Source organism: Flavobacterium sp. SLB02 (genome assembly GCF_009664855.1).
Classification (GTDB): domain Bacteria; phylum Bacteroidota; class Bacteroidia; order Flavobacteriales; family Flavobacteriaceae; genus Flavobacterium.
This window is the reverse complement of record NZ_CP045928.1, coordinates 288,357-346,027: the sequence shown is the minus strand read 5'-3', so window position 1 is coordinate 346,027 and position 57,671 is coordinate 288,357. Positions and strand designations below refer to the sequence as shown.

The window sequence follows — 57,671 nt, the reverse complement described above, 5'->3', positions numbered from 1 at the left end:
TTGCAGGTAACATCGTTACCGGAATTACAGCTGTAAACTATAGTGACTCAGTATCTAAAGAAAACCATTACGGTGCCGGAGATATGCCAGTACACAGAGGTAGAGGGAAATACGAGGCAAAAGCTTCTATCACTTTATACAATTACGAAGTAGAAGCGATTTTGGCCGCTTTACCAAAAGGACAAAGATTGCAAGATATTAATCCTTTCAGCATCATTGTAAGTTATCTGGATGACAGTAACGAAGTAATCACACACACAGTGAGAAACTGCGAATTCAACTCAAACAGTAGAGGAATCAGCCAGGGAGATACTAAAATTGCGGTATCTTTTGACTTGATCTGTTCTCACGTTGAATGGAATTAATCATCCCGATAAATTCCTAACATTATAATCCCCTTCCCTGTCTTTTAAAACCGACTGAAAAGAGAAAACCAATATCAAATGCGTTATGCAAAAAAGGAGTTCAAGAAACTTGATTTTTGCCAGCAAACTTATTATACAAGCTCTATATTAGTCCGCTTTAAGCGGGGAATCTTCTTCAAGAGGCTGCCTCGAGATTATTCAACCCCAAAAAAATAACTCAGGCAGTCTCTTTTTTTTAATCCGCATCTCTTACTAATTCAATTTTTAATAACAACAGAACGTCAACAGCTATTACAACTGAGGATAAAACTTTTACATGTGTCTTCCACTGCTTTGCGATTGCAATAGAATAAACATAAGTGACACCACTTAATCAGATATCAATTTACTCTATCATAAAAACAATAAAAGAATTTTAAAATGGAAAAAGAAAACTCAAAAAACATCGATGTTCTTGACGGAAACATTACTCAGGCTCAACTCAACCAATGGAAATACAAACACAAAAAAGTAGTAAAACTGACCATTGCAGATGACGACGAAACCACCCTGTTTGCCTATTTCAAAAAACCGGATATGAGTATTCGTTCTGCTGTATTACAAGCTTCAAAAATGGACGAGTTTAAAGCGCTCGAAGTATTATTCAAAAACTGTTATTTGGGTGGCAATGCCAAAATCGAACAAGAAGACGATTTACGTCTCAATATTACCACAGCATTCTCAGATCATATTCAGCCGAAACCTGTTAAAGTAGAAATACTATAGCAAACACCTTTTTTGCCCTTCATAAAAACTATCCTAATGATTATTAAAAACCATACTATAGAACTAAAAGATACCAGCGCTTCTGAAATAGCCAGGTTCAGGCAAATGATGCTTAGCATATGGCGTCAGCAGATTGAGGATGATAAAAACTCTGACAAGATGCTAAAGTATGTTGAAAGCTCCAATAACTACAGTAATATTAAATTTGTATCAGTATACGAAGTTATAGAATGCATTAAAAGAAAAATTGGTGTTGTTTATCCTAATACCTCTTTTAGCAAACTTATCGATGGTCCAATTAACAGTACACCTGAAAAATTAGGAATTATAAATTATAATGATAGCCAGGGAGCACAAAAACAAGGTGGAATATCTTTAGAATGGAATACTTTTAACGGAATAAATCTAATAGCCAAAACTTTCAAACCTTCTATTGAGATTGGAAAATATCACACCGATTTTTCTTTAACCATTTTCGACAATAATTTAAAAGAAATTACTTTCAAATTTATAGTTCAGGATTTTGATCTTTATATAGCACTTTTTGATTTGTTGGGAGTTGTAATTACCAGCGATGCCCAAATAATTATTAATTTATATCTTAAAAAGATAAAAGAAGCCAATAATAATCCAAGCAAATTAGATGTTATTTATGAATCGCTTCCCCGAACTTTATTTGGCAAAATGAATGATCAGCAATTGTATGAACATCTTGAAATCCTTTTAAGTGATGTATCATACTTAGAAGTTATTGCTCCTACAGATTTAGACACAAACGAAGATAAGGCCATTTTACAAATTCTTTATGCAATAAGCGACAGACAAGTGCTATATCTCAAACTTCGCTATAGTGATTTATTATATAGAATATACAATAAACTTCATGGCGAAGAAGTACAAGATTTACTTCGTTTTTTAACTCGTTTGGTAGCCGAATTTGATACTTCAAAACCATCGGATATTGTATACTTTGATAACAGTTATTATCTATTTAGAGATACGCATATAAAAACAGATTGGTCTGGAGGCGAAATTTTGATAAATAATTACAGAAATGAAACCCAAACAATTATAACATATGATAAAACATATGTTCCTATGGAACTTGATAGTAATATGGGTAGTTCGCCAATTGAAAAAGTAAACATTTTAAAACAATACTTAAACAGATCATTTAATCCGTTAGCAAAATTAAATTTTGGGACAAAACTGGGAGATTTGGGCGAACAAATAGGCGATGAAAATACGTTTGTTATTGCCTTAAAACTTCACAATATGGCTACAAAACAATCGAACTGGGATTTGTTTAATAAGGCTACAGATTTATTGAGCTTACTATCTGCTGTTGGTGCATTGCGTATTGTATTGGCAAAAGGAGCCCCAATGGCAGCAAAAGCACTTGCTGGGGTTGTTTTGGCAAAAGACGCTGCTCACTACGCTATGTTAAGCAACGGTACTCTAGAAAAATGGCACGAAAACGGTTATGGCTGGTTAGCCAACCTCTGGATCGCTTTTAGTGTAACAGCAGATCTTGCTTCTTTTGGATTACCTAATTTATCTAAAATCGCAAGAGAAGGAAATACGGCTGCCGAAATTGCAAAAACTGCTGAAGATTCTAAAGAAATAAGGAACGTTACTAGTGAATCAAATAGACTTGTAAAGGCCGAAACTGGCAAAGATGTTTCGAAAATGAATGAAAAACAGTTTGAGAAATTTTATAACAAAATAGAGAAAAAAGAAAAAGGAAACCCAGAACAATACGGAGAATTTATAGATACTCCTGAAAATATTCCAGGGAAAAATGCTCCTACGGAAAATATTAATATAAAAAGAGAATCCCGGAGAAAAGAAATTTCTGAGGAAACTGAAAAGGGATATTGGAGAGATAAAGATCATAATCGTAAAAAAGTGTTTTCTGATGATCAATTAGAATCTTTTGTTGAAATTGAATTAATTCATGAAACCAAAGTTAGGCCTTCTGAAGCCGGAGAAGCAGGCGATGTAGTCGGATTAACTGGGAAATGGACTGGCAAAACTTTTGACGCTGCAGGATTACCGAATAATTTAGGAGCTATTAAAGGATGGGAACACAAATTTGTTAGAAATTTAAAAAACTTTAAAGAATCTATCGACGTTCATTTTAACAAATTAAAAGGAAACCCTCCATTAGATAAATTTGTATTAGATTTACGACATGTAGATAAATATCCTCCCGAAACAAAAAAAGAAATAATGAAATATTTAGAAGAAAATTATGAATTATATCTGAATAATAAAGATAAATTTGAAATCATTTTTTAATCAATATAAATACTATGCCAAGCACAACATATATACGCTACGAAAAAAACAAAGGATTTTGGATTGGAGAATTTGAGTTTGAGATCATCACTGCATTTATTGTAAATGCATTTGAAGAAATTGGATTAAAAGATAAACCAGAATGGTATTTAGAGATTTTTGAGGATTTTGAGGAAATCACGAAGGGGCATCAACAAAGAGTTATGCATATCTTGTTCGATGACTCCTTAGCTTTTATAACCAAGAGAGAATCTGAAATAATCAAAGTTTTTGAATTAGCAAAAAAACTAATACAGCAAGAAGGAGAAAAATTACTTCCTGAAAAACTTAATAAAATGCAAGATATAAAAGACTGGCCCCAAACACAGGTAGAATGGACAGGTCCTCTATACACAGATGACATGATTCATGTTGTTGATATCATGATAAAAATGTTACGAAAAGAGTGGAATGATGGGAATTATGCTGCAGAATTCAGATAACAAATCTTTCTTTTATAAACAAAAATTAATATAATTCCAAGGATTTTAAATAAAAAATCCTTTCTAAACTCTATAATTAAACACCCGTTTTTCAACTTAGAAAAACGGGTGTTTTTTTAGTAATTATATTCAATTTGAATCAAAAAAGTAAAACCATAAAAAACGCAAAAACATCCTACTGAAACTACTGACTTACAGTTCCCTATTATTTTTCAAACACGCTATTTCGGCGTATTTTTACAGTGTTATTAAAACGTGTTTCACTTCTTAATGTGATCACAAAAAGGAACTTTTCAAACTTTATTTACAAGTTTTTCTTAACCGTAAATAAATCCTTAAACATAAATAATTTTATCGCAGCATAAAAATCCCGATTGTCGTCAAACTATCAGGAAAGGCTTTTTATTCACAAAATTTTAAATCTTTAATACACACAAATATGGATCAAACAACAAAAAAACACATTGATTTGCTGCATCCTTCGGTTAGGGAAGAAGTTACTAAAATCATAGAGGAATGCGATCTGGCATTAACCGGACGAGCTAAAGTTCGCATTACGCAAAGTCTCAGAACTTTTCAGGAACAAGAAGATCTTTATGCTTTTGGCAGAACAAAACCAGGAAAAAAAGTAACGAATGCAAAAGGCGGACAATCTATTCACAATTATGGCTTTGCGGTAGATATCTGTTTAATTATTGATGGAAAAACGGCTTCCTGGGACACAGCTAGAGACTTGGATGGCGACCAAATTTCGGACTGGCAGGAATGTGTCGAAATCTTCAAGAAATACAATTGGAACTGGGGCGGAGACTGGAAAACCTTTAAAGATCTTCCGCACTTTGATAAAGAAGGATACAGCGACTGGAAAGTGCTCAGTAAACTAAAACGTGACAGAAAAAACTATGTAATCTTATACAAATAATCATGATGAAACATTTAAAATTAAAACAGCTGCTATTTTTTATTGCGATCTCTTTTGCAATTTCCTCCTGCAACTCTACAAGAATTGCCCTATTCGATCAATATTCATACGAAAAAACCATCGAGCTAAAAGTAGAAACCGATCAATTGATGAATAAGGCCACAACTCCCTATTCTGCCAACAAAGAAGAAATTGAAAAATTATTTCTCAATCTGGAAAAATTGGTTGAGTATGAAAAAAATAAACCCAACAATGAGATCACTTTCGAAATGTTGAAAATGCTGAATGATAAAGACAAAAATCTTTTAGCAGGTTTCTTTAAACATTGGCAAACAAAAGAAGTTGAATCAAAATTATTTTTGGAAGAATCAAAAAAACAAATTTCAGAGGCTTTTGATTTACTTATTCAATATGAAATTAAAAAGGACAAAAAATCAAAAGAAGCACTTTTGGATTTAATTAACGGTAACAAATAAAATTATGGACAAAGATAAAGTGATAGAAAACTTAAAGAAGGAATTAAAAGCGATTATAGCCAACAGCTATAAGGATATTAAACCTCAGTTAGAAAAAGATCTTACTGTTTTTTTTCAAACCTCAAAAGAAAAACTGGAACGCTGGATTGTTCTTTTCTCGTCTGGTGATTTAACCGAAGAAGAATTTGAATGGCTTTTAAAAAGTCAGTTAGATTTAACCGTACTGCAAGCATTGCAAACTGCAGGAATATCAAAAATAAAACTGAATACCATTAAAAATAATATTATAAAAATGATTATTCAAATTATCACCAACCTGATTATTCCTGCAGTTTAAAAATACTTTTTTAACAGCAAAAGCATCAAAAAAAAAGCTCTAAAACAACTATCAGAACTTACTGAAACTACTGATTACTAAGTCCTAAATTCTTGATTAAGGAGTAAGCAAAGCTTATTTTTACAGTATCAAATAAACATCTTCTCTTGGGTATGGCGCGCAGATTCAAAGGAGATATTCATTAATAAAAACAATAAAAATAACGACATATGAAAGATTTTATCATAGATGAAGACTTGTTGATTACAAACGGAGATTTCGCCATAAAAGAGGCAGATCAGCAAAATATAGAACATCTATTGTTAAGCCAGAAAGGAAGTTATAAAGAGTTTCCTATTCTTGGAGTAGGAATAAAAAAATACATTAACAGCCCGGATGCAACCTCCAGGCTACGACTAGAAAACGAAATAGACAAACAATTATCGTATGACAATTTTTATGTAAAAACATTAGATGTCAACGATCTACAAAACATTAAAATCGATGGAAACTATTAAACCACAGGAAAACCAAAACATTTTTGACATCTCTTTGCAAGAATACGGAAGCATAGAAAAAGTATTCGATATTCTGGAAGACAATGATCAATTTAACCTTACAGATGACATTTCTGTTTACGAAGATTTAAAAATTGGTCGTGAAGCCTTTAAAAAGGATATTGTTGAATATTACAATTCCAGAAACTTGAAACCCGCCACTTCTATTACAGACGAAGAACAGTATTTGCTGGACAACTTCTCCGGAATTGATTATATGATTATTGAAGATGATTTTATCATTTATTAATAAAACCTCAATTGCATTTACCTAAAAAGATGCTTCTTACTATCTAAATTGTAGGTAAAAATACATTTCATCTCCTTTTAGAAATCTCTAAAAAGAAAACTACTTCTTAGTAGTATTTACAAAAAACATAAACAATTATCTATAAGCATATTACACATGACTTACAGGCTAAACTATATCTAAAAAACACAATATGGCACGTACAATTGCTGAAATACAGGATGAAATCCTGATTGAAAAGGGGAAACAAACCTCTCTAAACGGCTTAACAGATTCAAAAGCTGCGATTTGGAAACTTTGGATCAACATAGTTGCAACTGCAATTTGGGTACACGAAAAAATAGTCGAAAAAAACGCCCTGATATCAAGACCTCACACGCTAAACTGGTATCGCGAACAGGCTTTGAACTTTCATTACGGGATACCTATAGATCCGGATTCGAGCAACATAATACCCCTAATCTGGAAAGAAGGTTCTTATCAATTTGATACCACAAAACTTTCTGATACCGAAATCGAAAATGCTAAAATAATCAAACATTGTGCAGTAAGCGAAATTGATTTAGGGACAGTACTAGATCCCAACAAAAAACCGGAAGAAATATTCTCTGACTATTTTCATAATAAAGTTGGGGTTGTTTTTATAAAAGTAGCCACTGTAAAAGATGATAAAATTTCAAGAATCGACGTTCCTAACGAGCTTTTTGCTTTTAAAGAATATATCGCCAAGATCAAAGATGCAGGAAATCAGGTACACATCACATCTGATCAGGGCGATATTCTACAATTAAAATTGAATGTTTACATCGATCCATTGACTATTTACATTGACCCAAAAGACATTGAATATTATCAGTTAAAAAGTTTAAGCAGAGATTTAACAACCCAGGAAAAAATAAAATTAGCGGAATACGAATTAGCATTATTAACAGATCCTTTAAATGAAAAAAATGGTTCATTAATAATAGATGATCAGGAATTTCCTGTAATAAACTCGATTAGAGAACATTTGAAAAACATTGAATTCAATGGTGCCTTTGTCAAAACATATCTGGTAGATGCCGTTCAAAAAGCAGAAGGGGTTAAAATTCCTATCCTGACCAAGGTTCAGACTTCTGTAGCAAAAAATCCAAATGACACACAGAACCCTGCGCTTACTGATGCTACCAACATAGAATATTTTATTCCAAAAGCCGGTTATTTTGACATGGATACCCTTGAGTTTGAGGTAAACTATATTCCTTATACATTTTACCGAGATAAACAATAGACTAAAATATATACAATGAATAAATACACTGTTTTAAAATGGGAAAAGCTATTGTTATGGCTCGTCCCTCCTATTCTTAGAAAAAAAACGCACATAGACTGGCTCGATGTTTTACTAACCCCGCTTCATACCATTTACGAAGAGATTCTTTATAAAATGCAGCATACGGGCCAGGTCATTTATCTGGAAAAAGTATTGAACGAAACCTTTAATCCTGACAAAAGTTACAATCCCAATGCAAGCACCAAACAAAAACGATCAGACAGGTTAATTTATATCGACGAATCGGTCAAACCTGCCTTACAATATGTATATCTGCACAAAGAGTATTACGAACCAAAGATTACTTCACCAGATGGCAATCTCGTCGATGGACCTTTAATGATCCCGCAATTAGAAGTATATACTCACGATGAGTATAAAAAAAATAAAAACTATAAACCTGTTTATCTCGCCCATCGTACAGATTATACACAAATAAATTATGCTAATTTCAGAGTATTTGTTCCTAAAAATTTAATCGACAATAAAACGATACTGAGTCAACCAAAGAAAGAAGGAATCGTGTCAAACACAGAAGTTATCAATGTGACAGATAAGAAATATAACGATCTCCTTAACTTTTATAAACTGGCAGGAAAGAGTTATGAAACCTATTCTTATTCAGCAAAAGATTAAGCTAAAAATTGACATAAGAAGAAATATTCTAAACATAAGAAATCAAAATAATATAAAAACAACAGACATTTAAATAAATAAAAATGAAACAAGTAAATTTTACTCATCCAGGAGGTTTTCCTCTTGAGCAAGAAACTTTGGAAAGACTACAAACGGCTTACAGATCTGAGTTATTTGGAGCTTTAAAAGGACATTTAAGTATTAAGACCAATAAGAACTATACTATAACTCCAGCAACGAACAACAAAAAAGGCTGGGCTATTATTCATCAGGAAGAAAAAGATCCTAAAGACGAAACAGCTGTAAAAATATTGCAAGGAATTTTATACCCTATTGAAAAAGGTACTCCAACGCAATTTCTAAAAACTACCAAAACAGGTACAAATCTAACATACGGAACAGGAGTATTACAAACCGCTTATTTTGATTATGATGCAAAATATATCACTCCGGATGAATACACTAATCGTCCTGCATTTCCTTCGATGACTGATGCCCTAACAGTATATTATTATGATTTGAATGATTTTGAAATCGTTAAAGATATTGAGGCAATTGAAACGATTATTCAGGCAATTAAAACAAATATCGTTGCAATAGAGGCAAATATTGACGGCGTTGAAGCAAACATCGATAAAATTGAAGCAGATATTAGTAGTAACTATCTTCCGCTTAAGGGATCAAAGGCAATGGAAGGAGATCTGAATTTGGGTTCTTATCAATTATCAAAGTTAGATATAAAAGAAACCCCTACAGCCAATGTAAGAGTTACAGATTTTAGACTGGGATCAAACTTAGGCAGAGCAATAGTAAACGACAGTACAAATCTTTCTTTAAATTATGGGTCAGATTGGGAAAATACAAATATTGGCGGAAAAGTATATTTAAACAATATCAGTTCATCCAATTCTACTGGTTCTTTGTTAGTTGTAGACAGTTCAAATCAGGTTACTAAAAGCAATACACTATTAGAATCACTTATTAAACGCATCACAGATTTAGAAGAAAAACCTGCAACAGCAGTGCCAAAAGGAATGATTGCCATTTGGGGGAAACCAGCTCCATTTCCTGAAGGTTGGGAAGAATATGTGCCATTGAGAGGTAGAATGCCTGTTGGATTTGATAGTACTCAGTTAGAATTTAATAATTGGACTGTAAGGGATGGAGGTTCTAAAAACAAAAAATTAACAATTGACGAACTCCCTAAAATAAGCCCTATAAATGGAACTGCATTAAAAAAAGGAGGCACTTGGGGAGGTAATAGTGGTTTGACAGTTGGAGATCATGCAAACGGGGATTATGTTGGAGGAGAATTAATAAAACCTTTTGGTGGCGATATGCCTTTTTCAATATTAAACCCTTATAGAGTTGTTCATTTTATAGAATACACAGGAAATATTACTCCGCCTGTCGATACAATAGCACCTACAAGTCCAACAATTTTAACAGTTTCAAAGATTGGTACTAAAAGTTTAACTTTAACCTGGACTGCATCTACAGATAATGTTGGTGTTACTAATTATCTGGTTTATAAAGACAATAGCAATACTCCTTTAGCCGAATTAGGAAAAGAAGTTCTAACTTATAATGTTACTGGGTTATCTGCCAATACTTCTTACAGCTTCCAGGTCAGAGCAAAAGATGCTGCAGGAAATTTATCTGTGCCAGCTACTGTAACTACAGCTACACTTGCAGCAGACTCAACTCCACCAACACTACCTTCATTTTTTTCTTGCGTTCATAATGGTCAAGGTTATATACTACTTGAATGGGCTCAATCACAAGACGACGATAGTCCCATAGATTATGAACTTTCGCGAAGTGCCTTTGGTTCCTTATTTACAGTTTTGAAAAAAAATCCTAATACGTATTATAGTGAGCAAGTTTCATCAAACGGAACATATACTTACAGAGTTAGAGCAATCGATCCTAGCGGAAATGCATCTGCTTATAAGGAAGCTTCAATAACCATAAGTTCTTTATAAAAAGTAAATTGTAATTACTAATAATCTTTTGGGGCATAAAAACCCCAAAAGATTTCTTACCGACCCCAAATAATCTCTAAAAACAAAAACCAATGATTCATAAATTTTCAGAATATTCGAATGAATTAAAACTACTGCTTTACGCCATTTTTATTTATTTAGAAATGGACACAGGAATTGTCAAAGTACTGTTTTACTTAATGGTAATGGATACCTTTCTTGGCATCATAAAAACCATTGTACTAAACAACAAATTCAGTTTTAAAAAATTAGCTCTAGGATTCGTTTCCAAGTTAGCCGTTTTGCTAATACCAACCGCTTTGGCATTGATGAGCAAAGGGCTTAATTACGACTTCAATTGGTTTGTAACCATAGTTATGGATTTACTTATTGTAAGCGACGGTATTTCGATCATCAGTAATATTATTGCGATCAAAACAAAAAAAGAAGTCGAAAATTTCGATGCCATGACTCTGATTCTTAAATCGATCCGAAATCGTTTAATACAATTATTTAAAAGGCTACTAATTACAATCGACCCAAAATTTCATATCGAAAAATAAATATTTTATTCCATTATAAACTATTCCACAAAAAAAAGGGAATAGCCTTATGCCAATCCCTTTAGTTTTACTTTTTATTAAAGCTTACTTCTCTCTATAAATCAAATACTGTTGTCTCATTTTTTTAAAGTCCTGCAAACCTTCTTTCCAACTGTTTCTTATTTCCTGTTCTGAGATTCCTGCTTCGATTTGCTGTTGTAGTTTTTCATTTCCTGCGCGAATAGAGAATTTTCTTTTATCAAAAAATTTAGATTTATCTGCCGTAGTCTGATAAGCTTTAATCAGCCATTTAATTTCTAACTTATTAATTCTCGGAATTGCCGATAAATCCTCTCCATTACACTCTACTCCATTGTACAAAGGATCTTTGTCTCCAAAATTAGGTTTTGGAGTAAAGGCAAAATCGCTTTTTGGTAAATAAGGCGAGCCGTAAATCTGGAATTGTTTTTCGGTTCCGCGTCCCATACTTACATTCGTTCCTTCAAAAAGACACAAACTCACATATAAATTAATCGATTGGTCGTTAGGCAAATTTGGCGAAGGACGAACGGGTAAACTGTACGTCATGCTTCGGTTATAATTCAAACACGGAATCACAGTTAATTTACATTGAATGTCGTCTTTTAGCCATTTTTGTCCATTGATCATTTTGGCTTCTTCCCCCAAAGTCATTCCGTGAAGCAAAGGCGTTGGATGCATTCCTATTCCGCTTTTAAAAGCAATATCCAAAACAGGGCCGTCTACAATCGCAATATTCGGATTTGGACGATCCAGTACAATTAGCGGAATATTATTCTCTGCGCAAGCCTCCATAATTCTATGCATCGTAGAAACGTACGTATACAAACGCGTTCCCACATCCTGCAAATCAAAAACCATAACATCAATTCCCTTTAATTGTTCAGGAGTTGGTTTATTGTTTTTTCCATAAAGGGAAGTAATAGCCAAACCTGTTTTCGCATCAATTTCATCTGATACATGTTCGCCGGCATCGGCAGTACCACGAAAGCCGTGTTCCGGTGCAAAAATGGTTTTGATTTTGATATTTTTCTGAACCAAGAAATCAACGAGATGGATTTTCTCATCGATAATGCTGGTTTGATTGGTTACAATTCCGATTGTTTTTCCTTTAAGTAAAGGCAAATAGGCTGCGTAATTTTCAGCGCCTGTTTTTATTTTTTGCGCAAAAGATACTGTTGTAATTAGTACGCAAATTAATAGTTTTTTCATATCGTTTATTTTTTTTGCCACAGATTAGAGAATTAAAAAGATTTTTCATTTTGTTGCTGTTAATTTTTCACGCAGATTCTGCAGATTAAGGCAGATGAATTTAAATTTTATAATCTGTGCCTATCTGCTTAAATCTGCAGAATCTGCGTGAAACAAAAATCCTTCTAATCTTTTATCCTGATAGCTATAGGGAGTGGCTAAATTATTCTCTCGCAGATTTTGCAGATTCACAAAATTTAATTCGTGAAAATTTGTGCAATTCGTGGCAAAAAAAACGCGGTAACTTTTTTTTACTCATTAATTTGTTTCCAAATTTTAGCACTAAAATCATCTTTGTACATTAATCTATTCGTTCGCGTTGGATTTACGCGATTGGTAAGGATAATTAAAAACCTGTTATTATCAGGATTCAGAAAGAAAAAAGTTCCTGTAAAACCCGTATGTCCAAAATCATTTTTACCGTAAAATTCATCCGGTTTTCGTTTATCAAATCCAAGGCCGCGATAGATACCTTTTTTGGCCAAAGGCGATTTTGTAAACTGTTTCACCACTCGTGCCTTTAGAGTTTGTTTTCCGTGGTATTGACCATTATTAAGCAGCATCTGGCATATTACCGAAATCGATTGGGCATTGGCAAACAAACCTGCATTTCCTGAAACTCCACCCAAAAGAGCCGCCGCTTCATCATGCACATAACCTTTGATCGTATCTTTTCTAAAAAAATTATCAATTTCAGTTGGCATCACATTTTGTTCCGAAGTCCATTTTAGCGGATTGTATCCAATTTTTGAAATGCCTAATTCATTATAAATTCCTTTGGCCAATTGATCGAGTTTGAGACCCGTTTTTGTTTCCATCATTTGCTGAACCAAAAGCAAATTGAGATCACTGTACAAATATTTACCACGCGGATGCGTATTGGCAACCGCAATTTTAGCATAAACCGTTTGATAAAATTCGGGATTCAGCCACATGTTTTTGTAGATCTGAATATAATGCTCTTTAGGTTCGAAAGAAAGGTATCTTGTATCGTAAACAATATTCTTATTCACATACATCGTATCAAATAAATCAGGATAATTCTCAGATTGCTGATTGCTTAGCAAAGGCGAACCATCAGGCGTAGAGAGCAAACTTTGATAAAAAGTAATACTTGGCGTTAGTCCAGTGGTATGCGTTAATAATTCAAAAAGGGTTAAATCTGCAATAGCGGAGTTTTTATAGAAAGGAACAACATCTCCCAATTTATCCTGTAAACCTATTTTATCCTCGCCCACCAAACGCATGGCTACAAGAGTTGCTCCCAAAACTTTAGACATAGAAGCCAGATCATACACGTCGTCTGTTTTTACTAATTCTTTTTTTGAATAATCATGATATCCATAATTTTTCAAAATAAAAACAGAATCTTTACTCCCTACCATGATTTGCGCTCCGGGAAAAAATCCTTTACCCAGGGCATTATTCATCATCGAATCAATGAAAACTTCATTTTGCTTTGTATCAAAAGACTTTTTTGAATTTTTAAGGGTCTTGCAACTTATCCCTAAAAAAATCAAAAAGACAAGTACGACTCTCACTCCTGTTTTTTTCATACTTTTTATGGATTAATTCTTAAGTCCTGAGCAGCCATCAAAGGTTCATTGTTGGTGGCTGTAATCACAATCTTTACTGCTTTTACAGGCTGTTTTGGATAGATAGATGCATTTCCGTAATCAAAACTGTCTCCTTTTTCAAAGTCAACACCATTGTATGAATATTCTACATGACCGTCATTGACAATAAATCTCGGGTGATGCGGAATTCCTGTCAATACATCAATTTTCGAAGAAACAACGGCATTGGTAAATGTGTATAAAATCCAGTCGCCATTTGCGCAGGCAACATCGGTACGCAAATACGTTTCTATATTATAATCTTCTAATTTTGAAATAGGAAATTTAGGGTTATCCGCCATCGATGACGTTACTTTTACTTCTGGCTCTAAATAAGGAGAACAATTGAAATTTACTTTTGCAGCAGATTCTTTTGCTTCTTTATTGTCCACAACAAAATCCAAACGATAGGTATTTTTTTCGTTATAATTTTCGATCACAAATCGCAAACGGGGTTTTGATTTTAATGTTTTTTCTTCTGCGTAAGTTTGTATCAATTTATCATTTTCAAAAAGTGAAACCGATTTAATAATTCCGCTTGTGCTTCCATCAGCTATTGGATCAAAAGTTAAGTACCAGATTCCTTTTTTGTCTACATTTTCAGAAATATTCTCTGAAATGTTCAACACTTCAATTTTAGAGGTATTCCAGTTGGCAACCGGTAATTTATCGACTTTTACAGCAGGACTTGCCACATCTTCATTAAAAAAAGTACGGAACATATATTGTTCGTATTCTTTGGTCTGAATCGGGCTTGTATACAAAGGCGATTGTCTTGTAGGTTCATTTCCTTGCGCATCATAACGCACAACAGCTCCTTCATAAGGCGGGGTTACCGTAATAATTCCGCTTTTGTAAATTGCTGTTGGCGGAAAATCCCTAAAAGCAATTCCCATATTGGCCAAACGCTGTAAATGACTGTGTGTTAATCTTCCATAAAAATCATCCCAGTTTTTATCTTCCTTTTTAGTCCATCCAATTTCTGATAAAGCAGCAATTCTCGGATAACTTTGATATTCCATAAATCGCGTCGGGCGATCCAGATATTCACTCCACAAAGCACCCTGAACTCCTTTTATAAGTTTTTGCTGTTCCGGTGTTAAATCATCATTAGGAATTGGTTCAAACGAATACGCTCTTTTGGTATCTGTAATAGCTGCCCAGCGATGTCCGCGCTCATTTTCAGATTGTGCCATATCAAAATACGTATATTGTCCCGGCATCATAATGGTTTCATGACCTCTTTTAGCCGATTCAATTCCGTAACTTATTCCCTGCCACGCACTAATCAAGGTATTTGGATTTATTTCTCCCCCTTTTAAAATTTCGTTCCAGCCATTTGTTTTTTTATGATATTTATCCACAATGGTTTGAACTCTTCTAAAGAAATAATTCTGAAGCTGAAAACTATCTGTAAATCCTTCTTTCGCCATCAAAGCCTGGCATTTTGGACAATGCTCCCAGTTAGCACGATTCACTTCGTCTCCTGCAATATGAATATATTCAAAAGGAAAAAGTCCCGAAACCTCTCTAATGATCGAATCTAATATTTGGTAGTTTTCTTCACGACCAACACACCAGACATTTTTTACTTCACCCTGAACACTTTTAAGTTCCTGCGTTATAGCACAACCAATCTCCGGATACGCTGCTGTTACCGCACGCGAATGTCCCGGAATTTCAATTTCGGGCATTACAGCAATCCCTCTGGCAGATGCATAAGCTACCACTTCTTTCATGTCTTCCTGAGTGTAAAAACCACCATAACGTTTGTCTCCTGAACCGTACGATGGCAACAATACTTCACCCGGTCCTCTCCATGCTCCTTTTGCAGTTAAATCCGGCATTGATTTTATCTCGGCTCTCCAGCCGTTATCATCCGTAAGATGCCAGTGAAAAACATTCATTTTATGTGCTGCCAGCCAATCGATATAATTTTCAACCGTTTGTTTATCAAAAAATTGTCTCGAACAATCCAGCATCATTCCGCGCCAGTCAAAACGAGGGTAATCTTCGATTTTCACAAACGGAATTGTTCCTTTTTTTACGTCTTTTGCAGAACAAATTTGTATTAAGGTCTGAAAGCCATTCAGCACTCCGTTTGGCGTTTTTCCTTTTACCAGAACTCCTTTTTTATTTACTGTCAATTGATAACCATCATTTGGAAGATTTATTTTTTCATCTACCAAAAGTGCTATTGTATTTTTTTCCTGTTTATTTCCATTAACAACTGATGCCGTAATTCCTGTAGTTTTAAAAAAATCACTTGCAATATAAATAGTGCTTTTCTCTATTTTTTTGTCAATAATAATCTTCAAAGGAGAAGGAATTACAAACGCATTATCTTTCTGTTTTATTTTTACAGGCCTCGGGATTATATCCAGTTTCTGAGCCTGTATCGTATTCAGCGAACTCAGGAAAATGGCGATTAGTAAAATACTTTTTTTCATCTTTTCAAGCTTTTTTATTGTATTAAAATTGTATCGGACTGCTCTCTGTTTGGGTATTACTCAAAGCGGTAATGGCATAAGTATATTGCTGTAAATTAGCGTTCGGAACCTCTAATTTTGTTGCTGTAGTAACATAATAAATATTCTCCGGATTAGAGAAATCGGTTATTTTTGATTTAGGAAATCTATAAATCACATATTTCTGATTGTTTACACCAGCTTTCCATGTCAGCACTGCAGTACCTCCTTTTTGAGCAATCGAAACATTTACTGGCGGCTGAGGTTTTATCCTTGTAATTCTATTGGCTTCAGGTGTTAAGGCAATATATTTATATTGTTTTTCCATAAGAGGTTTTCTCAGCGTATCACCTTTTTTCAGGAAATTAGTTGCCGTAAAATGCATCGAACCATCAAGCAAAGGCATTGATCTCACGATTTCTATTTGCTTCACAATTTGATCCGGACTTCTCCATTCTACTTCTTTTGCTGTTTTCGAAAGTTTATAAACCCCATGACCTACGTAAACATTTGCCCCGTATTTGTGTGCTGCCCACCATTTTGCCAAAACCTCAAAATTAGCCCTGTCAAAACCAATGTGCCAATACAATTGAGGCGTTACATAATCGATCCAGTTTTCTTTTTGCCATTTCAAAATATTGGCATACAAATCATCATAATTCGTAGCTCCAGCCACTGTGTTAGAACCTTGTGAATCTTTGGCAATATTTCGCCAGACTCCAAAAGGTGAAATTCCAAATTCGATATCTGGTTTATTGGCAATTATCGTGTCTCGTATTTGCCTGATAATCAAATCGACATTGTCTCTTCTCCAATCGTCCTTGTCTTTAAACTGGCGAGGCTCTTTGGCGAAAGCCGCCTGATCAGGAAATTCCTGTCCTGCAATTTTATAAGGATAAAAATAATCATCCATATGAATGGCCTGAATATTATAATTACGAACTATTTCGCCCACTACAGAAGCTACAAAATCTCTCGTTTCTTTATATCCCGGATTAAAATATCTGGTTTTTCCATAGGTAAGAAACAGTTCAGGTTTCTTAAAAAACAAATGATTTTTTGAAAGCACTTCGTTTGTCGTATCTTTTTGCACACGATACGGATTAAGCCAAACATGAACACTCATTCCGCGTTTTCCGGCTTCATCGATCATTAATTGCAGCGGATCAAAACCCGGAGCAACTCCCTGAGTTCCTGTAATCCAGTGTGATGCAGGTTCTTTGGTCGATTTGTAATAAGCATCTGCAGTAGGACGAATTTGAAAAACAACGGTATTCAGATTATAAGATCGTAAATTATCCAAAATCGTAATCATTTCGGTCTTCATTTCCTTGTCTGACAAGCCAGGTTTCGATGGCCAGTCGATATTGTCTACTGTCGAGATCCAGGCAGCACGCATTTCTCTTTTTGCTGGTTGCTGGCTAAAAATATTGGTTTGAAACAGTAATAATAAAATTAAAATCTTTAAACTTTTCATAAATATTATTTTTGGTTAGTTAATATAGTTTTATGTTTTTTTGGCAGGAGATTTAACCGCAAAGTTCGCAAGGTTTTTACGCAAAGTTCGCTATGCTATTCCATCTGTTTAGTTCTTTATTTCAGTAATTTCTGGAGTCTATTTTTCTCTCGCAGATTCAGCAGATTCAATTCACGGAAATTTGTGGAATTGCTTCGCCTGTTCGCTGTCGCTCGGGCTATGGCGAAAAAAATCCTTTAAATCCTTTAATCTGTGGCTAATAAAATACCTAACAGGTTTTAAAAACCTGTTAGGATAACTAACTACATAACTACTCTAATAAATAAATACCGCCTTCTATAAGCGATGTCCAAACTTTTCCCTGATCGTCAACCGAGAAGCCGTTTACACTGGAACTTCCTAAATTGATTTGTTTTATAATCTCAAATTTTTCAGCATCCACAACAACAACTTCACCTTTTCGGCTGCCTGTATAAATCTTATTTTTATTTTCTAATATTCCCGCGGGATTGTGTTCGTATCCTAGTTTTAAATCCAAAATTTTGCTTTGGTTTACCAAATTTTCTTCCGTTAGTTCCAGATCATCATTAAGCGGTAATCTTAAAAGTTCGCCTTCCATTGTTTTGGCATAAAACCATTTTCCGTCCTGACCTTTCCCCATCGATTCCCTAACTTTCCATTTTGAAGTTCTTAAAAGAGTTTTACCGGTTTCTATTTCTAAAATCGTCAGAAAACGTTCCGGAGTAACCAAATAAAGTCGTTTTTTTGATGCCACCATATTTACATTTCCGGCAGAATATAAAACTTGTTTATTGTTACCATTATTCCATTTCCAAATGAGCGTTCCCGTATTTTTATTCAAACAATAAACATTGGTATCCCATGCGCCAAAAATAATTAGATCGCCATGTATCAAAGGAACTCCCTGCGAATAAGACTCCGGTAATTTATTCTGCCAGATTATTTTTCCGCTAATTGCATCAATACAAATAAATGCATTAGAACTCGCTGTATAAAGTTTATTGTTTTCGACAATCGGCGAACCAACCAAAATTCCGCCAACAGGAATGCTCCATTTTTGTTGACCCGAGTCTTTATCAAATCCCACTATATTTCCTTCTATTGTACCCACAACAAGAACATTTTTGACCATTACAGGCGAAAAATAAATGACATTTCCTGTTTCTGTTTTCCAGTTCAAAGTCTTATTCTTTAAATTGACTGATTGTATTTCACCAATAGAATTAGCAAAATAAAGGTTCTTTTTATCGAAAGAAGGAAGACTATAAATAGAGGCAATATCTTTTATAAACGGAGGAAAACTATTGTCGAAAGTATCTTTTGGAATCTCTATTTTTGAAGGTTTCGTTGGAACTGAAAATTTAAAAATGCCTGGTTTTTCCAATTCCTTCTGATACATACTAATGCTATCTTTACTAATAATTACCTCATTGTAGCTTTTTGTTTTTCCGTCGCGGGATGTAATCGATGCGCCCATAATACCACTCAAACCGGAAAAATCATATTTTTTTAAAGTATGTCCGTGACCACAGAAACTGACAACTGTAGGATATTTTTCTAAAACAGAAAGTACTTCTTTGTAATTACTCACGCTATTGTCTAACGGATAATGCGCAAAATTCAATACTTTTTTATGGCTGTTTTTAAGGCTGTCTTGTAACGTTTTATCCAGCCAAAGCACATCTTCGTGTTTTACAAAACCATCTCCCATTTTCATATAAGGCCCACACGGAAATCCGATAAAAAGATATTCTCCTTTTGAAAATACAAAGCGGTCGCTGCCCCATATTTTTTTATAGGTTAAACCGGCACTTTCGCTCCAATTGGTTTCGTGATTTCCTGAAATAACATAATAAGGGATTTTTAAATTCGAAAGAATAGCATCAACATTTTTAAGTTCGTCATCGGCGCCACGATTGGTTAAATCTCCTGTTACCACCACAAATTCATTATCAGATTTATTGATTTCTTTTATAATATTCTGCAGCAAAAAATCATTCTCATTTCCCGGAGAAACATGCAAATCTGTAAGCTGTACAAATTTGATGTTACCTGATTTTTCTGTTTTTTGGCTGAAGCCTGACGCAATTATAAAAATTAATAATATTCTGGAAAATAGATATTTCATGGGTTTGTTTTAATTTATTTTGAAACAAATTCTATTATGATGGTGTTAGATTAACCACAAAGCTTTTACGAGATGTTCGCAAAGCTTTCTTTTAATCCATATATTTTTTTTCTCAAGCAGATTCAGCAGATTTAGCAGATTTAATTCGTGACAATTTGTGCGAGTTGTGGCGAAAAAAACTTTCTAATCTGTGGCGAAAAAATACCTAACAGGTTAAAAAAACCTGTTAGGATAGGTAACCAAACCAATAGTTATGTATTGCTAGTGTTAATCGCAATACATAATTTCTTATTTATTTTTATTGTCCCTGAAAAAATTGTCAAAAAACAACAATTGAAATTTTAACGAATTCTCCCAATATTCAATATTATGTTTTCCAGGGCGCTCTATATAATCGTGATTTATTTTTAGAGCCAGCATTTTATTATGAAGTTCCCTGTTTACATCCATAAAAAAATCATCAACACCACAATCGATAATCAATTTCAGCTTATTGTCTTTTACCAAATCGAGCATATTTGTAACAGTATTTTTCTCCCAGTTTTCAGGAAATTCGGTGATACTGCCCAAACGTTTTTTTATGTCCCAATTTTCAGGAAACGGACGAATATCGACTCCTCCGCTCATGCTTCCTGCTGCTCCAAATACATCCTGATGTTTAAAGGATAAATACAAAGCGCCGTGTCCGCCCATGCTAAGACCGGATATTGCTCTGCCTTCGCGGCTGGCAGTGGTTTTGTAATTTTTATCTACAAAAGGTACTAATTCATTAACCACATAAGTTTCGTATTTAAACGCCGTATCTATCGGACTGTCAAAATACCAGCTGGAATAATTTCCGTCAACACCTATTACTATAAAGCCATATTGGTCGACCTGTTTCCCCACTTCTTTAAAGCTTTTTACCCAGGTTGCATAATTGCCGCTAAAACCGTGAAGCAAATAAACCACAGGGAATTTTGTATTGCTTTTTTTATAATTATCAGGGGTTATGACACAGGTTTTTATGCTCTTATTCATCGAAGCGCTGAAAACCTGAATGGTATCGATTTTAGCTGCTTTCGCAGAAAAAAAGACGAATGCCAGAAGTAGCGTACTGATTGCTTTTTTCATAAAATCTTGTAATTAATTATTGTGTCAAAATAAGTTTCTTTTTTTACCATTAAGATATTCAATTCATAAAGCTTAGATTACTTAATCTCTTAATGGTAAAAAGATAAATTAAGCTTAATTTAAAACTCTGGAAATTATTTCAAGCAATCTCTTAAAATAGTGACCGGATGCATGGCTTTTCTATTGGTTCCGTCAAAAATCTGGTGTCTGCAGCTTGTTCCTGCAGCGGCAATTGCTGTTGTAGCTTCGGTGGAACGAATTTTTGGAAACAGCGTATCTTCGCCCATTTGCATACTAATTTCATAATGCTCTTTTTCGTAACCAAATGATCCCGCCATACCACAACAACCTGAATTATAAATGGTAACCGAACTGTTTTTAGGCAGATTCAGCATGGCAAATGAAGCTTCGGTAGTACTTAATGACTTTTGATGACAATGTCCGTGAATTTTTATTGTTTTCTCTGTATCCGAAAATTGTCCTGAATGTATTTTTCCGTTTGTTATTTCTCTTTTAAAGAATTCTTCGATTGTAAAGGTATTTTTTGATAATTTTTCGGCAGCTTCCTTATCATAGGCCAGTCGAATGTATTCGTCCCTAAAAGTCAATATAGCCGAAGGCTCTATTCCGATTAATGGAGTATTCTCATTAATTAAATCCTTGAAAATAGCCACATTTTTATTGGCAATATCCTGCGCTTCTTCCAGAAAACCTTTCGATATAAAAGCTCTTCCGCTTTCTTCATGATCAATTACAATTACTTCATAACCTATTTTGGTTAGTAATTCATACGCATCAATCCCTACCGAAACATCATAATAATTGGTAAATTCATCACAGAAAAGATATACTTTTCCGTTTTCAAATAACTTATTTCCAGCTGATTTTTTATTTTTTTCGTACCATTTTCTAAAAGTGGTCTGCGCCAATAAAGGAACCTGTCTTTTAGGAGCAATACCCATACTTTTTTTAACCAAAGGCAAATTGGCCACAAAATTGGTCATAGAAGGCGCAATGCTTCCTAACTTATTGAGTTTTGAATTGAAAGCAAAGATTTTATTTCGAACAGAAAATCCGTTTGCTTTTTGATATTGGTACAAAAACTCCGATTTTAAAGTCGCCACATCTACATTACTCGGACATTCGCTGGCACAGGCTTTACAGCTTACGCACAACTCAAATACCTTGTATAATTCTTCATGATCAAATTTGTTATCTTTTTCTGAATGTGTCAGATATTCTCTCAGGGCATTAGCTCTGGCGCGAGTAGTATCTTTTTCGTTTCGGGTAGCGCGGTAACTCGGACACAAAGTCCCTCCTGCCGATGGTAATTTCCTGCAATCACCAGAACCATTGCATTTTTCGGCGGCACGCAAAATGCCCATACTGTCTGAAAAATCCTGAATGGTTTTTATTTCCGGTTCTTCCCTGCCGGCTTCAAAACGAAGATTTTCATCCATTTTAGAAGCATTTACAATTTTCCCAACGTTTAAAATTGTGTTGGGATCAAATGCTTTTTTTATTCGTTTCAGCAGTTCATAGTTTTTATCCCCAATCATAAAAGGCAAAAACTCTCCACGCAAAATTCCGTCGCCATGTTCACCGCTTAACGAACCTCTGTATTTTTTCACCAAATGAGCCACTTCCGTAGAAATATTTCTAAACTGGTGTAATCCTTCTTTTGTTTTTAAATTGATCTTCGGACGTAAATGCAATTCTCCGGCTCCGGCATGTGCGTAATAAATCGCGCTTTGTCCGTGTCTTTCCATCATGGCAGCAAAATCAGCAATATAATTGGGTAGATCACTTAGTTCAACCGCTGTATCTTCGATTGAATCGGCTGCTTTATCATCGCCAACAATACTTCCTAAAAGTCCCAAACCTGCTTTTCGAACATCATTTACTTTATCAATATCGGCTCCGTAAATTTTAGGCAAAGCATATCCAAAATTATTAGCTTCAAGATCTTTAATCAAAGCGTCGGCTTGCAACTCCGCATCTTCCATGCTGATATGAGATCCTACTTCAAGCATGATAACTGCTTTTGGTTCTCCCACAATAAAAAATCGGTTTTTAGCCTGTTCCCTATTGGTTTTGGTACAATCTAAAATCGTATCATCCATCATTTCGCACGTATACAAATGATGTTTCATGGCTGTTACAACCGCTTCTAAACTTTCCTGAATGGTATGAAAATGCGCCACAACCATGATATTGTTTGTTGGCGGTAAATCATCTACTTTTAATGTAATTTCGGTTGTAAATGCCAGTGTTCCTTCGCTTCCGCAAAGTAGTTTTCCTAAATTGATGGTGTTTTCTGTTCCTGAAAATAATTCTGATTTTAATAATGCATCAATCGCATAACCTGTATTTCGTCTGTGGATTTCAGGTTTTGGAAATTCATTTTTAATTTCTTCCTGATTTTTTTTGTTCGAAAGTTCCTCGAAAATCGTTTTATAAATTTTACTTTCTAAAGAATCTCCTTTGGTTTTTTCCATGAATTCCTCCGAAGACAAATCCTTAAAAATGGCAGTACTTCCGTCACTCAAAACCGCTTTTATCTCTACAATTTTATCTCGGGTAACCCCATAACGTATCGAAGTTGTTCCAGATGAATTATTACCGACCATTCCACCAATCATACATCTATTTGTTGTTGAGGTAGTTGGACTAAAAAACAATCCGTGTGGTTTGAGATATAAATTCAGTTCATCGCGAATTACTCCGGGCTGAACCGTTATGGTTTTCTTTTCGGCATCAAAAGAAACAATCTTGGTAAAATGCTTAGAAACATCTACAATTATTCCGTTTCCTACTGTTTGTCCTGCCAAAGATGTTCCGGCAGTTCTGGGTGTTATCGAAATTTTGTTTTTTGCCGCAAAGCGAATGATCTTCACAATATCTTCTTCTGATTTTGGGATTGCCACTGCCTGAGGCATAATTCTATAAGCAGAAGCATCAGTAGCGTATAACTTTTTATGAAGTTCGTCATAAAAAAGAGTTCCTTCTAATGAATCAGATAATTGCTGTAATTGGAGAAGACTGGACATTTTATTGGTTGGTTTGCTTTTGGTTGGTAATTTTAAAAGTTTATTTTGATTGTGTTATTTAAACCTGACGGGTTTTGAAAACCCGTCAGGTTTATCACTGAAAAAGGTTAACTTTTCAGAAATTACTAATAATCAAAACGTTTAAAAGCTTCGATTGCTTCGTATTCTGCCAATCCTAAATCATCATATAAAATGGCAGTATTTTTATTACGGTCTTCGGCTCTCACCCAGAATTCTCTTGAGTCATTACCTTGAAACATTACTCGGTCTTTTTGAGATTGATGGTATAAAATCGCGCTACGTTTTAAAAGTACTTCTGATGGAGAAAGCGGAACGGCCATATCAATTTCATGAATATCCCATTCGTGCCATGCTCCTCTGTACAACCACAACCAGCAATCATCCATGTATTTTTCTGGTTTTAGCTCTTTCATGGCAGCAAAAATTGCATTCAGACAAACTTCATGCGTTCCGTGTGGATCTGCTAAATCTCCTGCGGCAAATACCTGATGAGGTTTTATCTTGGCGATAATATCTTTTACAATAGCAATATCTTCAGGTCCTAAAGGATTTTTCTTGACTTGTCCGGTTTCGTAAAACGGAAGATCTAAAAAGTGTGTATTTTCATCTTTTAGACCAATATATCTTGTTGCTGCGTAAGATTCTCTTCTTCTAATAAGCCCTTTTAATTTTCGAACTTCAAGAGAATCAATCTGGTTTTCTGATTTGCTATTCAGAAAATCAATCACCGCTTTAAAGTTGATTTGTGCCTCTGCTTCACCTAAAAAATCTTTGGCAACCTCTGCAAATTTTAAAGCCTCATCATCTGTAACAGCAATATTTCCTGAAGTTTGATATACAACATGTACATCATGACCTTGTTTTATTAATTTCGAAAAAGTTCCTCCCATCGAAATTACATCATCATCAGGATGCGGACTAAAAAGAATTACTCGTTTTTTTGCAGGATTGGCTCTTTCCGGACGATGTGAATCATCGGTATTGGGTTTTCCACCTGGCCATCCTGTAATGGTATGCTGCAATACGTTGAACATATTAATATTCAAATCATAAGCAGAGCCTTCCTGCGCCAATAGATCCGACATTCCGTTATTGTTATAATCTCTGTCGGTAAGTTTTAATATCGATTGTTTTGTTTCTCTGCAAAGCCAAACGATGGCTTTGCTTTTTAATTCCTGTGTCCAGGTACATCCGCCCACTAACCATGGTGTTTCGAATCGGGTTAATTCAGATGCAGAAAATTGGTCTAATACAAAGGTCGCATTAGTATGATTTTGTAAAAAAGTAGCAGGAACATCTGAGGTTATTTCACCCTGAATCGTTCTCTTTATAATAGAAGCTTTATTTTGCCCCCAGGCCATAAGCACAATTCTTTTAGATCTCAGAATTGTCGAAACTCCCATTGTGATGGCTCTTTTAGGAACGTTATCGATACCATTAAAATCTGATGAAGCATCGACCCTGGTAATGTGATCTAATGTAATAATTCTGGTTCCTGAATTGATGTGTGATCCAGGTTCGTTGAAACCAACGTGTCCGGTACGGCCAATTCCTAATAATTGGAAATCAAGTCCGCCGGCTTGTTTTATTTTCAATTCGTAATCAACGCAATATTGGTTCAGTTCTTCGATCGCAACTGTTCCGTCAGGAATGTTTACATTTTCCGGTTTAATATCGATGTGATTAAAAAGATATTGATGCATGAAATAATGGTAACTCTGACGATTCTCTTTGGTCATTGGATAATATTCATCCAGATTAAAAGAGATAACATTGTAAAAACTAAGGCCATCTTCTTTGTGCATGCGCACCAATTCTTCGTATACTTTTATAGGTGATGATCCCGTGGCAAGTCCTAAAACACAAGATTCATTGTTTGCTTGTTTTGAACGTATTAATTCGGCTATTTCCTGAGCAACCATTTTTGATCCCTGAACAGAATTTTCAAAAATTACGTTATGATTTTTTTCAAATCTGGTTTCTTCAAATTTCCCGGGAATGTCGTAAGCCAAAGAAGTATTCGTTTTCATAATATATCTTAGTTAAAAATTAGTTTTAACAAATATAGATACAAAAAACAGAACAAATACATTATTTTGCGTTATTTAACAAAATAAAAATCAAATAACGCAAAATAACGCAAAAATTAATTATTGAATTTTAAATTATAGGATGAAAACGCCCGATTTTCTGTATTCTTCGAGTCTTACATCTTCCGGATCCAATTCGGTTACGATAGTATCCAAAAGATTCAAATCGCAAACCACATGAGGCATTTTAGTATTTAGCTTATCCGAAGAAAACATCGACACAACCCTGTCAGAAGCCTCTATCATCGCTTTTTTGACAATTGAGATCTCATATCCAATCTCAGTCAAACCTTGTTTTATATTAATACTGCTGGCGCCTATAAAGCAAATATCTGCTTTAATTTTCGATACGACCTGAATTACATCCATACCTATTGTTACCATTGCATTTTTTTGCATTTTGCCACCAATAAATATTAAATCGATATTAGGATGTTGTGATAATTGCATGGCGATTGGTAAACTATAAGTATATATTGTCGCCTTTAAATCCGAAGGAATCAACTTTGCAAAAACTAAATTAGTGCTTCCGCCACTCATTATAATAACCTGTCCGTCATGTAATAAAGACAGTGCTTTTGTCACGATCTTTTTCTTTTCTTCCTCGGCAGCTATATTGATATTAAAAACGTCAACGGATTTTTCCGAAACCTGCACAGCTCCGCCATACACCTTTTCCAGTAGCTTTTTACTGTCCAGTTCGTTTAAATCACGCCTAATTGTATCTTCTGATAAATCCAGAGCCAAAGCCAAATCTGTTGTGACAACTTTCTGTTCTTCAATAAGCTTAGTCATTATATACTTATGTCTCTCGGCTTTCAGCATGTTTTTAAAAAGTTAAAATTCAGGACAAATATATCAAATATTTCAATTGAATAACTGTCCTTTTGTAGGAAACTGCAATAGTTTGCATAATTCTGTTCAATATTATAAAGCAGAAAGATTTCACATCTTAAATATGCGTTATTTTGCGTTATTTGAATTAATTTTCGAAAAAAAATTCAAAATACTGCATTTATATGCAATAAATAAATATATTTGCTCAACAACCATTAAAAAAACCAAATAATCATGAAAAAATTATTCCTTATTTCATTGTTGGTTTTGTTCATTCAAGTAACATTTGGGCAAACAAAAACAATTACCGGAACTGTAAAAAGCAAAGCGGATGGGTTTCCTATACCAGGGGTTAGTATCCTTATTCAGGGAACTAAAACAGGTACTACTACCGACTTTGACGGAAACTACAGTATCCCAGCCTCACCAGGGCAAAGCTTAGTTTTCAGCTACATGGGATCTGAGACGCAAGTGGTAAAAATTGACGGGCAACAAAAAATCAACGTTTCTCTTGCTGAGAGTACTTCAAAACTAGACGAAGTTGTTGTCGTGGGATTCTCTTCTCAGAAAAAAACAAACTTAACCGGAGCTGTTGCCTCAATCGATGTAGCTAAAACAATTGGAAGCAGACCTCTTACTGATGTAAGCAAAGCTTTACAAGGTACTACGCCGGGGGTAAATGTTAGTTTTAACTCGGGAAATATGAATCGTGCGGCTACTATTAACATACGTGGAGCCGGAACTATTAATGGTTCAGATGCTCCTTTAATATTAGTTGATGGAGTTCCTACAGACTTATCACTTATTAACCCAAATGATATTGCCACCATGACGGTACTTAAAGATGCTGCTTCGGCTTCTATCTATGGTGCGCGTGCTGCTTTTGGGGTGGTATTGATTACAACTAAAGGAGGAAAAACGGGAGAAGGAAAAGTAAGATTTTCTTATTCTGCCAATACGGCGTTTACGAACCCAATTTCTACTTTACAATTCTTAGATCCAACTGAAGAAATTCCAGGACTAATTGCTGCAGGAAGACGTACTGATGGTGCTGTACCGGAAATTTTTGGTGCAAACTACAATACTTTATTAGAGGGAATTAAAACCTGGAAAGAAAAATATGCACACAATCGTACCAGTAATGAAATGGTTTATGGTGAAGACTGGGAGATTAAAAATGGTACACCGTATTTCTACAGAGTTTGGGATAATAACAAAGAATTGTATGCAAAAAATGCGCTCCAGACTACTCACAATCTTTCTGCGCAAGGTAACTTAGGAGATAAAAGTTCGTTCTTTGCTTCATTTGCTTTTACTAATCAGGAAGGTATGTTAAGAGTAAATCAGGAACAAAGACAAAGAACAAACATCAACTTAGGATTTACTACAAAATTGGCTGACTGGCTTACGGGTGATTTCAAAGTAATGACTATTAACAGTACATACGACCAGCCATTTAACTACTATGGTGGTGCTGGTACTGATGATCCACTTTATACAGGTTATTTTGGATATGCACTTCGTTGGGGACAGTATTTCCCGAACTTTGGAACATACAGAGGGTATAATTTCCGTACTGCAGGAGGATATTTAGCTAATGCATCAAGAAATGAAAACGTTAAGCGCAATAACAGGTTAAGTGGTAAATTTACTGCAGATATTACAAAAGATTTTAATGTAATTGCTGAGGTTAGCAGTGTAACTGAAACGTACAACAGAAAACAAAATGGTGGTAAATTCTTAGCATGGGACAGCTGGTCTGCTATGCCATACGATGCTACAACAATTCAAACTGCAATTCCTGCAACTCTTGAAGCCGGAAATGATTATGTAGCGCAATCTAAATCAGAATCTATTACCAATGTTGTTAATATTTATGCTAACTACAAAAAACAAATAGACAAACATAGTTTTAAAGTTTTAGGAGGTTTTAACTCTGAGTGGCAGGATTTCTCTCGTAATTATGCCCGAAGAAATACACTTTTAGACAAATCAAAACCAGAATTTAATCTTGCAGTTGGAGAACAATTTGTTTCAGGATCTGCAAATACATCACTTAATCCGGCAGAAACAACCTATTCTATCGCAGGTTTCTTTGCTCGTATTAACTATGATTACAACGGAATTTATTTATTAGAATTGAATGCACGTTACGATGGTTCTTCAAAATTCCCTACAAACGAACAATGGGGATTCTTCCCTTCTGCTTCTGTAGGATATAAAATTGTGAATGAAAAATTCATGGAAAGCACACGTGGTTGGTTAAACGACCTTAAAATTCGTGGTTCTATTGGTGCAATCGGAAATCAAAACGTAGGAAACAATGCTTTCTTATCGATCATGAACTCTACTAACCCTTCATGGGTAAATAGCGGTTCTACATTGCCTCCGTCTACAGGTTTACCAACTAACGTTGATCCTGCATTAACTTGGGAAAAAGTATACACAAAAGATGTAGGTATCGATATTAAAATATTAGATATGCTTGGTGCTTCGTTTGACTGGTACCAACGTGATACAAAAGGGATGTTGGCTCCTGGTATAACACTTCCTGGTTCATTTGGTCAAAATGCAGCTCAAACCAACTCAGGAAACATGAGAACAAGAGGATGGGAATTGTCTTTGAACTTTAATAAAAACTTAAGCGAAAATGCTTCTGTATTTGTTGATGTAGCTTTATCTGATTATAAATCTGTAATTACAAAATGGAACAACACTTCTAAATTATTAGGTTTAGTTACTCCTACTACATATCCTTATTATGACGGATTCGAAATTGGACAAATCTGGGGTTTAACCAGCGACAGACTTCTTCAGGCTGATGACGTAATTACCAATAATGGTAAAACAGTAAATGGTGTTGATTACTCTAAAACAATGGTGGGTAACTTTAAATATGGAGCAGGAGATGTTCATTATGTAGATCTTGACGGTGACGGAGTTATCAGTCGTGGTGCCGGAACTGCAGACGATCACGGAGATTTGAAAAAAATTGGTAATACAACGCCACGTTATAAATACGGTATTACATTAGGTGGAAAATACCGCGGATTTGATGTTTCTGGTTTCTTCCAGGGAGTTGGAAAACGTGATTACTGGGCTGCTTCAGATGTTGTTTTGCCTTTCTATCGCGCGCCTCAGCAAATGTATGCTAACCAGGCTGATTACTGGACACCAGAAAACACTCAGGCTTACTGGCCAAACCCATATTATGGAAATGAGGCGAATACTCTTGGTTCAGGTACTTCAGGTTCAAACAACTTTGTTACCTCTACAAGATATTTATTAGACATGTCTTATTTCCGTCTAAAAAATGTTACTCTTGGATATTCACTCTCAAAAGATTTAGTAAAAAGAGCGCGCTTAGAGAAAGTAAGAATTTATGCATCAGGCGAAAACTTAGTTACCTGGGCAGACAAACGTCTTCCTGTTGACCCTGAAATCGATGAAGCAGAGGTGTTCTGGGGAAGAGCTTATCCTTATACCAAAACAATCTCTTTTGGTGTTGAGCTTGCTTTTTAATACTAACCATTCAAAACTTTTAAAATGAAAAATTCAAATATAAAATCAAAATTTCTGCTGATGTTTGCTACAGCTTTAGTAGCAACAACGGCGGTTAGTTGTTCAGATTATTTAACAGATGATCCTGCAGATAAATTTACAAATGAAAACTTTTGGCAATCGGAAGATAATGTAAAAACATTTTCATGGCTTAATTATGATACTTTTTATGGCTACGGAAATGGTACAACAATCGGACTTTCTTTTTTCTATTATCACGGAAGTGATTACAAAGTAGATGATAATTTATCAGCATTTACTTTTTATCAAATGCCGGTTACTGCAGCCACTACAAATATTTATTCATGGAATGAATATTATACACTTATTCGTCGTTGTAATTTGATGCTGGAGAAAGTACCAACGGTGAGCATGTCTGCAGAGAAAAAGAACCATTATATTGGAGTAGCTAAATTCTTTAGAGCGTATACTTACTTTCGTTTAGTGCAAAAAATGGGAGATGTTCCGTATACTGATAAATACTTAGTTCAGGCAGATCCTGCAGTTTATGCTCCGGCAATGCCAAGAGCAGAAATTATGGACAAAGTAATTGCAGACTTAGAAGAGGCTGCAAACCTCATGCTTGTTTCAGACGATAAAAATGCTACTGTAAATAAATACACGGCTTATGCTGCTTTAAGTAATGCATGTTTATATGAAGGAACGTATAGAAAATACCATTTAGGTCAGGACGGAAGTGCTTATCTTAACAAAGCAAAAGTAGCTTCACTAGCCGTAATGAACAATCCGGCTTATAAATTAAACGCCGACTGGAAATCGCTTTACAATTCAGTTGAATTACTTGGAAATACAGAAGTGATACTTACAAAACGTTATTTAACAAACGTATTGATGCACTCTCTTCAAAACTACACCAATACATCGACTATTCAATACGGTTTAACAAAATGGGCTGCTGACAGTTATGTAACGACAAACGGATTACCAATTCAACAAGCCGGAAACGCTCAGTATACCGGTGATGATAACGTAACTAAAACTTTTGCTAACAGAGATCCGCGTTTTGGTAAAACTGTAAACCCTGCCAACTACGGTTACAAAGGAAAACCTTTTGGTACAACCGCTTTAGTTTCGATGTCAGGTTATGTATTCGAATTGTACAACAATCCTGCTACAACAGGCCCTGATGTTACTACAGGAGGACGTAATTATACTGATGCGCCAATATTTACACTAAGCGAAGTATATTTAAACTACGCCGAAGCTTGTGCTGAATTGGGTACAGCAACCAACAATGATCTTGATATTTCGATCAATAAAGTACGTGCACGTGCAGGAATTGCCGCTTTGACTACTGACGGAAACAATGCTTCTGCAGGAAATGTAGTGATCAATGACCCAAGAAGAACCTCAGCTTTAGAGCAAATCTCTGGTGTTGTTAGTCCGCTAATCTGGGAAGTACGTCGTGAGCGTCAAATAGAATTTATGAGCTGGACTACTTTAAGACAAGCTGATATTTACCGTTGGAAAAAAGGAGATTATCTTGATACATCAAAAAATCCTGACGTAAATCTTGGAGCCAGAATTGGTACTCCTGTAGGATCACAAACCGTAGTAGATGGTAACGGATATGTAAAAATCTACCCTGCAAGTACAAGAACCTTTGAACCAAAACATTATTTAATGAATATCCCAACCAATGATATTGATTTATATAAAGCTCAAGGTGTTACATTAAAACAAAACCCGGGCTGGTAATTCTCTATTACTAAACCCATAAATAATACACTACCTCTGGGCACTAAAACCAGAGGTAGTATTTTAAAATTATTTCTTTGTAAAAAAGACATAAAAGAAACTGACGAAAATAAAACACAGGTCTAAAAATCATAGACATCCTCTCCAGAATACCACACTAGATCATCAAATCAAAAAAACATACAATACCAATCAAATAATAATATAATTTTATTGAGTCAATTTTTGTCTTCTCACTACTAAACTGTAATTTAAAATGATAAAATTCATAGCAAAAAGTATCTTTGTAGTAACTTCTATAATTTACACACCGTCTTATTCCAATTCATTTCAAAAAGCTGCAAAAAATAATCCTCACCAAATTACAGCCCCTTCCATTAAAACCGGAGCTGATAATTTTGAAAAATATTTGCCTTTATTAAAAGATAAAAAAGTAGGAATCGTTACGAATCAAACCGGAATTTTATCGGATAAAAAACATGTAGTAGATTTTTTATTAGAAAAAAAAGTGGCTCTACAGACCATCTTTGCACCTGAACACGGATTTAGAGGAACTGCCGATGCAGGAGAACATGTAGTAGACGGAAAAGATCCTAAAACAGGGTTACCTATCATCTCTCTTTACGGAGACAATAAAAAACCAAAAGCGGCACAATTGGCCGGAATCGATGTTATGATATTCGATTTGCAGGATGTTGGTGCACGTTTTTATACTTATATTTCTTCGTTGCATTATGTAATGGAAGCTTGTGCAGAAAACGGAATTCCGCTTATTGTTCTGGACAGACCTAACCCAAATGGCGGTATTGTAGACGGACCACTTTTAGAAAAAGAATTCACCAGTTTTGTAGGCATGCACCCTATTCCGTTACTTCACGGGATGACAATTGGAGAATATTCGAAAATGATCAATGGCGAGAAATGGTTAAAAAATGCCGTTCAATGCAAACTAACTGTTATTCCTTGTGTAGATTACAAAAGAGAGATGCCATACAGTTTACTGGCAAAACCCTCACCAAATTTACCTAATGACCAATCGATTAACTTATACGCAAGTTTATGCCTTTTTGAAGGAACCAACGTAAGTATGGGACGCGGAACCGAAAAACAATTTCAGATTTATGGTTCTCCTTTTTTAAAGAAAACGAATTTCAGCTTTACGCCAAAACCAAATTTTGGAGCCAAAGATCCGCTTTATAACGGAAAAGAATGTTTTGGAGAAGATTTAACTTCTTACCCAAAACTCACGCAATTAGAACTTAAATGGCTCATAAAAGCCTATCAAAATACCAGCGATAAAACGAAATTCTTCAATCCGTTTTTCACCAAACTTGCCGGAACAAAAAAATTACAGCAACAAATAGAAAGCGGAGTTTCAGAAAATGAAATAAGAAGGAGCTGGCAGAAGGATTTAGAAGCTTTCAAAAAAATGAGAAAGGCTTACCTGCTCTATTAAAAAACTGTTTTTCCCACATAGTTCTTATGTGTATTTTAAAATAAGTGAAACGTCTTTTTTTTAAATAATAAACTATGTTTCTATGTGTTAAAAAAATAAGCCCAACGAGTAAAAATACAACCAACTAAATTGCAAAATATCGAAACCGGTTATTCGAACAACTTTGGTTTCAAAAATCAAAAAAAGAAAAATGAAAAATAAAAATCCTGAAACTGAACAAGAATCTTTGTACAAAGACTTGGATCAAATGAGCGTTAAAGAACTTCTTACCAATATCAATACAGAGGACAAAAAAGTACCGCATATTATCGACGAGCAGATTCCTAAAATCGAAAAACTGGTTAAGGCCATTGTAAAAAAAATGCAGCTGGGCGGTCGATTATTTTATATTGGAGCCGGAACTTCCGGACGAATTGGAATCCTGGATGCATCAGAATGTCCGCCAACTTTTGGTGTGCCGCATGATATGATTATCGGAATTATTGCCGGTGGAGATACTGCCATTAGAAAAGCCGTAGAAAATGCCGAAGACAACACCGAGCAAGCATGGAAAGATCTGGCTAAATTTGAAATTTCAAGTTTAGATTTTATCATAGGAATTGCTGCTTCGGGAAATACACCTTATGTTTTAGGCGCTTTGCAAAAAGCAAAAGAACACAATATCAAAACAGGAAGTATTTCCTGCATTAGTAACGGACTTATTGCTCAGGAAGCAGATTATCCTATCGAATTAATCGTAGGGCCTGAATTCCTTACCGGAAGCACCAGAATGAAAGCCGGAACAGCCCAAAAACTAACATTAAACATGATCTCTACATCAGTAATGATTAAACTAGGGAAAGTAAAAGGCAACAAAATGGTCGATATGCAGCTTTCTAACGAAAAACTGGTAAAACGCGGCATCAAAATGATTATGGAAGAACTTGGAATTGAATATGACGTAGCCGAAGAATTACTGCAAAAACACAAAAGCGTAAGAGCTGTTTTACTGTCTCAAAGCAAAAATCAGGAAAACTAAAAACCGCCAACGAATCAAAAATATTTAATAGATTTATAGGCTTGATTTTTATCAAAGAAACCTAACAGGTTTTAAAAACCTGTTAGGTTTAATCAACCGTTTTATTCATCTTTGATTCACTTTTGATTCACCAAAATTCATTAAGAACCAACCACCAAAACTATACCATGACACCAAGTACCATACTCCTCCTTATCATCATTTATTTCGGAACATTATTCTACATCTCGCACAGAGTGAGCAGAAAAGATGGCGGAAATGACGCTTTTTTTACCGCCAATAAAAACTCAAAATGGTATCTGGTTGCTTTTGGAATGATAGGAACTGCCCTTTCCGGAGTAACTTTTATCTCTGTTCCCGGAGAAGTGGGTGCGCCAAGTGGTGAACAATTCAAATATTTTCAATTCGTTTTGGGTAATGCAATGGGATTTATAGTAATTACCAAATTATTACTGCCGTTGTATTACCGAATGAATTTAACCTCGATTTATGGTTATATCGAACAAAGAATGGGCTTTTACAGCTATAAAACTGCTGCTTCTATTTTCCTGATCAGCAGAACCGTTAGCTCTGCATTCAGGCTTTATTTAGTGGTTATTGTATTGCAGCGTTTTGTATTTGATTTTTATCATATTCCGTTTGCCTTTACAGTCCTGATTTCTTTGGTACTTATTTTTTCGTATACCTACAGAGGCGGACTAAAAACGATTATCATAACCGATACTTTACAAACATTTTTCCTGGTAACATCTGTTTTTCTTACCATTTATTTCATTTGCGACCGTATGGATTTAAGTGCTATTGGCGCTTTCGAAGAAGTAAAAAACAGCAATTATTCTAAAATATTTTTCTTTGATGATTTTCTGGGAAGTAAGTTTCATTTTGTAAAACAAATTTTAGGAGGAATGTTTGTAACCATTGCCATGACAGGATTGGATCAGGATTTAATGCAAAAAAACCTGAGCTGTAAAAACATTGGCGAAGCACAAAAAAACATGTTCACCTTTACGGGAATCTTTGTTGTGATCAACATTTTCTTTCTAAGTGTTGGAGCTTTACTTTATATCTATGCCAACAAAAACGGCATCGCGATCCCAACGGATCTAGTTACCGGCAAACCAAGAACCGATTTACTTTTTCCGGAAATCGCACTGAACCATTTGGCTACAATTCCGGCAATCGTATTTTTATTAGGAATCATTGCAGCCACATTTGCCACAACAGATTCGGCATTAACAGCCTTAACAACCTCTTTTTGCGTTGATTTTCTAGGAATGGACAAAGCCGAAAACAGCAAGAAAAACACCGTTCGTACCAGACATTTGGTTCACATTAGTTTCTCTGCCCTGATTTTCTTTGTGATCCTTATTTTCAACTCGATCAACGATAGTTCAGTAGTGGGTATGATCTTCAAAGTGGCTTCTTATACTTACGGTCCATTATTAGGATTATACGCTTTTGGATTGTTCCAGAAATCAAGACATGTAAAAGATAAATTTGTTCCCGTAATTTGCTTATTATCGCCTTTCTTTACGTATTTACTAAATGAAAATTCAGCAGCATTATTTGCAGGATATGTTTTTGATAATGAATTAATCGTACTCAACGGACTTATCACTTATTTAGGATTATACCTGACTAGTTCCCGCAGCACAGAAAAAATAAGTTTTTAAAACCACCTTAAAAACACAACCCTATTGATTAATCAATTGAAACTTTTTAGATAGGTTTCAATTGCACAAAAAATAATAAACATGAAAGATTACATCATAAAAATCAGCCTTTGCGCTTCATTTTTATTTTTAATCACCAATTGTGGCGTTTCTAAAAAAGACAATACAATTAAAGATTTAAAAACAGATCCCGTTACCAAAGATACAGTCGTTTACACCGCTCCAAAAACATCCGAGAAAAAGACTTTTTTTAAAGACTCTGACAAAGAAACTGCCTGGGTCGACAGCATTTACAGCAAAATGTCGCTCCGTGAAAAAGTAGGTCAGTTGTTTATGATTTCGGCTTATTCTAATAAAGATTCGGTTCACGTAAACGAAGTCAAAAAATTAGTTCAGGAATATAAAGTAGGCGGAGTAATTTTTTTTCAGGGCGGGCCGGTTCGTCAGGCCAAATTGACCAATCTTTACCAATCGAAAGTAAAAGTGCCTTTATTTGTAGGAATTGATGCCGAATGGGGATTGGCAATGCGATTGGATTCTACTTACCGATATCCTTGGAACATGACTTTGGGCGCGATTCAGGATTTGAATTTAATTGAAAAAGTGGGTCGAAATATGGCCAATGAAAATAAGCGAATCGGAATCCATTTTAATTTTGCTCCGGTTTTAGACATTAATACCAATCCTAAAAATCCAATTATTGGCAATCGTTCTTTTGGCGAAGATAAAGTCAATGTAGCCAACAAAGCCATTGCTTTAATGAGAGGCGTTCAGAGTCAGGGCGTTTTCAGCACCGGAAAACATTTCCCGGGACACGGAGATACCGCAACAGATTCGCATCATGCTTTGCCTTTGGTTAATTTTTCGAAAGAAAGACTGGAGCAAATAGAATTATATCCGTACAAAAGAATATTTGATGAAGGTTTAGTATCCGTTATGGTGGGGCATCTTAATATTCCCAGTTTAGAGCCAATCCCAAATCTTCCTTCTTCGGCTTCTTACAATGTGGTTACGAACCTGCTTCAGAAAGAATTAGGTTTCCAAGGTTTGATTTTTACCGATGGTTTAGCCATGAAAGGTGCCAGTAATTTTAAAGGTCCCGGTGATTTAGAAATTGCGGTAATTCTTGCCGGAAATGATGTTTTACTTTGTCCGGAAAATGTTCCCGTAGCCGTTCAAAAATTAGAAGCAGCTTATACTGAAAATGTGATTACCGAAGAACGTCTTGCACATTCGGTAAAAAAAATATTGCATTATAAATTCAAAGCAGGATTAAACACGTACAAGCCTATTGATATGGCGAACATTTATCCTGATCTTAACCCGTCACAAAATGATGCGCTGCATTATCAATTGTATGAAAACGCGGTTACTGTTTTAAAAAATGAAAAGGAAATACTTCCGATAAAAGAACTCGATCAAAAAATTGCTTACGTAAAATTAGGCGATGATACGAATAGTACTTTTATTTCTACATTAAAAAAATATACCGAAATAATAGAAGTTAAAGACACCAATCTTGACAGCCTGAACAAGGAATTAAGAAAGTTTGACAAGGTGATTATCAGTTTTCATAAAGTAAATAAACCCTGGGAAAAACAAGAATTTACATTAACAGAACTGCTTTGGCTAAAAGAAATTGCGAAGCACAACGACGTAATTCTAGACATTTTTGCCAAACCTTATTCCCTATTGTCAATTACCGATTTTGATGATATTGAAGGTCTGGTGGTTTCATATCAAAATTCAGATATCAGTCAGGTAGTTTCAGCCGAATTACTTTTTGGAGCCATCGAAGCCAAAGGAAAACTGCCAGTATCCATCAATACTTCTTTCAGCGTAAATGATGGACTGATGACCGAAAAATTAAATCGTCTTGCTTTTACCGCTGCGGAAAATGTGAATATGAATCCTGCTATTCTATCAAAAATCGATGCTGTGGCACAAAAAGCAATTGATGGAAAAATGGCACCGGGAATGCAGGTTTTAGTAGCGCGAAAAGGAAGTGTTATTTTTCAGAAATCATATGGAAATCAAACGTATGACAACGGAAAAAAAGTGACCAACACAGATTTATATGATGTCGCTTCGATTTCGAAAATGATATCTACATTGCCCAATGTGATGCAATTGTATGATAAAGAAAAAGTGAATCTCGATACCAAATTAAAAGATATGGTACCGTTTTTTGCCAAAACAAACAAGGAAAATATCATCTTCAAGGATTTACTAACGCATTATGCCGGACTTCAGGCCTGGATTCCGTTTTACAAAGCAACCTTAGACAGCAATAATAATCCTTCTGAAAAATATTATCGAAAAATAGCCGAAACTGGTTTTACCACAAAAGTGGCAGACAATCTTTATATTCGAAATGATTATCACGATACGATCATGAAAATCATTGCCGATAGTCCGTTATCCCTTAAAAAAGAATACAAATACAGTGATTTCACTTTTATCATCCTAAAAGAATATCTGGAAAGAAAAACGCATAAAAAGCTGCAAGACCTGAGTAAGCAGAATTTTTACAACACACTAGGGATGAACAATACGCTTTACAATCCGTTAGATAAATTTGACAAAAATAACATTGCCCCTACCGAAATTGATACGTATTTCAGACATCAGGTTATTCAGGGTTATGTACACGATATGGCAGCAGCTATGGAAGGCGGAGTTGCTGGTCACGCAGGAATTTTCTCTAATGCGATGGATGTTGCCAAAATGATGCAATTGTATTTGCAAAAAGGAAATTACGGTAATAAAGAGTATTTTTCGCCACAAACATTTGATGCCTTCAATACTTGTTATTATGCCGATAAAGGCGTTCAAAGAGGTTTAGGTTTTGATAAAAGAATAGGCAAAGATGGCCCAACTTGTGCTTGTGTTTCTCCGTCTAGTTTTGGTCATACCGGATTTACAGGAAACATCGCCTGGGTAGATCCTGAAACAGAAATTGTTTATGTATTTTTATCCAACAGAACCTATCCCGGAGTAAATGGCGACGAGAATAAATTAGCCAAAGGAAAAATTAGAGAAGAAATTCAGCAAATTATTCAGGAAGCTATTATGGTGAAGTAAAAAACTATAATTAACCATATAAGAAATGTAAGTTCATTTAAATGTTTGAACAAAACTAATATGTTCTTATATTCCTTATATGGTTAAAAAAATTATAGCCAAAGAAGAATAATTTTATTTATAAAAAAACAATATCATGAACGCAAATCTGGAATCACTGTATAAAATTGCCCAAAAACCATCACGAACCATTATCGGATTAATGTCCGGTACTTCATTGGATGGTTTGGACGTGGCTTTATGCGAAATTTCAGGTTCAGGCGAAAATACCGAAGTTCAGTTAATTCAATTTGATACCGTTGATTATTCTGAAGGAGTAAAATCAGAAATCCGAAATGTATTTGCAAAACCAACAATCGATTTTCAGCATTTGGTTTTACTAAATGAATGGATCGGGATTCTTCATGCTAATATTATCTTAGATCGTTTGAACCATTGGAAAATTCCGGCTGAAAAAATTGATCTGGTGGCTTCGCACGGACAAACCGTTTTTCATGCGCCGAAGATTTTGCATCAGCAGGAAAAATTTCCAAACGGTACTTTACAAATTGGCGACGGAGATCATATTGCCGTAAAAACCGGAATTATAACCATTTCTGATTTCAGGCAAAAACACCTTGCTGCAGGCGGCGAAGGAGCACCATTGGCCGTTTACGGAGATTATTTTTTGTTTAGTAAAAAAGATGAAAACCGCATTATGCTCAATATGGGTGGTATTGCTAATTTTACATATTTATCATCAAGCCATAATCCCGAAGAAGTTTTTGTGACCGATACAGGAACAGGAAATACCTTAATTGATGCGTTTACGAGACTTCATTTTCCTGAGAAAGCTTATGATAAAGATGCCGAAATTGCCAAACAAGGCAACGTAAATGCTGCTCTTTTAAAAGCTTTAAAAGGAGATGAATTCTTTGCTAAACCTTTCCCTAAAACTACAGGTCCGGAACTTTTTAGTATCGAATATGTCCGAAAAGCGCAAAACCAAAGCCAAACCGAAAATATTACTATCGAAGATTTGCTCGCCACCTTAACCCGATTCAGCGCTGAAACCATTGCCGAAGCCATACATTCGTCCATCAACAATACAACCTATTCTCCTGAAACTTTCACCATTTATATGTCAGGCGGAGGCGCGCATAACCCATTATTAGTGGGTTGGCTAAAAGAATTATTGCCTTGTACTTTTGAAAATACTGATGTTCTAGGCATTTCAGGCGATGCAAAAGAAGCCATATTATTTGCCATTTTAGCCAATGAAACCGTTTCCGGAGGCACTTCTGATTTTGGACTAAGAAAGAGAATCCCATCCGTATCGATGGGTAAAATTTCTTTTCCGAATTAAAAATTAAACCTAACATAAAAATTTCTCATTCAGATAAATTAACGAAACCAAAAACAACCACAACCCATGACAAAAGAACGTTTAATTTCACTAGATGTATTTAGAGGATTTACCATTTTATTGATGACCATTGTCAATAACCCGGGAAGCTGGACCTCTATTTATCCGCCTTTAGAACACGCAGAATGGCATGGCTGTACTCCTACCGATTTAGTATTTCCGTTTTTTGTTTTTATAATGGGAACCGCTATTCCGTTTGCAATGCCTGTAAAACATTTTGATGCAGCTGTTTTTAATAAAATTATAGTTCGGTCATTGCGTATTTTCTGTTTAGGATTTTTTCTGGCTTTTTTCACCCGATTCCAATTATTTGGTTTAGAAGGAATTCCGTTATTAATCCTGAGATTACTGATCACTTTTGCAGTGGCTTATGCCCTTTTAGGCAACTTTACTTTAAAAGTGAAAACCTATCTCGCAGTAGGGATTTTTGCGATTTTAATATCCTTAGCCTATAGCGGAATCGAAGCTTTTGAAGACGTAAGAATTCCTGGAGTGCTACAACGAATAGGAATTGTTTATTTCTTTACTTCTATTTTATATTTAAAAACAAACCTGAAAACACAACTTATAGTTGCCGCTTTGATTTTATTGATTTACTGGCTTTTGATGGCTTTTGTTCCGGTTCCGGGGTTTGGTCCTGCCAATTTCGACAAAGGAACCAATCTGGCTGCGTGGTTAGACAATTTACTTTTAAACGGACATTTATGGGCTTCTAGTAAAACCTGGGATCCTGAAGGAATTTTGAGTACTTTACCAGCCATTGGAACCGGAATCATAGGAATGTTTATTGGTCAAATATTAAACCTGCAAATCACCAAAATCGAAATTGTAAAAAAATTAGCCATCGCCGGAGTTTCTTTATTGATTCTGGGTTTACTCTGGCATACCTTTTTTCCAATCAATAAATCGCTTTGGACAAGTTCATATGTTTTGTACACCGCAGGAATCGCCACAATATGTTTGACGATATTGTATTATATAATAGATGTTGCCAATTATACAAAATGGACAAAACTATTTTTGATATGGGGTGTAAATCCTATGATTGTGTTTTTCTTTTCAGGAATAATCCCAAGAGTTTTAGGTTCGATCAAGATTCAGAATCCTGAGGCAGCTTCGGAACAAATCAGCCTTCAAACCTCCATTTACAAATTTGGGATTGCGCCTTGTTTCGAAAATCCTTTGAGTGCATCATTGGCTTACGCACTTATTTATGCTGTTTTTTGGTCTTTCATATTATGGGTTTTCTATAAAAAGAAATTGATTTTTAAGGTGTAAAAAAATAAAGTTTGCGAGTTTTTCTACCACAAATTGCACGATGGAACACAATCTAAAAAAACTAAAACTTTCGTTTTTGATAAGGTGTTCCTTCGCCATCTTCACAATGACTTTTAAGACTTAACAGAAACATTGCCCAATTGTAATTGCACCATTGGTAAAACTCGGTCAATTCACGCCAATCAAAATGTTTGAGAACAACTGACGTTACTCCGTCTTTTTCCTTAAGATCAAATGAAATTTTTGTACCAATCCATTCCGGGTCAGAATCTGTGCATTCCCATAGGATTCTTTTGTTTGGAGATAATTCTACTATTTTCATTTTTGTGTTATCATTATCACCGAAATTAAACTCATTGACAAAACCTACCTCCGGTTTTACAATCAATTCTGTTGTCCAGACAGCACCAAGTCCTTGTTGTGTGGTAAGTGTTTTATAAACAGCTGCAATAGGCGATTTGATGTAATTGATGTGTTCAATTTTTTCCATTTTCATGAATGTTTTATTTTCGTAAATTCAAAGTTAACGAAATTTCTATTGCTCTGACAAAGGCTCTATCTTGAAATTAATACTTGTAATTACTCTTTGTATATTTTAAAAGACAACATTAATATCAAGTTAAATTCAATAACCTATTGTGCTTTTTTCATAATTATGAGGATTAATTTAATTAACTTTAGATTAAATACACTACAATGGCTCTGTAAAAGCAATTCTTTCAAACCTGAATTTGTTTTATACTGAGTCGTTTAAAATAAAATATTATGAAAATGACTGCAGAAATAACATCTCCTTATGATCAAAGTTTTATTAAAGAATTACCCTTGATCAGTAAAAATGAGATTGACAATATACTTAATACCGCCCAAAACTTATTTACAGATCAATCGAAGTGGATTCCGGCTTATAAAAGAATCGAAATATTAGAAAAAACAGCTTCAATAATGACTGATCGAATCGAGGAATTATTAGATACCGCCATACGAGAAGGCGGAAAGCCCTATCAGGATTCTAAAGCTGAGGTACTTCGGGCAATTAAAGGTGTGAAATTAGCAGCAGAACATATTTCTCAAATAAAAGGAGAACAAATACCAATGGGACTTACCGAGGCTTCTTTAAACAGAATCGCTTTTACATCAAAAGAACCTATCGGAATTGTCGCGGCCGTTAGTGCTTTTAATCATCCGTTAAATTTAGCAGTTCACCAAATCGTTACGGCAATTGCTGCCGGCTGTCCCATAATTTTTAAACCCGCAACAGCAACTCCTCTATCAAGTTTGGCTCTTGCCCATATTTTAAAAGAAGCAGGATTGCCTGATGGATGGCTTCAAATCATTTTATGTGATAATGAAGCTGCAGAGTTACTGGTGACAGATCCGAGAATTAACTTTTTCTCTTTCATTGGTTCGGCAAAAGTAGGATGGTACTTAAAAAGTAAATTATCTCCGGGAACAAGATGTGCTTTAGAACATGGCGGAGCTGCTCCAGTTATTGTTGAAAGTGATGCTGATTTTAGCGAAATGATTCCTACTCTGGTAAAAGGAGGTTTTTATCACGCCGGACAAGTTTGCGTTTCGGTTCAGCGAGTATATGTCAATCAGGAGATTGCTGAGCGTTTTATTGAAGAATTTGCAGCGGCCACCAATAAACTAATTACAGGAAATCCGTTAGATCAAAAGACAGATGTAGGTCCGCTTATTACACCAAAAGAAGTCGATCGTGTCGAAGAATGGGTGAATGAAGCAATTGAAAAAGGAGCGAAACTAATAAGCGGCGGAAAAAGAATTTCCGACACTTTCTTTGAGCCTACAGTTTTGTTTAATCCATCAGAGGATTCAAAAGTTTCGACTACCGAAATCTTTGGTCCGGTTGTTTGTATTTATTCGTATACAGATCGTGATGAAGCTATCGAAAGAGCCAATGCACTTGATGTTCATTTTCAGGCAGCCGTTTTTACAAAAAATATAGATATTGCTTTAGATACTGTAAAAAAATTAAACGCGACTGCAGTTATGGTTAATGATCATACGGCATTTAGAGTCGATTGGATGCCATTTGGAGGAAGGGATTCTTCGGGTATTGGCATGGGCGGAATTTCATATGCCATAAACGAAATGACAAGAGAAAAATTGACCGTTTTTAAAAGCAAATTTCTATAATCATTAATTACGTTAAGTACAATTTAAACACATAGAAACATGGATTTTATGTGTAGAAAAGGATACAAAAAAGAAAAAGTTTTAAAAATATGAACGCAAACCCTGCTGAACTAAACATTGAAACCACCAAAAAAGTATTACCCATTATTTTGGCGACTTCGATCTTTATGCAAATGCTCGATTCAACTATTTTAAATACGTCGATAACGGCTATCGCCAAAGATCTGCACGAATCGCCGCTTGATATGCAAAATGCCATCATTAGTTATGTATTAACTCTTGCGCTTTTTATGCCGGTTAGCGGCTTTTTATCGGATAAATTTGGAACGAAGAAAGTATTTATTTTTGCTTTATTGCTATTCAGTATCGGGTCTTTGTTTTGTTCGCTTTCGCAGAATTTAAGCCATTTGATTTTTTCGCGTGTTATTCAGGGAATTGGAGGAAGTTTAATGACACCCGTAGGTAAATTGGCGCTCATTAGAACATTTCCTAAAAAAGAATTATTAAAAGCAATGAATTTTGCCATTATCCCTGCCTTGATAGGTCCTGTATTAGGTCCTTTGGTTGGTGGTTATATGGTCGATTATTTATCCTGGCACTGGATTTTCCTTATCAACATTCCGTTTGGGATTATTGGTATTCTGTTAAGCCTAAAGTATATGCCTGACTATAAATCTCCCATTATCGATTTTGACTTAAAAGGTTTCCTGATTTTTGCTGCGGCTTCCCTCCTTTTGTCTATTTCTTTAGAATTATTTGGCAATACCGTTCGCGTAACACCGGTTTTATTGGTATTAATGTCCGGATTTTTAATGTTGTATTGGTATTATAGACATGCCGTGACAGACAACAATCCTCTTTTTCCTTTAAATTTATTTCAGGTAAGAACTTTTCGCGTAGGGATAGTAGGTAATCTGGCAACGCGTCTGGGTTTTAGTTCGATTCCGTTGCTGTTGCCTATGATGATTCAGATTGCTTACGGACAATCGGCAGTAACTTCAGGATGGATTGTGGCGCCCATGGCTCTTACTGCGATGTTTGGAAAATCGGCTGTAATTAAAATTTTAAATACTTACGGTTATAGAAAAACCTTAATGGTGAATACTTTTATTATTGGAGTATTAATCTGTGCATTGGCCATTCCGTCCATTCATACTTCTTTTTATTGGTATGTCCCTATTATTGCGGTATTGGGTTTCTTTAACTCGATACAATTTACCTCGATGAATTCTATTTCTATTGCCGATTTAAGGGTATATCATACCAGTAGCGGCAATTCGTTAGTTTCTGTCAATCAGCAACTGGCTATTGGTTTCGGAATTGCTTTTGGACTTTTGGTACTTAAAGTTTTTCAGGGGGACACAAAGCTCATTCATAACGAAATTCACAATGCTTTTCGATATACATTTCTTGTCGTAGGTTTTTTGACTATTCTGTCCGGATTAGTTTTTAGAAGACTTCATGGTAAAGATGGCGATAATTTAAAATCGGCTAATTAATAAAAAAATCAAAGCCCAATCGTAACAGATTGGGCTTTATTATTTCCTGAAATTTTAAACTTTTTAGTTCCAGCCTCCGCCAAGCGCGCGGTATAAATTGACAACAGCATGCAGCTTTTGACTTTGATCTTCAATTCCTCTTAATTGTGCATTTAATAGGTTTTGTTCAGCCGTCAATACATCTGTATAATTGGTTGTCGAATTGTTCAGTAATTCTTTATTAAACTCAACTGCTTTCAATAAAGCTTCTAATTGTTTTTTCCTTTTTTCTTCTTTTAAAGCGGCGTTATCGTATTTTGACAAGGCATTCGAAACTTCCTCACTTGCTTTTAGCATCGAAAATTCAAAATTATAAAGCGCTTCTTTTTGTAAAGATAGTGCAGTTGCTAATCTTCCTTTGTTGATTCCTTTATTGAAGATGGGCTGCGTAAGTCCTCCGGCGATATTAGCAAAAAGTCCTCCGTTTGTAAACCAGTCTTTTAGTCCGAAACTCGAAAAACCAGCCGCTCCGCTGATGGTCAAAGCAGGATAAAAATAAGCTCTTGCCACATTGCTTTCTTCAAATGCCGCTCTAAAATTATATTCGGCTTGTTGCACATCCGGACGATTGGAAAGAAGCTGCATCGGAACTCCAATTTTAAGATCGTAGGTAAGTTTTTGCTTTTCGAGAGCACTACGTTCGATTTTAGTTGGTGATTTTGCCAGAAGCACACATAAAGTATGTTCGGTTTCGGTTATTTTTTGTTCGATATCCGGAATGGCTAATTCTGCTTCATAAAAGTTGGCTTCGCTCTGAACAACGGCAACTCCATTAATAATCGAATTTTCGAAAAGCACTTTGATCGTCTCAGCATCGGTTTCTCTGTTTTTGGCTGTCTTTTTAAGCACTTTTAATTGCTCATCCAAAATTAATAACTCATAATACGAATTGGCAATATTGGCGATCAATTGAGTTTGAACAGCGCGTTTGGCAGCATCTGTAGCCAAGAAATTTGCTAATGCACTTTTCTTAGCACTTTTTAATTTACCCCAAACATCAATTTCCCATCCGGCAGTAATTCCCAAATCGTATTGTGTCGACTGATCGAAAAGTCCAAACCCTTGCGGGAAAGCCAATCTGGATTCTTTAACCGATAAATTCCCATTTACCGAAGGCAGAAAAGTGGCTTTACTCAACTTAACATTCACCGCCGATTGATTGATACGTTCTACTGCAATCTTTAAATCCAGATTTGCCGCCAATCCATCCGAAATAAGTTGTTGTAAAGCAGGATCTGTAAATAATTCCGACCATTTCATAGTGGCTATAGTTGTTGTATCGATGCTTTCTTTTTCTCGATACATTACTGATGTTTCGGGTTTAGCATAGGGCTTCGTGATCTTGCACGAACTCCATATACTGGCAATAATCAGTATAATGATGATTAATTTATGATTGTATTTGTTCATTTTAGTATGTTTTTAATATAAGAGTGATATAATCTCGCAAAGTCGCAGAGTCGCTAAGTTTTTTTCTTTTCTAAGTTTTTAAACTTGACGTCTTAGCGACTTTGCGAGAGAATCAAATTTTTAAAATCTTTTAATGTGTGGCAAAAAAAAATTAACCACAAAGTTCACAAAGGTTTACGCAAAGTCCGCTAAGGTGAAATCCTTTTAATCTTTTTAATCTGTAGCAAAAAAATAACCGCAAGCTATTCCCTCTGAACCTTTGTAGCTCTGAACCTTTGAACCTCTACTAATCAATTATTCTCGGTTCATGAGACGGTTCTTTTACTCCACCCACTTTTTCCTGCAACGACTGGAAAATGATAAACAGAACCGGAATAACAAAAACCCCGAATAAAGTACCAATCAACATTCCTCCAACGGCAGCTGTACCAATCGATCTATTGCTTAATGCTCCTGCTCCAGTGGCAATCATCAACGGAATCAATCCGAAGATAAAAGCGAAAGAGGTCATTAAAATTGGACGTAATCTGGCTTTCGCACCAAATAAAGCCGACTGAACTAAACTTCTTCCGCTCAGGCGGTGCAACAGGGCGAACTCTACAATAAGAATCGCATTTTTTGCCAAAAGACCAATCAGCATAATCAAACTGATCTGAAGGAAAATATTATTATCAACCCCAAACAAATTCGCAAATATAAAAGCTCCTGCAAGCCCGATTGGTAAGGATAACAACACCGAGAATGGCAGGATATAACTTTTGTATTGTGCGCTCAATAAGAAGTAAATAAAGATTAAACAAAGTCCAAAGATTAAGGTGGTCTGGCTTCCGCTTGACAATTCTTCTTTGGTTAAACCTGAAAATTCATACGTATAACCTCGGTCTAATGTTTGTGCTGCCACTTCTTCGATTGCTTTTATGGCATCTCCTGAACTGTATCCGGCATTTGGCGATCCTGTAACCGTAGTTGAGGTAAAGAGGTTAAAACGGTTTATAAATTCCGGGCCATACGTTTTTTTCAAGGTTACAAATTCTGAAATTGGCGCCATTGCACCTTTATCTGTTCGAACAAAAACTTTATTAATATCACTTTCTTTGGCTCTGTAATCCGCATGCGATTGCAGCATCACTCTGTATTGTTTTCCGAATTTATTAATGTCCGAGGCGTAGATTCCTCCAAAATATCCCTGAAGCGTATTCAGCACGGTTTTTACGCTAACGCCGGCATCTTTACATTTTGCCACATTTACATTCACTTCCATTTCAGGAAAGCCAATATTAAACGGACTGGTTGCATACATAATCTCTGGCCGCTGATTGATGGCCAACATAAACTTGCCGATATTCTTATCAAAATTCTGAAAACTTCCTCCGGTTCGATCCTGCAATTGCACTTCGAATCCGTTACTGTTTCCAAATCCCTGCAGAGTTGGCGCGGCAAAGAATATGATACTTGCCCCTTTTATATGAGCTGTTTTGGCAAACAACTGACTTACCACCGAATTAACATCCTGAGTTTTCCCTTTTCTTTCGTTCCAGGGTTTCAGTCTAATAAACAAAGCGCCGTAAGAACCTCCATTTCCATGAATTAAATCCATTCCTGACAATGTAGATGAAAGCTCTATCTCTGGAATACTTCTGGCAATACTATCTATTTCTTTTGTAATTTCTTCGGTGCGTTCCAGTGTCGAGGAGGCTGGCAAAACTACATTTCCGAAAATTGCTCCTCCGTCATCATTGGGCACAAAACCTGTAGGTGTTGTTTTGATTAACGCATAAAATATCATCCCAAATACTGCTATAGCCAGTAAGGATATCCATTTTCTGCGAATCAGGAATCGAACCGCTCCAATATATTTATGGGTTAAAGCATCAAAAGCTACATTAAAACCAGCATAGAATTTTGGTAAAAACCCTTTATCGTGATATGATTTTTCAGGATCGTGTGGTTTTAATAAAATAGCACAAAGAGCAGGACTTAAAGTCAGGGCATTTACAGCCGAAATTAAGATGGCTACAGCCAATGTTAATCCGAATTGCTTGTAAAATACTCCTGCTGAACCTGTGATAAAAGTAACAGGAACAAACACCGCCGACATAATTAAGGTAATGGATATAATTGCTCCGCTAATCTCGCTCATGGCATGAATAGTCGCTTTCTTAGCTGATTTTGCGCCCTGATCGAGTTTAGCATGAACGGCCTCGACAACCACAATCGCATCATCGACAACAATACCAATGGCTAAAACCAAAGCAAAAAGGGTCAATAAATTGATCGTAAACCCAAATAACTTTAGGAAAAAGAAAGTACCAATAATCGAAACCGGAACTGCAATTGCCGGTATTAGTGTGGATCTAAAATCCTGTAAAAAGATAAATACCACAATAAAAACCAGAATAAAAGCTTCGATAATGGTATAAATTACCTTTTCGATAGATGCATCCAGAAAATCATTGGCATTTAAGAAGGTATGATATTCTACTCCCGGTGGAAAATCTTTGGATGCTTTTTTTAGGATATCCTCGCAGGCAATAATTAATTCCCTTGCATTCGATCCTGAAATCTGACTGATTGCTCCTCCTGAAGAAACTTTACCTTGGGTAATCAATGATGTAGTATAATCTAAAGCTCCAAATTCAATATCGGCCACATCTTTCAATCGCAATAAACTTCCTTGTTGACCACTTCTTAGTACAATGTTTTCAAACTCTGCCGGATTTTCAAGTCGGCCTGTAAATTTTAAGGCATATTGAACCGATTCTTTACTATTTTCTCCAATTTTCCCCGGAGCAGCTTCGATGTTTTGTTCTTGCAATGCGGCAATAATATCATCCGGAACCAAACCTTGATTTGCCATTGCATCGGGTTTTAACCAAATACGCATCGAATATTCCTGATCGCTATAAATTTGGGTTCCTCCCACTCCTTCAACACGTTTCATTTCGGGAATAATATTGATTCTTAAATAATTATCAAGAAATTTTTCGTCATATTTCCCGTCTGTGCTATACAACAAGAAACTAAAGGCAGTACTACTCAACTGTTTGCTGGTCGTAATACCTGCTTTAATAACTTCATTGGGCAATAAACTTGTCGCTTTTGTAACCCTGTTCTGAACATTTACGGCAGCCATATCAGGATTTGTTCCCTGTTTAAAAAATACGGTTATCGCTGCACTACCATTACTACTGGCAGTAGAGGTCATATAAGTCATATTCTCAACTCCGTTTATTTGTTCTTCCAGAGGTATAATTACACTTTTCATCACCACATTAGCGCTGGCTCCCTGATACGAAGCGTTTACCACCACTGTTGGAGGGGCAATTTCAGGATATTGTGATATGGGCAGAGAGGCTAATCCCAGCAATCCCAAAATCACTATGATGATCGATATTACGGTGGATAATACCGGATTTTCTATAAATTTTCTAAACATGATTTTTTATTTTTTTGAGGAAGAAATCGGTGCGATTTTTACTCCGTCTCTTAAATTTCCTATTCCTTCTGTAATGATGATATCTCCGGCTTTTACCCCTTCGGTTACTACATATTCTTTTTCGGTTGATTCGTTTCTTATTTTTATTTCGGTGTTATGCACTACATTTTGAGCATCTACTGTAAAGACAAAAAAGCGGCTCTGCAATTCGAATACTGCTTTTTTAGGAATCAAAATGGCCGCTGTAAACTGTGTTGGAATCACAATTGTAGCACTTGCTCCGCTCCAGAGTTTTCCTTGCGGATTTGGAAAAACGGCTTTAAAATTAGCTGATCCTGTCCCTGCATTTAAAACTCCGCTTAAAGTCTGGATTTTTCCTTTTGAGCAATAGGTTTCTCCATCGGCGGTAACCAGAGAAACTTCGGGCATATTCCTGAATTTATCCTTTAATTGATTGCCTGAAAATTGTCCCAAAAAAGAGTTTAACTGCTGTTGACTTAAAGAGAAATAAGCATAAATATTTTTGGTATTGGCAACCGTAGTCAAAGGATCCGGCGCAGAACTGCTGACCAAACTTCCTATTTTAAACGGTAAACTGCCCACAACTCCGTTAATTGGACTCACAATATTGGTGAACGCCAATTTAGATTTAGCCGAAGATAAATCAGCATTTGCCTGGCTTAATTCGGCTCTTTTTATGCGTTCTATATTTTTGGCTGAGGTTAATTCGTAGTTGTTTATAATTTTCTTTTCTGCTAAAGCCGATGTTCGTTTGGTTTGAATAACGGCTGTTTCCAGACTTGCTTCGGCGGCGAGAACTGCGGCTTTCTTGTTGTTTACTTCCTGCAAATAACTATTGGCATCGATTTTAAACAACGCTTGTCCTTTGGCTACAGCCGAACCTTCCTCGACATAAACCTGCTCTATATATCCGTCTACTTTTGAGCGTATTTCGACGGTTTGCTCCCCTTCTAAAGTGGTGGGATATTCTACCGAAACATCGGCTTTTTGAGCCTTTAGCGTAAGCGTTGGATATGATACCGGACTTTCTGTTTGCTCTGTTTTTTTAGTCTGGCATGAAACGATCAAAAGTGTTCCTATAAACAGGATTGCTGTTATTTTTTTCATTATTTTCTTTTATAAATCATTAAAGGAGAACCTGCTTCTCCCCACATTAGGGTTTTTACATATTTAATTAACTGGCTTGTGGCCAATACAAGGATTTCTTCGGGCAGAGATGAATTGGCTTTTAGTACTACTTTTTGATTGATAAAAGCCGAAAACTCTATTTTCCGTACTCTTTCAATCCATAAAAGATTGATGTGGTTTTCTGTTACAGAATACAAAACTATTGATCCATGAGGCGCTAGCAATGAACTAATTAATACATAAGCCCAAAGTGGAACAATGGCATCATTTGAACAAGTGATTACTACGTCTTTTCCTGTAAACTGCGTCCAGTTGATATTGGCCATTTCAGATCGAAAGGCTTTTTCCTGCAATAGAAAATCTTCTATTAGAAAAGGCACAATATCGAATACTATAAAATCATTTTCACTGGGTTTGTATGACCGTAAATCAAGGGTTTGTATGCCTGAAGCATCTATTTTATTTATTATTTCCATATCTGGATGATTAAAAAATTGAGATATTATTGCGTTTTAAATTTTTGAATTTGGCTGATTTTTAGACATAGATATCCCCTGCTCAATCTGAATACTATTTTTTGATAGTAAGTTGAGTAAGTAAATTTTTAATTAAAGTATTTGAGATTTTTAAAATCTAGAGGATAGACTATTTAAAAGTTTTCATCAGCACATTCCAGTACGGAACGATATAAACAGGTAAAATAATCCTATCATATGAACTAAGGGGAGGTGATCGTAATTCTAGTACCATAATTTTACAGTTTGTATTAATAAATGCTGTAACTCACAAGTTGGATTGCTTTTAGGATAATAATATCTCGCAATGAGCTTTGATAAGTAAGACAAAATTAATAATTTTGCATAATAAAACAACTAAATACTTGTTTTATTAATTTATGACTACAAATAAGATTTTAATGTTGCTCAAAATGCGAGGTTCTCTTACGGCTCTTGAGATTGCTCATGAGCTTAAAATAACCAAGGAAGGTGTTCGGCAACAGTTAGTTAAACTTGTCGAAGAAGAACTTATTCATCCTCAGGAAGAATCTAAAGGTGTGGGCAGACCCCAAAAAATGTTTAGCCTTACAGCAAACGGAAATGCTAAATTCCCCGATACTCATGCTGAACTAACCTTAAAACTAATTAATATTATTAGTTCGATGGGCAAAAATACGCTCGATGAAGTTATTAATGTTTATGAAGAAGTCGGGAAAAAGAAGTATCACGAAGAAATTGATATTATCCCTAATCTGGAACAAAAAATAGAGAAACTTGTCGAAATAAGAACCCGAGAAGGTTATATGGCCGAATACGCTAAGAATGATGAAGGATATCTTTTGGTCGAAAACCACTGCCCTATTTGTGCAGCTGCTACTATTTGTCAGGGTTTTTGTTCGTCTGAATTAAATACTTTCAGGTCTGTATTAGGCAACGACGTTATGATCAATCGTATTAGCCATATTATTGCCGGCGAAAGAAGATGTGCGTATCAAATTACCTTGAATTAATTTCGCTTTTAAATAGAAAAGACATTAAATAGAAAAAACCTGTAAAACATTAATTTTACAGGTTTTTTCAGTCAACGAATAAATATAATTAAACTCTAAAGTATTAAAAATCAATCTGGGTTTGCTAGTATTTTATACAACTCAGCATTCGAAATATAATACTGATTCTCGATACTAATTTGGGACAGTTTTGCACTTACCAGATTATTTTCTCTTGAATTGATAAGGAATATCGAGCTTTCGCCAAAGGAAAACAGTTTCTCCTCTGAGTTGAGCATGGTCATGTAATCTTTGACCAGATTATCTATAACATTTTTTTGTCTTTTTAACGAAGCAATTTCTGTTTGCTGTGCTTTGATTTTATTCTTTAATTCGAGTCTTTGCTGATCGATATCAAACTTTAAATCCTGAATTTTAAGTTTGGCGAGTTTTAGACCTCCTCTTTCTTTTCGCAGAAAAATCGGGATACTAAAGTCGATATTAAACTTATAATCATCGGCATTAAAAGAATTAAAATAAGAGGGTTCAGAAATATAATTGTACCCCACATTTAGTTTTGGCAATAATGAATTTGCTTTGAGTTGTCTGTTGATTTCCAGCATCGACATTTTAGTTTCCAGAGCCTGAATTTTAGGATGCGCTTCAAATGTTTCTGAATTGACCATCATCGCTGAGGTTTTCAATGTTTCCTCGAGTGTCTGAATTAAATTCTGCTCTGGTTTTACATTCTCTTCTAACTCCACCGGAACATTTTCGATCCATAAATAATTAGACAGATTCAGTTTGGCTTTGGCCAGTTTCAGGTTCCCGTTTTCTACATTCAGTTCCCTGTTTCTGACTGTAATTCCAGCTTCGACACTGTCTATAGCAGGAGAATCTCCAAGTTCAATCAGTTTTTTTACGCCATTAAAACGAGTACTGGCAAAACCCAGATAACTTTTATAAAGTTCGGCCTCATTATAACTTTTTCTCCATTCAAAATACGCTTCACTGGCTTTATATAAAACCTCGATTGCCCGCAGTTTTCTTTGTGCGTCGCTTAATTTTAATTGCAATTTTCCTTCGCGAACATCGGCCATTCTTTGGTTGATAAACATTCCCTGACCCAAAGCTACGCTAATTCCTAATGAGGTTAATCCGGCTTCGGGCGTACGGTTTTGTGGATTGTAATATTGTCCGTCTGTATCATCAAAACCGGCTTTGATTTCGACACCGTACCAGGTTGGGATTTTGAAACTACTGTTTAATAACGAATAATATTCGGTTCCTTTAAATTCTTTTTTATTGTAATCTACTTCAATTTTTGGATCAAATCCGCCGCGCGCCACCATAAGCATGGCCTGAGCGCTGCTCACTTCAAGGTTGGCTTGTTTTACCAGCGGATGGTATTTTTTTACATATCCTAAAAACTCGCTATAACTTAATTCTTCTTTGTTAAAATCCTGACCGTAACCGGTAACAATGCCCAATAAGAATAAAAAAGAAAACAATTTTATAGCAGTTCTCCTCTTATTTTTTGTCCTTTCCATTTGCTGCTTTTTCATCTGACTTATAATAATTTGGCGGAAAACCATTCAGGTTACGCCATATTTCGTACCATACCGAAACGGTTTCTAACAATGCTATACTTTGTGCACCGGCGCCAATACTAAGTTCTTTAGGCCATTTCTCTTCTTTATTTCCATCGGGAGCAATTAGTACCCGGTACTTTCCATTGGCGCTTATAAAGTTTTCGATAGCCACAATTTTACCTCCAAAGGTTCCGTAAGACAATCCCGGCCATCCTGAAAATACAATTCTTGGCCAACCGTCAAACCAAACACGTACTTCGGCACCACGATGTACCAGCGGAAGATCGATAGGATCTACATACGTTTCTACTGCGATATCATAACTTGCAGGCATTATACTTACAATTGGTGTTCCTTCTTTTATGGTTTCTCCAAGACCGGTTAGTAAAGCACGGTTTACATATCCGCTTTGAGGAGCCGTGATATAATACATTCCGTTTCTGATGCTATAATTTGCATATTGATTCTCCAGCTTATTTACCTGAGCTTCTGTATCATATTGTGTACTTAAAGCGGTAAACTTATCACTTCTTGATTTTGATATTTTTTCAGCATATTCAGCCTTAATTCTATTAATCTCCACTTGAGCATTTATAAACTCATTTTTACTGCTTAGCAATTTATTTTGCTGCGTGATAATATAAGCTTCAGATTCCTGTAGTTTTAGTCGTTTTTGCTCTACATCAGTCATTGGTTTTAAACCTTCTTTATTAAGGGCAGTAGAACGATTAAACTGTGTTTGAGCAATTCTTAACTGTGTTTTTACCGCTTCAAGATCCATGCTGTCACTTTTTATTTTCAGCAGTGACTGTTTTATTTTATTCTCTGCCTGTTGCAGTTTTAGTTCTCTTTCGGTATTAAGCGATTTTGCCTGATCGTTAAGCGAAGTCACTTTATCACCATACGATTCTACCGCCATTTTTTTAGCATCGACCTGCTCTTTGGTATTTCCCACTAAATTTGGATCCAGGTAATCTTCTTTGGTTTCTGAAATAAAAAGAATCGTATCTCCTTTTTTGACATAATCGCCCTCTTTTACAAACCATTTCTCTACTCTACCGGCAATGGCATTATGAACAGTTTGTGGTCTTTGATCCGGTTTTAATGTGGTTACGGATCCGCTTCCTGAAATGTTTTGTGTCCAGGGAAGGAACAAACACGCCAGTCCGAACAATAAAAATCCTATGATGACTCTGTTTAAAATTTTATAATGGGGCCTGCGGGCAACGCTGGTTATCGAAGCGTATTTTCCCGGAGTAATAAGTACGTTATTATCTTTAGATAAATTGAGCATGATTAAAGCTTTATGTCGTTAATAATTTTTCCATCATCAATCGTAATCATACGGTCGCATTTATTCTTCCAAATATCATTTTTAGAAGTTAAAATTACCGTCCAGTTATTTTCTTCAGAAAGTAAAAAATCAACTATTTTACCCGAAGTCAATTCGTCCATTTTATCAACAGGATCTTCCAGAAACAATATATTCGGTTTGTTTACAATGCTTCGTGCCAAAAGAATTTTTTGAACATCTGAAGCCGAAAGTTCGCGCCCGCCCGGATGAATTTGATTTTCGAGTCCGTTAGGAAAAGTTTTAATATATGGTGTAAGGCAGACATTGTCTAAAGCCCATTTTAGCTCATCATTATCAATGGTTTCGTTACCAAAAAGAATATTCTCCCTAATGGTTCCCGCAAAAAGTGTATCGCCCTGCAAAAATGTACCTGCCTGCGCTCTGTAGGTGTTTTCATCCAGACGGTTCATATAATTGTCTGTGATGTACATCGCACCGCTTTCGGGTTCTAGTAAACCTGAAAGTAAGCGTAATAAAGTACTTTTTCCGGCTCCGTTTGGTCCTCTTAAAATAATTTTTTCTCCCTGAGATATTTTCAGGTTGATGTTTTTAAGCGATTTTTTGTTATGATCGGGATAGTTGTAAGCAACACTTTCTGTTTCAATATTGATGCCGGTATCGCTTACCGCTGAGGTTTGCGGAATACCCGAAATCTCCATATCGGTCACCTGACCAATTTTTTCAACAGAAGTCAGTACATCATAAAATGATTCTAACCCAAAGATGATTTTTTCGACAGAATTGATCAGCAATACAATCACGATTTCAGCTGCCACAAACTGCCCAATATTCATTTGATGGTGAATTACCAGAAAACCACCAATCGACAAAAGGGCAGCCGTAACAATAACTTTAAAAATAGTCAGCTGAATGTATTGTTTTTTCATGACCTGAAAATGCTTCTCGCGATAATTGATATATTCGCTCACATAACCGTCGTTTCGGTTTAATGCATATTCGAAACCGCCTTTTCTTCGAAAACTTTCACGATTGCGCGCAATTTCCTGAATCCAGGCTGCTACTTTATATTTAAACTTAGATTCATTGAGACTTGTTTCTAAACCATCTTTGTACGAAAACTTAAAAATGATATAAAGAATAACAATAAACAAAAGCCCAATTACGGTAAAAAAGGAATGGTACAAAACCAATAATATAATACCAAAACCTACCTGCAGAAAGGCGGCACAAAAATCCAGTAAAAGTTTTGCAGTTCCTTTTTGAACCATCAGGGTATCAAAAAAACGATTGGCTTTTTCGGGTGCATATTCAGAATACATTTCTTTAAATTTAATTAATGGCATTCTGTAAGCAAATTCAAATGAAGATCGG

Annotated in this window: 41 protein-coding genes (2 of these 41 cut by a window edge); 24 read left to right on the top strand and 17 right to left on the bottom strand. The window is 35.5% G+C overall.

The window, feature by feature from the left end:
* The 13 genes from GIY83_RS01495 to GIY83_RS01435 form a co-directional block, all read left to right on the top strand.
* On the top strand, nucleotides 1-365 hold the 3' portion of the coding sequence (locus tag GIY83_RS01495) for a hypothetical protein (RefSeq protein ID WP_035684757.1). 61 nt of this gene lie to the left of the window's left edge; 365 of the gene's 426 nt are visible here — the last part of the coding sequence; the start codon falls outside the window, past its left edge; it ends in the stop codon at nucleotides 363-365.
* A 420-nt stretch (nucleotides 366-785) separates the two neighbouring features.
* A complete protein-coding gene (locus GIY83_RS01490) occupies nucleotides 786-1,130 on the top strand; it encodes a hypothetical protein (protein WP_194615655.1) in 345 nt (114 codons plus the stop codon).
* Between the two features lie 36 nt (nucleotides 1,131-1,166).
* A complete protein-coding gene (locus GIY83_RS01485; protein ID WP_208684223.1) occupies nucleotides 1,167-3,431 on the top strand; it encodes a hypothetical protein in 2,265 nt (754 codons plus the stop codon).
* A gap of 14 nt (nucleotides 3,432-3,445) precedes the next feature.
* Entirely contained in the window at nucleotides 3,446-3,913 is a 468-nt protein-coding gene (locus GIY83_RS01480; RefSeq protein ID WP_208684221.1) for a hypothetical protein, read from the top strand.
* A 439-nt stretch (nucleotides 3,914-4,352) separates the two neighbouring features.
* Entirely contained in the window at nucleotides 4,353-4,835 is a 483-nt protein-coding gene (locus GIY83_RS01475) for a M15 family metallopeptidase (RefSeq protein ID WP_208684218.1), read from the top strand.
* A 2-nt stretch (nucleotides 4,836-4,837) separates the two neighbouring features.
* The gene (locus GIY83_RS01470; protein ID WP_229029185.1) at nucleotides 4,838-5,311 is read left to right on the top strand and encodes a hypothetical protein; all 474 of its coding nucleotides are present in this window, start codon (nucleotides 4,838-4,840) and stop codon (nucleotides 5,309-5,311) included.
* A 4-nt stretch (nucleotides 5,312-5,315) separates the two neighbouring features.
* The gene (locus GIY83_RS01465) at nucleotides 5,316-5,648 is read left to right on the top strand and encodes a hypothetical protein (protein ID WP_208684217.1); all 333 of its coding nucleotides are present in this window, start codon (nucleotides 5,316-5,318) and stop codon (nucleotides 5,646-5,648) included.
* 209 nt (nucleotides 5,649-5,857) lie between these two features.
* Complete coding sequence (locus tag GIY83_RS01460; RefSeq protein ID WP_056252824.1) at nucleotides 5,858-6,145, top strand: hypothetical protein; 288 nt, start codon at nucleotides 5,858-5,860, stop codon at nucleotides 6,143-6,145.
* Complete coding sequence (locus GIY83_RS01455; protein ID WP_194615649.1) at nucleotides 6,132-6,434, top strand: hypothetical protein; 303 nt, start codon at nucleotides 6,132-6,134, stop codon at nucleotides 6,432-6,434. The genes GIY83_RS01460 and GIY83_RS01455 overlap by 14 nt, the downstream gene beginning before the upstream one ends.
* Nucleotides 6,435-6,627: 193 nt before the next feature.
* Nucleotides 6,628-7,704 carry a hypothetical protein gene (locus tag GIY83_RS01450; RefSeq protein WP_194615648.1) on the top strand — a complete coding sequence of 359 codons (1,077 nt, stop codon included), beginning with the start codon at nucleotides 6,628-6,630 and terminating at the stop codon, nucleotides 7,702-7,704.
* 15 nt (nucleotides 7,705-7,719) lie between these two features.
* A complete protein-coding gene (locus tag GIY83_RS01445) occupies nucleotides 7,720-8,382 on the top strand; it encodes a hypothetical protein (protein ID WP_194615647.1) in 663 nt (220 codons plus the stop codon).
* Between the two features lie 83 nt (nucleotides 8,383-8,465).
* The gene (locus GIY83_RS01440; protein WP_208684215.1) at nucleotides 8,466-10,367 is read left to right on the top strand and encodes a fibronectin type III domain-containing protein; all 1,902 of its coding nucleotides are present in this window, start codon (nucleotides 8,466-8,468) and stop codon (nucleotides 10,365-10,367) included.
* Nucleotides 10,368-10,459: 92 nt separating this feature from the next.
* Nucleotides 10,460-10,930 (top strand): phage holin family protein, encoded by a 471-nt coding sequence (locus GIY83_RS01435; RefSeq protein WP_194615645.1) that lies wholly within the window; start codon nucleotides 10,460-10,462, stop codon nucleotides 10,928-10,930.
* 84 nt (nucleotides 10,931-11,014) lie between these two features.
* Here the strand turns inward: GIY83_RS01435 and GIY83_RS01430 are convergent, their stop codons facing one another.
* The 9 genes from GIY83_RS01430 to GIY83_RS01390 all read right to left on the bottom strand — a co-directional run bounded on the left by GIY83_RS01430 (nucleotide 11,015) and on the right by GIY83_RS01390 (nucleotide 27,008).
* A complete protein-coding gene (locus GIY83_RS01430) occupies nucleotides 11,015-12,160 on the bottom strand; it encodes an exo-beta-N-acetylmuramidase NamZ domain-containing protein (protein WP_194615644.1) in 1,146 nt (381 codons plus the stop codon).
* A gap of 290 nt (nucleotides 12,161-12,450) precedes the next feature.
* A complete protein-coding gene (locus GIY83_RS01425; RefSeq protein WP_194615643.1) occupies nucleotides 12,451-13,755 on the bottom strand; it encodes a serine hydrolase in 1,305 nt (434 codons plus the stop codon).
* 5 nt (nucleotides 13,756-13,760) lie between these two features.
* A complete protein-coding gene (locus tag GIY83_RS01420; RefSeq protein ID WP_208684213.1) occupies nucleotides 13,761-16,265 on the bottom strand; it encodes a beta-N-acetylhexosaminidase in 2,505 nt (834 codons plus the stop codon).
* Between the two features lie 22 nt (nucleotides 16,266-16,287).
* Nucleotides 16,288-17,760 (bottom strand): glycoside hydrolase family 10 protein, encoded by a 1,473-nt coding sequence (locus tag GIY83_RS01415; protein ID WP_194615641.1) that lies wholly within the window; start codon nucleotides 17,758-17,760, stop codon nucleotides 16,288-16,290.
* 310 nt (nucleotides 17,761-18,070) lie between these two features.
* The gene (locus tag GIY83_RS01410; protein ID WP_208684211.1) at nucleotides 18,071-19,909 is read right to left on the bottom strand and encodes a PQQ-binding-like beta-propeller repeat protein; all 1,839 of its coding nucleotides are present in this window, start codon (nucleotides 19,907-19,909) and stop codon (nucleotides 18,071-18,073) included.
* A gap of 288 nt (nucleotides 19,910-20,197) precedes the next feature.
* On the bottom strand, nucleotides 20,198-21,022 hold the full coding sequence (locus GIY83_RS01405) for an alpha/beta hydrolase family protein (RefSeq protein ID WP_194615639.1): 825 nt from the start codon (nucleotides 21,020-21,022) through the stop codon (nucleotides 20,198-20,200).
* Nucleotides 21,023-21,156: 134 nt separating this feature from the next.
* A complete protein-coding gene (locus GIY83_RS01400; RefSeq protein ID WP_208684209.1) occupies nucleotides 21,157-24,072 on the bottom strand; it encodes an FAD-binding and (Fe-S)-binding domain-containing protein in 2,916 nt (971 codons plus the stop codon).
* A gap of 125 nt (nucleotides 24,073-24,197) precedes the next feature.
* Nucleotides 24,198-26,123: a glucosamine-6-phosphate deaminase gene (gene nagB, locus GIY83_RS01395; RefSeq protein ID WP_208684207.1), complete on the bottom strand. Its 1,926-nt coding sequence runs from the start codon at nucleotides 26,121-26,123 to the stop codon at nucleotides 24,198-24,200.
* 135 nt (nucleotides 26,124-26,258) lie between these two features.
* Entirely contained in the window at nucleotides 26,259-27,008 is a 750-nt protein-coding gene (locus GIY83_RS01390) for a DeoR/GlpR family DNA-binding transcription regulator (RefSeq protein ID WP_194615636.1), read from the bottom strand.
* A 246-nt stretch (nucleotides 27,009-27,254) separates the two neighbouring features.
* Between GIY83_RS01390 and GIY83_RS01385 the strand changes: the two genes are divergently transcribed.
* The 8 genes from GIY83_RS01385 to GIY83_RS01350 all read left to right on the top strand — a co-directional run bounded on the left by GIY83_RS01385 (nucleotide 27,255) and on the right by GIY83_RS01350 (nucleotide 42,214).
* Complete coding sequence (locus tag GIY83_RS01385) at nucleotides 27,255-30,542, top strand: TonB-dependent receptor (RefSeq protein WP_208684205.1); 3,288 nt, start codon at nucleotides 27,255-27,257, stop codon at nucleotides 30,540-30,542.
* Between the two features lie 24 nt (nucleotides 30,543-30,566).
* Complete coding sequence (locus GIY83_RS01380) at nucleotides 30,567-32,300, top strand: RagB/SusD family nutrient uptake outer membrane protein (RefSeq protein WP_208684203.1); 1,734 nt, start codon at nucleotides 30,567-30,569, stop codon at nucleotides 32,298-32,300.
* A 256-nt stretch (nucleotides 32,301-32,556) separates the two neighbouring features.
* Complete coding sequence (locus GIY83_RS01375; protein WP_208684195.1) at nucleotides 32,557-33,756, top strand: exo-beta-N-acetylmuramidase NamZ domain-containing protein; 1,200 nt, start codon at nucleotides 32,557-32,559, stop codon at nucleotides 33,754-33,756.
* 190 nt (nucleotides 33,757-33,946) lie between these two features.
* Nucleotides 33,947-34,774 (top strand): N-acetylmuramic acid 6-phosphate etherase, encoded by an 828-nt coding sequence (gene murQ, locus GIY83_RS01370; protein ID WP_208684188.1) that lies wholly within the window; start codon nucleotides 33,947-33,949, stop codon nucleotides 34,772-34,774.
* Nucleotides 34,775-34,941: 167 nt separating this feature from the next.
* On the top strand, nucleotides 34,942-36,447 hold the full coding sequence (locus GIY83_RS01365) for a sodium:solute symporter (RefSeq protein ID WP_208684186.1): 1,506 nt from the start codon (nucleotides 34,942-34,944) through the stop codon (nucleotides 36,445-36,447).
* Between the two features lie 81 nt (nucleotides 36,448-36,528).
* Nucleotides 36,529-39,531, top strand: a complete 3,003-nt coding sequence (locus GIY83_RS01360; protein WP_208684184.1) for a glycoside hydrolase family 3 N-terminal domain-containing protein — start codon at nucleotides 36,529-36,531, stop codon at nucleotides 39,529-39,531.
* Between the two features lie 136 nt (nucleotides 39,532-39,667).
* Entirely contained in the window at nucleotides 39,668-40,876 is a 1,209-nt protein-coding gene (locus GIY83_RS01355; RefSeq protein ID WP_208684182.1) for an anhydro-N-acetylmuramic acid kinase, read from the top strand.
* Between the two features lie 66 nt (nucleotides 40,877-40,942).
* Nucleotides 40,943-42,214, top strand: a complete 1,272-nt coding sequence (locus GIY83_RS01350) for an acyltransferase family protein (protein ID WP_208684180.1) — start codon at nucleotides 40,943-40,945, stop codon at nucleotides 42,212-42,214.
* A gap of 61 nt (nucleotides 42,215-42,275) precedes the next feature.
* Here GIY83_RS01350 and GIY83_RS01345 read toward each other — a convergent pair whose 3' ends face one another.
* Nucleotides 42,276-42,710, bottom strand: coding sequence for an SRPBCC domain-containing protein (locus GIY83_RS01345; RefSeq protein WP_229029184.1), 435 nt, complete (start codon nucleotides 42,708-42,710; stop codon nucleotides 42,276-42,278).
* A 269-nt stretch (nucleotides 42,711-42,979) separates the two neighbouring features.
* Between GIY83_RS01345 and GIY83_RS01340 the strand changes: the two genes are divergently transcribed.
* Both GIY83_RS01340 and GIY83_RS01335 read left to right on the top strand, forming a co-directional pair.
* A complete protein-coding gene (locus GIY83_RS01340) occupies nucleotides 42,980-44,374 on the top strand; it encodes an aldehyde dehydrogenase family protein (RefSeq protein WP_229029183.1) in 1,395 nt (464 codons plus the stop codon).
* Nucleotides 44,375-44,463: 89 nt separating this feature from the next.
* Nucleotides 44,464-45,873, top strand: coding sequence for an MFS transporter (locus tag GIY83_RS01335; protein WP_208684176.1), 1,410 nt, complete (start codon nucleotides 44,464-44,466; stop codon nucleotides 45,871-45,873).
* Nucleotides 45,874-45,936: 63 nt separating this feature from the next.
* On the opposite strand, the gene GIY83_RS01330 is transcribed toward GIY83_RS01335, so the two are convergent.
* From GIY83_RS01330 to GIY83_RS01315, 4 genes are all read right to left on the bottom strand, one after another.
* The gene (locus tag GIY83_RS01330) at nucleotides 45,937-47,322 is read right to left on the bottom strand and encodes an efflux transporter outer membrane subunit (protein WP_208684174.1); all 1,386 of its coding nucleotides are present in this window, start codon (nucleotides 47,320-47,322) and stop codon (nucleotides 45,937-45,939) included.
* Between the two features lie 286 nt (nucleotides 47,323-47,608).
* Nucleotides 47,609-50,758 carry an efflux RND transporter permease subunit gene (locus GIY83_RS01325; protein WP_208684172.1) on the bottom strand — a complete coding sequence of 1,050 codons (3,150 nt, stop codon included), beginning with the start codon at nucleotides 50,756-50,758 and terminating at the stop codon, nucleotides 47,609-47,611.
* A gap of 6 nt (nucleotides 50,759-50,764) precedes the next feature.
* Nucleotides 50,765-51,886, bottom strand: coding sequence for an efflux RND transporter periplasmic adaptor subunit (locus GIY83_RS01320; protein WP_208684170.1), 1,122 nt, complete (start codon nucleotides 51,884-51,886; stop codon nucleotides 50,765-50,767).
* Complete coding sequence (locus tag GIY83_RS01315; protein ID WP_194615621.1) at nucleotides 51,886-52,383, bottom strand: DUF2480 family protein; 498 nt, start codon at nucleotides 52,381-52,383, stop codon at nucleotides 51,886-51,888. Before GIY83_RS01315 ends, GIY83_RS01320 begins: the two co-directional genes overlap by 1 nt.
* Before the next feature lie 419 nt (nucleotides 52,384-52,802).
* On the opposite strand from GIY83_RS01315, the gene GIY83_RS01310 reads away from it, so the two are divergent.
* Nucleotides 52,803-53,414, top strand: coding sequence for a metalloregulator ArsR/SmtB family transcription factor (locus tag GIY83_RS01310; RefSeq protein WP_208684168.1), 612 nt, complete (start codon nucleotides 52,803-52,805; stop codon nucleotides 53,412-53,414).
* A gap of 110 nt (nucleotides 53,415-53,524) precedes the next feature.
* On the opposite strand, the gene GIY83_RS01305 is transcribed toward GIY83_RS01310, so the two are convergent.
* The 3 genes in view from GIY83_RS01305 to GIY83_RS01295 are tightly spaced (at most 2 nt apart) and all read right to left on the bottom strand, a layout consistent with a single transcriptional unit that may run on beyond the window.
* The gene (locus tag GIY83_RS01305; protein ID WP_208684166.1) at nucleotides 53,525-54,943 is read right to left on the bottom strand and encodes a TolC family protein; all 1,419 of its coding nucleotides are present in this window, start codon (nucleotides 54,941-54,943) and stop codon (nucleotides 53,525-53,527) included.
* Nucleotides 54,924-56,279, bottom strand: a complete 1,356-nt coding sequence (locus GIY83_RS01300; RefSeq protein WP_194615618.1) for an HlyD family secretion protein — start codon at nucleotides 56,277-56,279, stop codon at nucleotides 54,924-54,926. The genes GIY83_RS01305 and GIY83_RS01300 overlap by 20 nt, the downstream gene beginning before the upstream one ends.
* 2 nt (nucleotides 56,280-56,281) lie before the next feature.
* A protein-coding gene (locus tag GIY83_RS01295; RefSeq protein WP_194615617.1) for a peptidase domain-containing ABC transporter crosses the window boundary here: on the bottom strand, nucleotides 56,282-57,671 show its 3' portion. 266 nt of this gene lie beyond the right edge of the window; only the last 1,390 of its 1,656 coding nucleotides appear in the window; its start codon lies off the right edge, out of view — the gene reads right to left on this strand; the stop codon is at nucleotides 56,282-56,284.

Bases quoted from the DNA above. Each gene is read 5' to 3' on its own strand.
- GIY83_RS01380 (WP_208684203.1), top strand. From the start codon at position 30,567: ATGAAAAATTCAAATATAAAATCAAAATTTCTGCTGATGTTTGCTACA.
- GIY83_RS01440 (WP_208684215.1), top strand. From the start codon at position 8,466: ATGAAACAAGTAAATTTTACTCATCCAGGAGGTTTTCCTCTTGAGCAA.
- GIY83_RS01330 (WP_208684174.1), bottom strand. From the start codon at position 47,322: ATGAACAAATACAATCATAAATTAATCATCATTATACTGATTATTGCC.
- GIY83_RS01390 (WP_194615636.1), bottom strand. From the start codon at position 27,008: ATGCTGAAAGCCGAGAGACATAAGTATATAATGACTAAGCTTATTGAA.
- GIY83_RS01305 (WP_208684166.1), bottom strand. From the start codon at position 54,943: ATGGAAAGGACAAAAAATAAGAGGAGAACTGCTATAAAATTGTTTTCT.
- GIY83_RS01400 (WP_208684209.1), bottom strand. From the start codon at position 24,072: ATGTCCAGTCTTCTCCAATTACAGCAATTATCTGATTCATTAGAAGGA.
- GIY83_RS01480 (WP_208684221.1), top strand. From the start codon at position 3,446: ATGCCAAGCACAACATATATACGCTACGAAAAAAACAAAGGATTTTGG.
- GIY83_RS01445 (WP_194615647.1), top strand. From the start codon at position 7,720: ATGAATAAATACACTGTTTTAAAATGGGAAAAGCTATTGTTATGGCTC.
- GIY83_RS01455 (WP_194615649.1), top strand. From the start codon at position 6,132: ATGGAAACTATTAAACCACAGGAAAACCAAAACATTTTTGACATCTCT.
- GIY83_RS01470 (WP_229029185.1), top strand. From the start codon at position 4,838: ATGATGAAACATTTAAAATTAAAACAGCTGCTATTTTTTATTGCGATC.
- GIY83_RS01460 (WP_056252824.1), top strand. From the start codon at position 5,858: ATGAAAGATTTTATCATAGATGAAGACTTGTTGATTACAAACGGAGAT.
- GIY83_RS01335 (WP_208684176.1), top strand. From the start codon at position 44,464: ATGAACGCAAACCCTGCTGAACTAAACATTGAAACCACCAAAAAAGTA.
- GIY83_RS01365 (WP_208684186.1), top strand. From the start codon at position 34,942: ATGACACCAAGTACCATACTCCTCCTTATCATCATTTATTTCGGAACA.
- GIY83_RS01325 (WP_208684172.1), bottom strand. From the start codon at position 50,758: ATGTTTAGAAAATTTATAGAAAATCCGGTATTATCCACCGTAATATCG.
- GIY83_RS01340 (WP_229029183.1), top strand. From the start codon at position 42,980: ATGAAAATGACTGCAGAAATAACATCTCCTTATGATCAAAGTTTTATT.
- GIY83_RS01435 (WP_194615645.1), top strand. From the start codon at position 10,460: ATGATTCATAAATTTTCAGAATATTCGAATGAATTAAAACTACTGCTT.
- GIY83_RS01415 (WP_194615641.1), bottom strand. From the start codon at position 17,760: ATGAAAAGTTTAAAGATTTTAATTTTATTATTACTGTTTCAAACCAAT.
- GIY83_RS01430 (WP_194615644.1), bottom strand. From the start codon at position 12,160: ATGAAAAAACTATTAATTTGCGTACTAATTACAACAGTATCTTTTGCG.
- GIY83_RS01310 (WP_208684168.1), top strand. From the start codon at position 52,803: ATGACTACAAATAAGATTTTAATGTTGCTCAAAATGCGAGGTTCTCTT.
- GIY83_RS01385 (WP_208684205.1), top strand. From the start codon at position 27,255: ATGAAAAAATTATTCCTTATTTCATTGTTGGTTTTGTTCATTCAAGTA.
- GIY83_RS01315 (WP_194615621.1), bottom strand. From the start codon at position 52,383: ATGGAAATAATAAATAAAATAGATGCTTCAGGCATACAAACCCTTGAT.
- GIY83_RS01475 (WP_208684218.1), top strand. From the start codon at position 4,353: ATGGATCAAACAACAAAAAAACACATTGATTTGCTGCATCCTTCGGTT.
- murQ (WP_208684188.1), top strand. From the start codon at position 33,947: ATGAAAAATAAAAATCCTGAAACTGAACAAGAATCTTTGTACAAAGAC.
- GIY83_RS01350 (WP_208684180.1), top strand. From the start codon at position 40,943: ATGACAAAAGAACGTTTAATTTCACTAGATGTATTTAGAGGATTTACC.
- GIY83_RS01300 (WP_194615618.1), bottom strand. From the start codon at position 56,279: ATGCTCAATTTATCTAAAGATAATAACGTACTTATTACTCCGGGAAAA.
- GIY83_RS01360 (WP_208684184.1), top strand. From the start codon at position 36,529: ATGAAAGATTACATCATAAAAATCAGCCTTTGCGCTTCATTTTTATTT.
- GIY83_RS01410 (WP_208684211.1), bottom strand. From the start codon at position 19,909: ATGAAATATCTATTTTCCAGAATATTATTAATTTTTATAATTGCGTCA.
- nagB (WP_208684207.1), bottom strand. From the start codon at position 26,123: ATGAAAACGAATACTTCTTTGGCTTACGACATTCCCGGGAAATTTGAA.
- GIY83_RS01485 (WP_208684223.1), top strand. From the start codon at position 1,167: ATGATTATTAAAAACCATACTATAGAACTAAAAGATACCAGCGCTTCT.
- GIY83_RS01490 (WP_194615655.1), top strand. From the start codon at position 786: ATGGAAAAAGAAAACTCAAAAAACATCGATGTTCTTGACGGAAACATT.
- GIY83_RS01425 (WP_194615643.1), bottom strand. From the start codon at position 13,755: ATGAAAAAAACAGGAGTGAGAGTCGTACTTGTCTTTTTGATTTTTTTA.
- GIY83_RS01375 (WP_208684195.1), top strand. From the start codon at position 32,557: ATGATAAAATTCATAGCAAAAAGTATCTTTGTAGTAACTTCTATAATT.
- GIY83_RS01420 (WP_208684213.1), bottom strand. From the start codon at position 16,265: ATGAAAAAAAGTATTTTACTAATCGCCATTTTCCTGAGTTCGCTGAAT.
- GIY83_RS01405 (WP_194615639.1), bottom strand. From the start codon at position 21,022: ATGAAAAAAGCAATCAGTACGCTACTTCTGGCATTCGTCTTTTTTTCT.
- GIY83_RS01345 (WP_229029184.1), bottom strand. From the start codon at position 42,710: ATGAAAATGGAAAAAATTGAACACATCAATTACATCAAATCGCCTATT.
- GIY83_RS01465 (WP_208684217.1), top strand. From the start codon at position 5,316: ATGGACAAAGATAAAGTGATAGAAAACTTAAAGAAGGAATTAAAAGCG.
- GIY83_RS01355 (WP_208684182.1), top strand. From the start codon at position 39,668: ATGAACGCAAATCTGGAATCACTGTATAAAATTGCCCAAAAACCATCA.
- GIY83_RS01320 (WP_208684170.1), bottom strand. From the start codon at position 51,886: ATGAAAAAAATAACAGCAATCCTGTTTATAGGAACACTTTTGATCGTT.
- GIY83_RS01450 (WP_194615648.1), top strand. From the start codon at position 6,628: ATGGCACGTACAATTGCTGAAATACAGGATGAAATCCTGATTGAAAAG.